Genomic DNA, 55,304 nt, shown 5'->3' with positions numbered 1-55,304 from the left:
GTATCTCTTCTATTACCTCAACCAGAGGTCTCGCAGGTATATCTGTTCTTAGCCTAATGATCGAGGTTCTCCCCCTCATTCCCTTCCCCGAGGGCTTGACGTCGAGTAACTGTATACTTTTCAGGTTATTTATATAGATATTGAATTGTGTATGGGCTCTCGGGGCCTCACCATAGAGTTCTGAGAGCTCATTATATAACTGCCGTAGCCTGCCTGTTGTAAGCCACTCGCCCTCCTCCACTGTATGCTTGGCTACAGCTAGCAGGACGAGTAGCTCGTGGGTGCTTAATCCTTCCAGGTCACTTATACTGACGTTGGCAATCGAGTCTAGCGAAAGGGCGTGGCGTACGTGTTCCGGCGTTATTCTATGGGATCCCTCGTATTCGGCTTGCTCCGCGGCACTGTTTAACGCGTTTATTGCACGTCTGGCGTTCCCGTCTCTCAAACCTGTGCCGTCGACCCCGTAGTGCTCAGCTATCATGTATAATATCTCGGGAGTCCATGTGCCCTCGTAGAGGGAGATCTCTGCCCGCTGTTCGAGTATCTCATAAAGCTCCTCGACAGTGTACGGCTTCAAGTGTAGCCGGAAGTTGATCTGCGACTCGATCTGGGGCATCTTGGACCGTAGCTCGCTGAGGACGAGATAGTCTGATGCAACTAGGACATAGCTTATCCGCGGTACCCCGTCTGGCGGCGGCACTTGTTCGTATATCCTTAGCAGGGAGTACAGGTAGGCGTCGTCTACTTTAGGCGATTTTATCAAGTTCTGGAACTCGTCTATTGTTACAAGTACATAGTAGTTCTTCTCGTACACATAGTCTACAATAGTCTTTATGGCTTCCAGCGTCGAGGAACCCTTTATACTGATCTTGGGGCTGAGCTGGCTTGCTATTATAGCCAGTATCTCGTGGAGCGACGGTGCAGAGTAAACGTTTACATATATGAACTTGTACTTGATCCCGTGTCTAGCCGCGAGCTCCGAGATTTTAAGCCCAGAGTACTTCGCGACGGTCGTCTTTCCTATACCGCTTCGACCCGGCGAGCCGAATATCGCGACGACGTCGCCTGCCCTCCCTTCGGAGAACCTGGCGAAGACTTTCTTGGTTAGGAGCGCCGCCTCTTTCCTCCTAACCCTCAGCTCCGAGGGTATATAGAGTTCTGCAAGGGCGTTCCTATCTTTGAATATGGTACTCTCTTCGACGAGCCCCATGCACTATCACTTCCGGCCGACTATAATACCTTGTATCCATCCATTCTGGAAGTAATCGGTACTACTATATTTCAGTATCGTAGCCTACGAGGAGACAGCCATAACCACACCTCCTAGCATAACCCCAGGAGGCCAGGACCAGATCGTCTATACCCTCGATATCTACGACGAAACTGCTATTCCGATTCAATATTATATTTAATTTAGATAATATTATATCTTTCTTGATGTATTTTTTCGATTTTCCCCGGAGCGCGACTATTAGTCTCACCGGAGACTGGATACGGCTGGAAGCCAGTCTAGAAGCTATCAAAGACTCTACATCAGCCCCACCTATACTGGCGCATACCTTCGGGATCACGAGACGAGACGCAAAAGAGAACCTATAATCCCTAACAACATCCAAAATATTATCATAACGAGCTATCTCATTGCCCATTATCAGGTATACGCCGGGAAACGGCGTCGATCGAACATAGCCCCCCATCGCAGCAGCTAGATCCCACGCTTCCTCCAAACACCACTTACCCCTCTTAGGCTTGGCTACTACGACAGCCGCCGGGCATAAGGACATACTTTCCTCAACGGACATACACTGCACCTAGGCTTCCTCGCCTTACAATATCTCCTGCCGAGGGCTATTAGTAGGCGATGAGCTTCTTCTGCGTTATCTGCTCCAAAGAATTCGAGAAGCTTCCTGGAGACCTCGTCATATGTGGCTTTTTCACCGACCAAACCCCATCGCCTGGCTATCCTAAAGGCGTGGGTATCTACTGCGAAGTACGGTGCCTTGTGGACTAGCTGGAGGAAGACGTCTGCTGTTTTCTTGCCTATGCCTGGTATAGACAGGAGCCACTTTCTTAGTTTTCCGGGTTCTGTCTTGACTAGGAAGTCTTCTCCGATTTCACAGATTTTCTCAGATAATATATATATTGTTCTGGCTTTTTGCCTATATAGTCCAGCAGGTTTGATTGCCTCTTCTATGCTCTTGATATCGTGGCTAAGGACGTCGCCGCATCTAGTCCCGATTTTTTCAATAAATCTAGTCAATGCTTTTATCGAGTTTTTATCAGAGGTATTTTGACTTAATATTATTGAAATAAGTAATAAAAAAGGGTTGTCTTCTATTTTCCTCGCAACCAGGACAACATAGTCCTCATCCCTAACTGGAAGCGTTTTTCTCATAATATCTAGTACCTCTTTACCACTAGCTTCTATCATTTCCACACCCTCAACATAATTAGGAATAACAGCGAAAGGGATAATATGGTGCGGGAAGATGAAGGAGTGCCCAAGCTTCAAGCACCTAGAACACACAGCCGATGTGTTAATAGAGGCTAGCGGGAGAACGCTTGAAGAGGCGTTCGAGCAAGCTGGACTAGGCGTCTACGAGGTTATAACAGACACCTCCGGCGTGCAACCAAGGGTAAGAATAGACATAGACATTACAGGAATGGACCTTGAGAACCTGCTCTACAGGTGGATCGAAGAGCTGCTCGTCAATACAGACAGCGAGGGACTAGTCTTCTCCCTGTTCAGGGTCTGCAGGATAACAGAGGGGGAGGGGGGCTACCGCATAGTTTCAAGCGTGTGGGGGGAGCGATTCGACCCGGAAAGACACGAGGAGAGGACCATTGTAAAGGCCATGACCTACTCCCAGATGAGCATTGACAAACGCGACGGGTGCTGGATTCTAAGATTCGTCGTAGACATATAATTAATGAGGCTATTCCGCTAGAGTCCTTCTTAACTTATCAATGCAAACGCGACAATAACGGGGTGGCTTGTCGTCTAACTCCTCTAGGCTATTGCTATACTTCATAACGCACTGGTTCTGGCAATGGGCTAAACCGGCTAGGTGGCCGAACTCGTGGAGTATTAATTTCAGGAGCCTCTCAAGATAAAGACCATGGTTTGTATCATCCATTATCCGCTTTGAATAGATAGTCGCCACCCTAAGCTGTGGTGTCGCTAGGCCAAATACGAAATTCAAGTTGCGGACGTAGCCATCGCCATTAACTATACCTATAAGGTAAACTCCAGGGGACCGCAGTACACCACTATACTTACTATAGAGGTATTTATTTACTTTTTCAGCGTTATATTGCATCCTACCGGCATCGTACAGGTCTAGAGGTAGCATTAGGACGGATCCGGGCGTTATTACCTGGATCGACCCGGGTATCTCGTTTGTAATCGCTTTCCTCAGATGCATTATTTCATACATAAATGACTTATTTATAGATTGTAATATCATTATCGTCATCGTCTCAACCATAAGTACCTAGTTGGGAGCAAGGAATTTATCTACCAGCCATGGTATTCCTTAAACTGGCCGCCGTGGGCCGCCGTAGCTCAGCGGGAGAGCGCCCGGCTGAAGACCGGGCGGTCCGGGGTTCGAATCCCCGCGGCGGCACCACTCAATTAATCCCAGTTCCCGCTATTCTAACTCAAGTCGCAGTTGTTCATTGACAAGGTCTCTGACAGCAGGTGGCTCGTCGGGCAGTTTCTTGAGTAGATTCTCGGGCACGTCTAATATATTATCCTTTATTAACATTAAAATAGTCTTATATGTTGTGTATGCTAGTAGGATTGGATCGGACACGTAGTATCTAGCCTCATATATATCTTTTATCATATTATATACTAATAATAATTCTGCCTCGTCGGCTATGATTAATTTATCGCCATCGCCCCTATAAATAATATTAAGTATTTTATATGCTATATATTTATTAATTGATATGTACATTGCATCGTGTTCTTCAATGAAGGCTACAGTCCCCCACTTTTTGGTTTCAGGGCGTCTAACATCAAACCCCAGCGCCGGTTCCCTGCCGCTAGTGACCAGGATGTAAATATTATTCACATCTATTATAGGCTTTATAATTGTTCTAATAAATGATTCGAGGAGGAATACGCTTTTCTCCGGGTAGTCGCTAGCCTCCATGGAGGTAGCTGGTTTCTCGGGCACGTAGGAGGACGCGATCAGCCTCGCTAGACGGATCGATATCTTATCAATTACTAATACTAACAGAATAAAAATACTTGAAGCGAATAATAACATGTTACGGGTGATCCTAACTCCCATGAACAATCCAATAACATACAGGATCAACGCGGAGATTAACCCTGCAACGAGAGCGAGGACACCACGTGTAGGGATAGTGAATCGTCCCGTGTCCCAGCCACCCCATTCCATGTATAGAATCGAATCCCGGGATTAAAGAAAGAGCCCTACCCGGGCTCAAGCCAATCAAGTAAAGTAGATTTCTTTTTAATAAATACAGGAACCACCCGACGGTTAACAGGCAAAGCAACATTGTATACTCTAATCCCCTTTACCAAGGCGAAAGGCCTACCCCTGTGTGCATGCCCATGTATTGCTATATCAGGTCGAGCCTCGATCAGCGCTCGCTCCATCCCCGGCGAATATATTTCGGGCCAGATTCGCCTTGGCTCGCCAATTATAGTCGCTTTCGTTAATGCATAATGAGAGACTAGGACTACATAATCAGCTTCTCTCCTGGCATTTTCTATCAATTCCTTGACGACTCTAGGCCTTTCTTCATAGACCTTCTCTAGCCATGGCATGTGTCTTCTTTGCCACCTAGTCGGTCTTTCGAGGGCACCTCTTGTCCCGACGAACGCGATCCGCTTGTCGCCGCATTCGAGGACCTTGTAATCATCATCTAACCATATTACATGTGGGTATCTCTTTTTGAATTCAGAGGCTCTATCATGGTACTCCTCGTTACCGAAAACAGAGATGATATTTACATTATTAAACTTATCCTCGATTAGATCGAAGACAGCGCCAGCCGCATCAACGTCACCCTTATCAACAATATCACCAGCCAACACAAAGAACGACGCCCCATAGCTATACTCAGAGAGAGCCTTCTTAAACAAACCCAGGAGGCGTGGACTGTGGATATCGCTCGACGACGCTATAGGGGCCTCAGTGCTACAATGGCTCTCCACTACAGTCAGCCTGCCCATCGGTCCTCACTGGCCCAAGGGTAATGCAAGGGGCCAGCGAGAGTATAATGGCTTAACCGGCCACCATAGAGGCACACGCCTTATTTCACTGTTTTGACTAGAGCCTTATTGAGCGCGCCAGTAAGCGACATCACGATGGCGCTAGCCAGGTGCAACGGCGTTGCAGTATCAAGCCTATGCTCCCATCCCATACAGTCTGCGAACACTCGTAGAAGGCTCGGGTCTATTTCCCGCTCTTCCCTGCCCAGGAGCGAGCTAAGGGCGTAAACCAATACATTGTATACCGCGTCCGGACCCAGGCACTCTGTCAACTCAAGTATATCAACTAGGGGATGTGACACTATACTGCTAGCATCGCCGATGATGTCCTCCTTAGCTTCAAAGAGTAGCAGGTCGTAGACGTCGGCCGCTTTAAACAGGGAGTCCCTCGGGTCCCCCGCCACTACGGCTATTGAGACAAGCGAAACAAAGAGGTCAGACAGCTTCTCATACCATTCGCCAGAGTAACCCTCCCCCACGCCCGGTGCCAGAGCTACGGCCCCCACACTCTCGTTAAGCTTGTCTTCAACCGACAATCAATCCACCCACCAGGAAATGCTAGCCCCGGGCCCCTCAAGGAAGTATAAGCATGGTAATACCGAGGCGGTCTGCTGGACTAGGAGTCTTCATCGGACACCCTCTGTGAAGTCCGGGTTCTTATCTTCATCCCAGTGGATTATACTGGCTACCGCGATTTCGTGCAGGGCCACACTTCCCGGTACCGCTTTACGACGTCGATAAACTTCTTGGCCCTATCCACGCTCACCACGTTCTCGGTCCTGCCTCCTAGCTTAACCGAGGTCCCCACGATGAAGCCGTCCGCCAGCCTCCAATACTCCCCGAGGTTTTCCGTGGTAATCCCGCTCCCAACGAGGAGCAAGGCGTCCCTACCCTTGAGCGCCTTTTTGAGCCGAGACACATGGTCCTTGGAGGGTACACTGCCTGTCCGTGCGCCAGTTACAATGACACCCTTTATCGGGAATCCAGCTCTCGACAAGCACTCCAGGACTAGATCTTCCAAGCTCGCTTTCTCCAAAAGGGGCCAGCTGTGCTTAACGTTTACGTCGGCCAGTATACTCAGCGCTCCCGACTCTAAGGCGTCGTAGGCGTTCAGCTCCGAAAGAGCCTTGGCGAGGGCAGGAAGGTTTGGCGATAGCATGCCTTCAACCGCGATCCTATACTCGCACAGGCTGTTCACTCGGACGAACCCTGCCCTGGCGATGTACGCGGCATAGAGGGCCTCGTACCCGCTGTTACGGAGTATGTTTATACCCACCGGTATGTCGACTTTCCTAGCTACCTCCCGTGCAATGGACGCCATGGAGGCGGCCTCGCCTATATTTGCCTGCATTGAGTATGGCATGTCGCCGTAATTCTCTATTATAACGGCGTCGAATCCGGCCTCTTGGTACTTCCTTGCCTCCTCCACGGCGTATTCATAGATCTCGTCGATACTCCATTTGCGGCCAATACGCCCAGGGTAAAGCCTCCTCTTATAGGCTGGCGATCCCGGTAGCGGGGGTAGGTGGACGACTCCTATGATGGGCTTGCAAGTGTCGAAGATCAAGACGGTCTCACACCCCACAGACTCTTCCAACCATATTTCCCAGTAATCTCTACAAGTCAAAAAGATATGTTGAAGACCCGATTACTACTCTTCCGCCCTCTTCAGCCTCCTTAACACCTCAAGGACCAGGCGGACTCCATAGCCGGGAGCGTGCCGCCCGGGCCAGTAATCTGGTGCTATGGACGCCGCCTCACCACCGCCTATTCCGGGGCCAGCTATGTCTAGGTGCACGAATCTCTTCCCGTGACTGAATCTTTCCAGGAACAGGGCTCCGTATATAGCGCCGCCCCATCTACCGCCGACGTTGCTTATATCGCCTAGCCTAGCGTTCTTGGTTAGTAGCGGCTTGTAGACGTCAGCCATCGGCAGCGGCCATAGTAGTTCTCCGGTCTTCTCCGAGGCTTCTTTAAATGCTTCTTCGAGTTCCTTGTCCTTGGTGAATAGAGCCGCCATTAATGGTCCTAGCGCTACTACGGCGGCCCCGGTGAGCGTAGCTAGATCGATGATTATATCTGCGTTCAATTCCTTCGCCGCGTAGGAGATGGCGTCGGCTATCACAAGCCTGCCCTCGGCGTCGGTATGCCCTACGTCCACCCGGGTACCATCCCACATCTTGATTACGTAGCTCGGCAGGTACGCCTCTCCGTCCAGGGTATTGATGGCGGCACTCAAGAGGCCATAGAGGTCTATGTTAAGCCCGAGCTTCGAGGCCGCCCATATGATTCCGAGGACTGCTGCGCCACCAGCTTTGTCGGCGTACATGTCAGTCATCGTGTGCCCTGGTTTGACTTGAATTCCGCCTGCGTCGAAGACTAGGGTTTTCCCTACGAGCGCTATCTTGCCGGAGCTGTCCTCTCCCCCGCTCCCCTTGTAGTGTAGTATTATTAACCTGGGCTTGAAGCTGCTTCCGCTCCCTACGTTTACTATGCCTCCGAAACCCTCCTTGACTAATTTCTCGTAATCAAATACTTCTACCTCGACGTTAGGAGTTTTCGAGAAGAGCTCCTTTACCTTCTCAGCTAATCTCTCGGGGTATAGATCGTTTGGGGGAGCGTTTGCAACGTCCCTAGCTAGGAAAACGGCTTCGGCCAGCGCCCTTACGTAAGTCTCATCCACGTCTCCAGCATAGTGGACTACTTTCAGCTTATTCTTCTTCTCACTCTTGAAGTATTCCAGGGTATATGAGCCTAGGAGGAAGCCGAGCAAGGCCTCGCTTGCCACGTCGCTATCGGCTATATCCTCCAGAACGAGGACAACCTCCTCGTACTTATCCAGGACCTGCTTGGCGGATTTTGCCAGGGCACGTCGATACGACTCGTGGTCAGCCTTGTCTCCAACACCAACTAGATACACTACCCTGCCATCGACGAGCAGAGTGTGTATTTCGCCCCTACCAGCTTTGAAGAGCGATTCACTCGCTTTAGAGACGAGGCCACCTGACATTTCATCGAGCTTCTCCACGTACCCCTTGATAACGGGTTTCTTGTCCTCCTGAAGTACCGGTACTATAATTGGTTTCGTATCACCGGTCTTGAACGGGTCGTCTACAAGCTTCTTTATATCAGGCGGAGACGTGTATATCATAGCCGGTCGCCACTGGAAAAGGTATGTGCGCCTGGTTAAAGAGGTATGTAATTACATAAATAGGCACACGATATCCGTATCAAGATGATAGACCCGTGCCCGCCCGAGGCCGCGGCAACCCGCGGGGGATATCGTGTCGGTGAAGGCGGGTTTGCGCGTCGCCACCTCCTACGAATAATGGTTAAAAATAACCCCCAGACTAGTACCCCGGGTCTAACCGGTGCACTAGCTGGTATGGATCGCGTCGCAGTCGTAGACTTCGGCGGCCAATACGCTCACCTAATATCTAGAAGGCTACGAGAACTTAACGTCTATACTGAGTTGGTATATCCCGAGGACGTAACTAGGGCGCTCGACGACTATGCGGGCTTCATCCTCAGCGGCGGCCCTTCAAGTGTATGGCAAGCGAGGCACGACAGGATAGCCAGGGCCGTAGTGGACTCGGGTAAACACGTCTTAGGGATCTGTTATGGACACCAGTTGCTCGCCAAAGTACTTGGTGGGACTGTGGGTCCCTCTCCTAAGCCGGAGTTCGGCCCTACACTAGTCAGGATACTCGACAGTAGAGAGATACTGGACGGGTTCCCGCCTAGGGTTAGGGTTTGGATGAGCCATAATGATGCCGTCTTAGACGCACCTCCCGGGGTGAGAGTGGCTGCTACAAGTGAGGGGAGTCCCGTCGCGGCCATGTGGGTTGACCACGTTTATAGCGTTCAGTGGCATCCCGAAGTCAAGCATAGCGAGCTAGGCAGAGAATTGCTATCTAACTGGGTTAGGATAGCCGGGATCAAGCGAGAGTGGCATCCAGGCAATATGATAGACGCGTTAGTTAGAGAGGTTAAAGGGATCATCGGCGAGGAGAGGGCTATAGCCGCTGTGAGCGGCGGAGTAGATTCTACGGTAGCAACGGTTATAGCGCATAGAGCTATAGGCGAGAACTTGATCCCAGTACTCATTGACCACGGGTTTCACCCTGAAGGAGAGGTCCAAAGGGTTACGCGTTTCCTAAGGAGTATCGGGGTTAACGTCCAGGTGGTAGACGCCTCGGAGGACTTCCTTAACAATCTAGAGGGGATCGGGGACCCCGAGGAGAAGCGAAAGATCTTTGGCAGCATATATGCTAGGGTGTTTGAAGACTTGGCAAGGGAATCGGGGGCTAAATACCTGGTTCAAGGCACCATCTACCCTGATATAATAGAGTCGGGAGCTCGGAAGGGGGCGGACGTCATAAAGAGCCATCACAACGTGGCTGGTTTGCCCGAGAAGTTTGGCTTGAAGCTGGTCGAGCCCCTTAGATTCTTTTACAAGGACGAGGTCCGGGTTATTGCCAAGAGGCTCGGACTACCGGACGAGTTGGTCTATAAGCAGCCTATACCGGGTCCCGGCTTGGCGGTCCGCGTGGAGGGCGCCATAAACAGGAAGCTGGTAGAGATCGCGAGGAGGGCTAACTCTATTGTAGTCGATGAAGTCGAGAAAGCAGGAATCGCGTCTAGACTCTGGCAATACTTCGCTATAGTAACTAGATCCAGGGCGACCGGGGTTAAGGGGGATCGCAGAGCATACGGTCTCGTCGTGGCTATACGCATGGTTACTAGCGATGATGCAATGACCGCCGAGGCCTACCGGGTCGATTGGAATGTGCTTGAGAGGATCGTGAATAGGATAACCTCTGAGATACCAGAGGTTGTACGTGTTGTTTACGATGTCACTAGTAAGCCTCCGGCCACTATAGAATGGGAATAGAGTGTAGTATTGCATTCTACTCTATTTCGTCTAGATCGGATAGGTCGATCTCAATAATAGTACCTTCCTCTCGCTTCTCATCCTCTCTCCCCGGAGCTTCATCACCTCCAGTTTTTATCTTCTTGATAGCGTCCCTCCACTTGTAACCGCAGTTGGGACAGACGAAGCTTGCCATGATAGTCACCGTTATTCTACCGTACTTGTCCGGTATGGGAGATACTATTGTCCACGTCTTCACGGGCTCGTTGACCCTAGTTCCACACTTGGGGCAGACGAAGGGGTCCTTCTTCTTTTTTCTAGGCAATCTCTCTCCACCTCCCGCCGTTGCTTCGGTCTAGACTTATATTAAAGGGATACCCGTATTCTTTAAGGATTGATGCCAGCTCTCTCACTACAAGGTCTATCTTCTCAGACTGTACACGGTAGCCTGGGTGCGGCACTAGAAGTGACGCCGTGAAGGCGTCGGGGCCTATCTCTTCCACATAAATTCTAGCTTCTCCCGGGACCGCAGTTATGCTTCCCACCACGTCTTGAAGGCGTTCTCTAAGCTTCGCCATGAGTTCTTCGGCTATCTCGATGTCTTCGAACCCCCATATGCGGATCCTGAACTTGATGTGTACCGGTTCCCTGATAGCGGATTTGATCTTTGAGAGCAGTACTCTATTGGGTATGCTGCATACCTTATAGCCGCTGTCGATGATCGTGTAGATGACTGTGATTTTCCTGATCTTGCCTTCGCATCCATCGACCACGACGTATTCCCCAATGGTTGCTAGTTGCGAGAGTAGGATAGCGTAGTAGCTGGCTATATTGGCTATAGTCTCCCATGATGAGGCTAGGATTACTAGTACTATCCCAAGTATGAATAATGCTATTAGCGTCTGTTGTGTCAGGAGATATAATGCTAGGAATAATGTAATTATAAGCGTACTTAATTCTATTATTTTATATGTGTTTTCAAGAGACCTCTGATCCGCTCCACTCAATCGGCCGAGCCTGGACAGCAGCCTCTTGACAACGCCTAGGAACAATAGTATTACGATAATCAGTACGATGGCTTCCAGCGTTCGCGCGAATAACACGTTACCCTTAACCATAACCCAGAGACTTATCAAGTCACTTACATCCATAAGCCAACCACCTAGAACAACTCGCTCAACTCCTTAACCGATTCCTCATGAGCCAAGGCCACCACAATCTGGCCGGGCTCTAACGGAGGAGCCTCACTCGGGTCATAGAATCTGTCCTCCCAGTAAATAGCCAGGATCTTCACTCCCTTCGGCAGTAGACCCCTCTTCTCAAGCTCCAAGGGCGTGATACCCCTCACGCTACTCGTCTCCCTCACCGTCAGAGAGACTAGCTTGAACTCGCCTATTAGCGTATTCACTAGGTTAACCACCTTGTATCTACCCTCTATCAGCGTATAGAGTATGTTGGCCGCAATCTGGGGGACGACTATGATGCCCTCAACCCCGAGAATCCGGAGGAGCCTACTGGTCTTAGGGTTTTTAACGCGTACATAAACCTTCTCTATGTTATTAAGCTTCGCTATCGCGGCCACGAATAGATTAACCTCGTCCCTATCAGTCGCGGCTACAACCACGTCGTAGATTCTTATATCTAACTCCTCGTAAACGCTGGGATCCGTGGCGTCTCGGATGTAACTCTCTACATCAGCCTGTATATTGAGCACCTTCTCTTCACTCTTATCTATAACCGTGACCGAGTGGCCAGCCGAGCTCAGCAGTTCGGCTAGCGTGCTGCCAACCCTACCGGCCCCTATTATCAATACCCTCAAAGCCGTAGCCCCCGAACCCGAAACAATATCTCTCCAGGCATTAATTATATCTTGGCGGCTGGCTACGCTCTCTAGAGGTGGTGTCTCTCCATTGGATTACACGATTAAAAGCGTCGGCGGCTTACAGGTACTCGACTCGCGTGGAAGGCCAACACTCAAGGTATATGTGAGGACGGGGTCAGGTAAAGGCTATGGATACGCGCCGAGTGGGGCTAGCCGCGGCGAGAGAGAAGCCATTGAACTCAGGGACGGCGGCAAGAGATGGTTGGGCTACGGCGTCGCGCGTGCATTGTCTATTCTGGAAACCCAGATAGCCCCGCGCCTCGCCGGGTTAGACTCTAGGATGCAGGCCTTCATAGACGGTATCCTTATCGCCCTTGACGGGACCCCTAACAAGTCAAGGCTAGGCGAGAACACCACAACCGCTACTAGCATTGCGGTGGCCCGCGCAGCAGCCGATACAGCACAGTTGGAACCCTTCGAATACCTAGGCGGTCCAGGCGCTAGGCTACTGCCGACTCCCCTTCTAAACGTTATAAACGGCGGCGCTCACGCCGGCAATGAACTAAGTATACAGGAGTTTATGATTATACCCGTGAACGCCGATACGTTCAGGGACGCGCTCCGCATGGCAGTGGAGGTCTACGGCGGCTTGAAGATTATCATAAGAGAAAAGTATGGCCCCAACTCGATTAATGTCGGCGACGAGGGAGGCTTCGCTCCTCCATTAAGGAACACCCGCGACGCGCTCAACCTCCTAGTGGAGGCGGTAAAACGCGCCGGCTACGAGCCGGGAACGGACTTCTTCCTAGGGATCGATGCCGCTGCATCACAGTTTTACGACAGTGAAAAAGAAGTTTATAGCATAGATGGAAAGGCCATGAACTGGCAGGAACTACTGGAATTCTATTCTAGCCTAGTCGAGGAGTACCCCATAAAGTACATAGAAGACCCATTCGACGAAGATGCGTTCGAGCACTATGCAGAGCTAACCAGGCGTATCGGTGATAAGGTCCTCATAGTCGGCGACGACTTATACACTACAAATACACGGTATCTCAAGAAGGGGATAGAGGCTAGATCAACGAATGCAGTACTCGTGAAAATAAACCAGGTAGGTACACTCACGGAGACTATAGACTTCGTAATGGAGGCTTCCCACTATGGACTACGTAGTATAATAAGCCATAGAAGCGGCGAGACAGAGGACTCCTTCATAGCCGACCTAGCCGTCGCCTTATCGACGGGATTGATAAAAACCGGTGCCCCCGCCAGAGGGGAGAGAACCGCTAAATATAATAGGTTATTAGAGATCGAAAACATACTACAGTCTTCTGCAAGGTATGCTGGTGTCAGGCCCTTCACAGGGTGGTGAACGGGATTGGGCTACGGCTACGCAGTCGTACTGGTTACAACGCCCGCGGGGCAAGGCGGCGAAATAGCCCGGTCTATAGTTGAGAAGAGGCTCGCCGCCTGTGTCAACGTGGTATCTGGCGTGAAGAGCTTCTATCTATGGAAGGGTGCCTTAGAGAGCGACGGGGAGGACTTACTGATAATAAAAACTAGGATTGACAAGCTAGAAAAACTCATTGACGAGGTCAAAGAGATGCATCCCTACGAGGTCCCAGAGATAATAGCGTTGCCCATAATCGCCGGAAACAATGATTACCTCAAATGGATTGATGAAGAGGTAAGGTGATATGGCGCATGTATCTCCGTCTCTAGTAAAGAAGCATATCGAAAAGAACTCCCTACTCAAAAAAGCCTGGGAGATACTAGTCAATGACGTTGAAATACAGGAGCTCCTCAAGATGTCTAACGTTAACGCGGTGAGCAGGCTACTATACAATGACCACGGCCCAGTCCACGCAGCCATCGTATCCGGGTCCGCGCTTGAGATCTACGAGATACTAAAGAGCGCTGGAATCAAGCCGTCCAGTCTAGAACAGAGAGTGGTTCCAAGCGAGGACTATTCAAGGCTAATAGTGCTACTAGGCGCATACCTCCACGATATAGGCAACTCTGTGCATAGAGAGAACCACGAGCTCATAGGCGCCCTATTATCAAACACCTTGCTCGATAGAATCCTACAAGAGATAATCGATAGCAAGCAACTGATCTACAGGATAAAGAGCGAAGTCATGGGAGCAATTTACTCCACAGCCATGAACGTCAAGGCTCTAACAATAGAGGCATCCATAGTCAAGGTCGCCGACGCAACCGACATGGCCGAGGGGAGAGCAAGGCTCCCATACTCAAGGGGCAAAGAGGACATCCATGCATTATCAGCCCTCAGCATAACCCGCGTCGAGCTGAAGAGAGGGCGCGAGAGGCCCCTCATCATAGAGGTCTACATGAAGGATCTAGCTGGGATGTTCCAAATAGAGAAGGTCCTGCTACCGAAGCTGAACTACTCCCTGATAAGAGAGTACACAGAGGTAAGGCCCATCCTTATAAACGGCTCCGGCCAGAGCCTAAAACCCATCAAGCCCTGAAATCTACGTGTATTGAGAGCTGGGGTATTAGATGCCGTCTGAGGCCGTGATGTCGAGGCTGGTCGAGGGTGCCGCCAGGATAGCCAGTGGCCTCATCGACGTCGACGAGTTCTTCTATCCACTAGCCCCTAAGATAGCTGTTACAGCAGCTCGAAACGTTGGCTTGAGACTGCGCCCACCCACTACGATATACTACTGTATCCTGTGTAATAGAGGCCCCTTCACTAGGAAGGGCTATTACCTTCATCTAATCCGAGTCCATAGCCAGTCTATTCGGCGGATGATAGAGTATGAGATAGAGCGTCTCGGAGAAACTTCTCGCGGCCAGGTGGAATAAGTATCCGGGGTCCAAGCGCCGTTTCTATATAAACTAAGACGACGTCCTCACTGGCCTGGAGGGACCCCTCATACACGTAGACTTCCTCGCCCTCCTCGTACCATTCAAGATCGTCTCTCTTAAACACTATGTAGTCCCCGGAAACGCTAGGTAGGCTCCCAATCCTCTCGCTCCTCAGGATTCCCACTCGGACGAGTCTCGCGGGCCTCGGGAAAAGCATCCTTTGACTCCTGTATTTCGGGCTCTCTCCCATGACCTCTATAATGCCAGGAGCCTCCACCGTCACCTCGAAGTAATCGCCTTCTCTAGACTTAGTCGACTTCTCTATCACATTGAGCAATATCTCTATTGGGCTCCCGACCTCGACAGACTCGTATTCTCTACCAGGTCTAAGGACTCCAATCTCGACGGGCCCATAAGTCTTCTTGTCGGAGATAAACCATTTTATAGTAACTTTCACGTTGCCAGAGGTTTTAGACATAGTCGTCTCCCGTCAGTATCTAGGATCGAGCCTCGAATTATTAACCTAGTCTGATATCCATGGTTAAACGTATCTTTGGGGTGAGCCACTTGAAGGCGCCAACCGAGATCTTAAACCCTGCAATGTACGAGATCATAGGTGAAACAGCGTTCTCCTACCTAGCCACCGTGAGAAGGCTAAGGAGTGAGGGCAAGGATGTTGTGAGTTTCGGCATAGGGCAGCCTGACTTTCCAACCCCCAAACACATAGTGGAAGCCGCTAAGAAAGCCCTCGACGAGGGTTTTACAGGGTACACGGAGACGGCTGGCATACCGGAGCTGAGGGAAGCGATATCGGAGTACCTCTCGCGCTACGGTAAAGTGTCGCCGGACGAGATAATAGTAACCACTGGAGCCAAGACGGCTATATTCCTGGGGATATCAGCGTTTCTCAAGCCAGGAGACGAGGTCATAATACTCGACCCTAGCTACTACGCCTATAGTCAGATAGCAAAGTTCATCGGAGCCAAGCCGGTCTTCCTACCAATGAACTTCGAGCCCGACAAGGGCTTCAGCATAGACGTTGAACGGCTAGAGGATATGATAACCGATAAGACGAGGGGTATAGCCATAAACAATCCCCATAACCCGACGGGAACAGTGTTCACGCCGGAAGAGCTAGATTACGTGATGGACTTGGCCAGGAAACACAATCTAGTAATATTCGTCGACGAGATCTACGATAACTTCGTCTTCCACGGCGCCCGGTTCAAAAGCTTCCTCTCGTACCCTGACTGGAGAGACTACGTAGTTTACATCAACGGCTTCTCGAAAACCTTTAGCATGACCGGGTGGAGACTAGGATACGTCGTTGTGAGAGAGGAAGTAGTCCCCAGGCTCTTAGACCTAGCCGTCTCACTCTACAGCTGCGCCCCCAGCTTCGTGCAGAAAGCCGGAGTGGAGGCCCTGAAGGGTGACTGGACGCCTGTAAACCGCATGATAGAGGAGTTCGAGAGGAGGTCCAAGAGGCTATACGAGATACTCTCGGAGGCGGAGGGTATAGAGGCTTACCTCCCGATGGGGGCATTCTACATGTTCCCACGAGTCAAGACACTGCTTGAGAAATCCAAGCTAGACGTCTACAAGCTAGTGGATAAGCTACTCTACGACTACCTGGTTCTCGTGTTGCCAGGAACCAGTTTCCCGGGCAACATTGGAAGGGACTATGTAAGGCTGAGCTTCGCCACCTCGATGGAGGATATAGAAAAAGGTGCACAGAGGATAGTTAAGGCGTCTAAAGAGTTGATCTAGACTACCGTTTGTACCCTATCTTTCTGAGGAACTCCTTCCTCTCTTTTACGTCCTCCTCTCCTTCAACGCCCAATGGCGTAAAGCCGTCAGCCACGCCTAGTAGAGCGCGCTGGTCGCCTAGATCAGCCACTATAACTTTTAGTGGGTTCGCAGTGGCCGTTTCAATGCTAACTACTTCCTGGACGTTCTTTAGAGCGTTCAATACGTTAATGGGCCAGCCTCCCTTCAGGTAGATAACGAACACGTGCCCGGCGGCAATCCTCTTACAGGCGTCTACGGCCATGTTGATTAGTTCTTCGTCGTTCCCATCTCTCCTGATTAGTCGTTTGGCGCTTGCTTCGCAGAATGCGATTCCGAATCTCAGCGAGGGGCATGAGGTTACAAGTGCCTCGTACAGGTCTTCTACGGTCTTTATGAAGTGGCTCTTGCCTATGATCACGTTGGTCCCATCTCCCAGGGGTATCTCTATTACTTCGAGTTTTAGAGACATGGCTTGGACCCCCGCCTCTGATAGTGTATTTCGGGGTTATTCACTGTTACAATAGAATAAAACGGGTTTAATAAAATAAATAATTATTTGTTTGAATTTGTTGGGGATTAGATCCATCCCCTTAGCTTCATGGCCTTGACGACTCTCTCGACGGCGATGGCGTAAGCTGCCGTCCTCATGTTGTACTTGCTCGTGTCCAGTTTGTTCTGCCAGTAGTCCCATACCTTGTTGGTGTTATTGACCATCTTCATCTCTAGCCTCGACTTCGCCTCCTCTTCCGTGATCCATCCGCCCATCCTGTTGTTTACCCACTCTATGTGGCTCATGATAACGCCGCCCGCGTTGGCAAGGATGTCGGGTATGACGATTATGCCCTTCTTAGTCAGGACGACCTCGGCCTCAGGGGTGGTCGGCCCGTTTGCGGCCTCTGCAATTATCTTAGCCTTTATCTTGTCAGCGTTGGCCTCGGTGATCACGTTCTCTATAGCGGCTGGCACCAGTATATCGACGTCGAGCTCAAGGAGCTCCTCGTTTGTCAGCTTCTTCACCGCCTTGGGATAGTTTAGCACAGTCCCGGTCTCATTCTTTATCTTCTTGGCCTCGTCGGGGTCGATTCCATCTGGGTTAAAGACTCCTCCCCTACTGTCGCTTACAGCAACTACCTTGGCGCCCATTTCACTCAGGAATTTAGCTGCGTAGTAGCCAGCGTTGCCATAGCCCTGCACTGCAACGGTCTTGCCCTCGACTCCTCCCCATAGCTTCTTAGCAACCTCCCTGGCGGATACTGCTGTCCCGTAGCCAGTGGCGATGATTCTAGTATGCATCCCGCCTAGCTCGACGGGCTTACCGGTCACCACTCCAAAGTACTGGCCCCTCTTCACCCTACTGTATGCTTCGAAGTACCATGCCATCACCTGTGGGTTCGTGTAGACGTCTGGTGCCGGGATATCCTGGTCAGGGCCCACTAGGTCGCTGATGGCCTCGAAGTACGCTTTTGACAGCCTCTCTAGCTCGCCTGGGCTTAGCTTGTGGGGGTCTACGCGGATACCGCCCTTACCACCGCCGTAGGGCAGGCCTGCTAGGCTGTTCTTCCAGGTCATCCACATGCTCAGGGCTATGACTTCGTGAGCGTCGGTATCGGGGTGGTATCTAACTCCGCCCTTGTAGGGGCCGAGGGCGCTGTTGTGCTGGCTTCTCCAGGCAATGAAGACCTTAACTGTACCATCGTCCATCTTTACAGGTAACCTGACCTGCAGGAGCCTCTCGGGGACTGCAAGTATCTCGTAGATCTCCTCGCCGAGGCCTAGGAGCTCTATTGTTTGGCGAAGCTGCTTCTTCGCTTCCTCATAAGGATCGTGAACCATGGTCACAGGCACACACCTCATGTTGTCGAGTAGCAGATATTCGCATATGACTATATAAACAATCTCACGGCTAAACAAGTCCCCCAATAGTGGGCCTAGCGTCTACACGCTAAGGAGCTGCTAGTCTGTGCGGGGGGTCAGAGACCCCAGCCTCACCGCGATCTCCTACAGGCCTGCTCAGCGGGGCGTCGCGCCCCCTATTATATAGGCTCAAATACTGAGATGTTCTTAGGATTTTCGCTGGAGCGTCTCAAGAGGAGAGCGTGGGAAGTTTGGTGAACAAGCGTATCTACATGATAACAGACTTCGGAGAGGGCCCCTATGTTGGCGTGCTAAGGGCCGTTGTGAAATCGATAGACGAGGGCCTAGAGCTTATCGAGATAGACAACTCTGTACCTAGCTTCAAGGTTATAGCTGGAGCCTACATACTCGTCAGCACATACTTCTGGGCCGATAAGGGATCCGTGATCGTGGGGGTCGTCGACCCGGGAGTCGGGACTACCAGGGAGGCGATACTGGTAGAGGCAGGGGACTACACCTTCGTCGGCCCGAACAATGGACTCCTCTATCCAGCTATAACGAGGGAGGGATTCAAGAGGGGTGTGGCTCTCATCCCTAACAGGGTAGTAGAGATAGCAGCTAGTAGATACAAGGGTAAGCTACCTGGAGGCAAGTGGCCCCTCTCCAACACGTTCCATGCAAGAGACGTCTTCGTCCCAGCAGCAGCACTCTACGCGTCTGGAATAGACATGGAGTTGCTCGGCAGCCCCATAGAACAGGAGGCATTGAAGAGGCTCGTGCTCGAACACGTCGAAGAGGTAGAGGAGGGTTATAGGGTTAAAGTAATCTACATAGACAAATTCGGCAATATAGCTCTAAGCGCGAGGCAGGGACTCCTACCAATAATGTCTTGGAACAAGGTCATGATTATGACGGATACTGGCTCGGCGACTGCAACTATAGGCCGTAAGTTCGAGGACGTCCAGGTGGGAGAATTCGTAATGTATGTAAATAGCTTCGGCTTCATAGAGATAGCAGTCAACCAGGGCGATGCCGCCAAGAAACTAAGGGTCGACATAGGCGACCAGATTGTAATAACACCCCTAGAGTAGCCCGCCCCGTGTATAGGTCTAGGCGATACTACTCTATACTCAAGGTCTCAATCTCAAGTCCAGCGAAGAACTCTCTAAACCTATCGTAATCCCTACAGTCAAGTATTACATCACTACCCTCTATTATAATGGACAGGCCTTCCAGGGGATGCGAGGGCGGATCATACTTGATAGACGACGGCTTTACCGTCCCAGCATAGATCCAACGCGACCCCTCCTTCCTCCACCAGTACCTGCCATAGTACTCGTATATTCTCCTCCTACCGTCTGGCAACCTCTTGTAAACCTTATGCACCGGCTTGAGATAATAGCCTGTATAGGAGATCAAACTGTTATACTCGTAGAAGGGTTGTTTTATCTCGTCAACGAGATCCCTAAGCCTGGGCAATCCTCCACGGACTATAACTCTACAGTCAGACGGGAGCTCCTTCGGCTCTTCCTTCTCACCGCCCCGGGCCGGGCTCTGCTCGTCGCAGGCTTCCATCATCGCTCCCGTCCATAGGCATGGGGGACGCAACCAGGGGAAATAACTCTAAAGCGGGCTAGGGACCCTCTAGTTCCTCCCTAGCCCATAGACGTAATGCCTCCCTCCTCTTCACCTCTCTCAGTACCCTGTCCAGGTACTTGTACACCGTGCTGTGCATACGCCCCTCTGCAAGCATCTCGACGGCTTTCTTAGCGGCCATAGCCCGCTCGTATTCCCCTATTATAGCTACATAATAGTCTCCGACGAATATGTCAGTCCCAGTCATCTCCTCAATAGCCTTCCTAGCTCGTCCACCCTCTCCTATGATCCGCCCCTTCACCCTCTTCAAGTGGTTGGGCGAATCGCCTACTATCTGCTTTAAATCAACAATAACCAGTATCTGGTCCTCGTCCATTAATCGATACGCCTTATCAGGCGGGAATCCATATGCGATCGCCTTCACGACCTCGCCAGCCTTCATCATGTTGATGGGAGGCACGTTGCTGGCTTCAGGCTCCACTATTACCAGAGAGTTCTCGCTATCAATAGTCAACCTTACTCCGAGCTTCTCAACCAGGTACCTCTTCACCTCTCCCTGCCTACCGATAACGGCTCCAATCCTGTCAATAGGGACTTTCACATAGATTCTTGGTCTAGCTTCCCTTCCCTCCATGCTTTTAGACACCCCCTAATCCGCTTCTCCACGTCCCTCCAGCCGCTCATATCAATGTATCTGGAGAAGAACGTGTAAATGTTGCTGAGATCCCTGTCCAGGAATTCATCGGCGTGCGGATGGTTGTAGTGGACCGCCTGGCTCACGTCGATAACCCATACTCTATCGTTATAAATCATTAAGTTATACTCGCTTAGATCCGCGTGGACCAAGCCGGCTCTACAAACTATTCCTTCAACTTGGTTAACCACGTCAAGGTAAACATTATACATCTCTTCCCGGCCAAGTTCACCGGCTATCTCGACTAGCAGAGGGGCTCGCAACCCGTCTTCTCCTATAAACTCCATTACAAGTATATTACCCATATACGCTATAGGACGAGGGACCCTCACACCTTTCTCATGTAGCCTTTTCAGGTTTCGGAACTCCTTCCTCGTCCACTCGTATATTAGTTTCCTGAAGTTATTCTTGGGTATGTTCTCGAAACGGGGGTCGCCCTCGATGTATTTCCTGATACTCTTCCTAAACTCGGCTGTGAAGGACAGGTAGATTTTAACCGCGGCATAGCTTCCATCGCGCAAGACGCCCAAGTAAACGCGCGCCTCTTTCCCAGCGTTTACAACGCCTTTTAGCTCCTTGATTACGCCCTTCGATAACAGCTTGTAGAGGAGTGATACGGTGAAGGAGTCGAATACCTCCTCGACGGTCTTTAAGAGGTCCCTGTCCTTTATCCTCCTCTCCTCTCTCCGCTGGCGTTTCAGCCATCGGCCCCTGCCAGGCACTCTATTCCATTCCCTCCTCTATGAACTCCTCCGAGATCAACCCCATCTCCATGAGCTTCTTAACTTCATCCTTGAGATACCTATAGACTACCTCGCCCTTCATGTCCCGTGAACCCCAGGGCAGGAAGAGTATGATATCGCCCTCCCTCATCCATGCCCTCCGCCTCATCTTACCGGGAATCCAGGCCTTGTAGATGTCGCCGTCCGTGCAGAAAACCTCCAGGAACCCCCCGCCCAGGTTCCTTCTGACCACACATAGAAGGGTGCCTTCCTCGTCGCTGGGAAGCGGCATCTCGCCCTTGAAACGGTCTCTGCCCTTTCCCCTTCTAGCCATGTCTATTCACCCGTCATCAACCCGCTTAACCACGTAAACCCTGTTGCCTGCTAGGAAGACTTTATACTCTCCCCCCTCGTGGAAATCCCCTGCATACACCCTGACTACATCAGATGGGACCTCGACTACCTTGCTATAGTTGGATTCAGCGTCGAGAAACACGGTGGTCGGCCCGCTCCTGCTCAACAGCATATACCTCTTCATCATAGGGCCGCCCGGATACTGCTGGAAGCCCTTCTGCCAGAGGGAGTCGACCGACATATGGACCTCCCTGCCACTGTTAAGGTCTACAAGGACGGCGTTACCTCCCGTGGACACTGTCAAGAAAATGTATGGCCTGTTGTCTATTAGCACCACGTCACCATGCTTTATGTCGGGGATTCTAACCGAGATTGTCAAACGCCCCTTCCTAGAGCCATCGGGATTCCTGCCAACGAGCTTAAACGTTTCTATGATCTTAGCCAGGAAGTTGGACCGTATCTTGGAAGCTATCATCCTAGCGATGGAGGGATCATCGATGAGTATATCGAACCCCTCCCTATACTCCTCTACTCCTATAATAGAATCCTGGAGCCTAGGAGACAACTCGTCCTGAAGGAACGCGTCTATCCGACGCCTCAAATCATCATCTAACCTACCACTACTGCTCCTAATCTGCAGCACAGCATTGTACCCCCTCTTAGTTATCCTACGCGCGCAGTACGGGCATACCGCCGCGTTGACTTTCACTAGGACCGCTTTATCCTCCCTAACCTCCACTCCTCCCGCTTGCCCTGCGAGTCGGACGAGCACGGTATAGACGCCGGGCCCGCTAAAAGGCCTCTCAAACCGTATATCCTCGATCCAAGCCTCCTCAAGATACTCCGAGGCCCTGAGCTTTTTTGTGAGAACCATCGCTAGATAATCGGTTATAGTGTCTTCGGGGCCTCCAGTCGGCTCATTCCATCCACCCTGGTACTTGAATCTGCCACAGTACTTGCAGTAGACGAAGTCGACCTGGCCGGGTAGACTACCGACCCCGTAGACCTCTATGTAGCACTCCCTACAGAGAGGACCTATGAATTCCAGCTCTCTATCGCTCCTACCACACCTTGGACAGACTCTCTCGCCTATATCCTATCCCCTCTTCAGCCTATGTTCAGCATCGAGAAGATTTATCTCCAATGCAAGACTACAGTAGCGGTATAGGGTGAGCAGGATGGGGGATAAGGTCTCTATTATAGGTACTGGCAGGATGGGGTCAGCAGCGGCCAAACGCTTGGCAGCAAAGGGATACCAGCTCATACTATGGAATAGGACTAAGGCGAAAGCCGAAAAGCTTGCCAGAGAACTCAATGCTATAGTCGCTAGATCGCCGTTCGACGCGGTCCAAGAGGCTCGATACGCTATACTGTTCCTGGCAGACGAGGACTCCATCTACTCGGTCCTAAGCACGTTCCGTAGGCTCGATGGAGCCGTAATAATAAACTCTGCAACTGTAACGCCCCACGCCTCGACGCGATTCTACGAGTTTGTGAAATCCCTTGGAGGATGCTACGTGGAAGCGCCAGTCTTAGGTGGTCCTTCGGCAGTAGAGAAAGGGAGAGCTCTATTCGTGGTGAGCGGCGAGAGACTGTGCGTAAATGCCGCGAAACCGTTGCTCGACGATCTGGCCGGGGAGGCTATAGTCGTTGGTGAAGAGCCGGAAAAGGCTGCTGCGCTGAAGCTAGCGTTTAACTCTTTGTTAATTGGGAATCTACAGCTTCTCGCGGAGGCGGCTCTGCTCTCGGAGTCCTATGGCGTTGACGCTAGTGTCTTCAAGGAGGTACTTGGCAAGACTGTTTTCGCCAGTATAGTGGAGAAGTATTTGGACAGGATGAAGAGGGACCCCCACGAGCCGGCCTCCTTCACGTTGAAGCTAGCCATGAAGGACCTGGACTATGCCGTGAGAGCCGGGTTCTATAAGGGGATCGCCGAACCGGCAATCTCCGCGACGCTAAATACTTACAGGCTCGCCGTGAAGCACGGCTTCTCCGAATCCGATTACACTAGGATCTATCATATGTTGAAGGGGAAAGACTAGGCTGGCATAAAGACGGGATTCTCCAGTGTAGCGATTTCTTTTATCTTAGATAGTTGCTCTCTCAGGTATCGTGGAATCGTGAATATCGCCTTGTGGACCGCTCCGTCGTAGAACTTGTTCTCGCCTCTTACATGCTTGCTTATGAAGTCGTCTATCTCCTCTGGGGATAGGCTTCGAGGGTCCCTATAGTCGGATGCGATCACGAAGCCCCATAGCCCGTCGAAGCTCTTGACGTACACGTGGTACATCGCCGTGTACTTGAATATTGAGTTTATGGTGTTGTATATCACTGCGTGTGTGAACGTGGTGATGGCCGGGCTTGTGGCTTGTGTGACGAAGACGCCCCCTTTATTCAATAAATTCTTTAGTTTCTCATAGTATTCCTTCGTGTACAGCTTGTAGGCCGGTCCGGCTTCAAGCGGGTCCGCCAGATCCGCTATTATGACGTCGAACTTCTCACTCGCCTTATCCACGTATTCCAGTCCGTCCATGATAACGAGTTCCAGCCGGGGGTCGTCGAAGGCGCCTTGATGCCACTCTGGCAAATACTTCTTAGAGACGTTTATGACCTCTTCATCGATATCAACCATGACAACCCTCTCTACGGTATTAAACCTAAGGACTTCCCTAGCAGTAGCACCCTCCCCGCCCCCAAGTATAAGTACCTTCCTGGGATTACCGTTCAAGACCATGGCCGGGTGTACCAAGGACTCATGGTATACGAACTCGTCTACAGCGGCTGACTGTGTTTTCCCGTCGAGTATAAGCGCCTTCCCAAGATCCTTGACTAGGGCAACCATTATATCCTGGTACTTCGACCTGCCATGATAGAGCACCTCTTCTATCCCGTACATGTGAGCGCTTGTAGGGGTCCCCCACTCGATGAACCAGTGCCAGTTAAAACCCTCTTCCACGTTGCCCACCTCGACTACCAGGTAATCACTATACCGTGGTTTACGTTATAAGCTAGACCGTTATGCAGTTGCAGGAGGGATGTATAATGCCAATAAGAATGGTGGCGACCGATATAGACGGGACATTGACGCTCGGGAGGGGTAATCTCCTAATCAGTACCGAGGCTGTAAAGGCTATACGGAGACTGGAGTCTATCGGGGTAATGGTGTCACTGGTTTCGGGGAACAGCCTGCCTATAACCGCTGGCTTAGCCAGGTACATCGGAGCTAGCGGCCCCTCAATCGCCGAGAACGGATGCGTGCTATTCTATAACGGAGAGACCATCCATGTATGCCAGGGTAAGCCCCCTCGGGGGCTCATCGAGGAGCTCAAGGAGAAGGGTTTCAGGGAGAGCTGGCAGAACCCCTATAGACATCACGATGTAGCTCTATACCCGCCGCCAGGCTACGATAGAAGCCTACTCTACGAGCTAGCATCTAGATACAACGTGTCCATCTATGACTCGGGCTATGCTATACACATTCAACCCCGTGGTACCGGTAAGGGTGCAGGGCTCCGCGAGGCATCTAGGCTGACCGGTATAAGCTTGGAGGAGGTGCTAGCGGTGGGCGATGGATTGAACGACAAACCGCTCTTCGACGTTGCAGGTAAGTCTGCTTGCCCCTCGGATGCCGATCCTAGAGTAAAAGAGTTAGTGGACTATGTGGCGTCCAAGCCGGGGGGCCTAGGCTTCGCCGAGATAGCTGAGATGGTGGCCTTTAGAGTGCTTTAGGCCACGGGTTACGAGAGTGGGAGCAGCCTCCACTCGTAGCCAGAGAGGTAAATGCTCCTATACTTGTATCTCCTTGATATTATGCTCCATGATAGTCTTAGAGGGCTGCTCCTCGGTGCTATGGAGCCTAGTCTCGTCAGCCAAGTGAAGGGAAGTCCTATACACCTAGCCCTGTTATGGGAGCTGCATAGCCCGTCGACGACATCACTGAACTCAATAGTCTCTGCCACAACGTGTAGCCATTTCCCGTCGAATCTCCCCTCTCCACTCTGGAGGGCTATATTGGCTACGTCGACTACATTGACTACGGGGACGTTATCGATCACGGGCTTTATCCTGAAGCGGATGAATGCCCGGATCAACTTCCACTCTAGATGGGGCGCGTCGGGTCCATATATGAGGCCTGGCCTGAGTATACTCCACTTCCCGACGCTGGAGCTGGTCAGCAGGGTCTCTCCGCGAGCCTTCGTTTCGCTGTGTATGGTTTTGAAGTCGGCGTGTGTTGTAGGGGGTGCTTCGTTTTCTGTTATCGTGGATCCAGGGGGCTTACCGGCTATATCGGCGGCCACGGCTATGCTGCTGAAGAATACTATCCTGGACCCGGTGGTCTTTGAGGCTTCTATTTCGTGTCTGAGTAGCTCTACATGGGCTTGCTCCTGGGTTTTCATAGGCCCGCCGGGCTTTCCGGCTAGGTGGTAGATTACTTCCGGGTTGATATCGGTGATTACTCTGGCAAGCTCGTTGGGGTCTAGACTAACTACATCGACTCCTCGCTTGGTCACCGCGTCGTAGAGGCGTCTCTTCCTCAGGATCGTATCTCTCTTGGCTAGTACTATTGGTTTTACACCCGAGTCTAGCAGGGCGTTGATAAGATGATGTCCTACGAAGCCTAGCCCGCCCACCAGCACTTGAATCTCTCTATCCATCTAACCCGTGCACCAGGTAAACACTTAACGACCAGGTACTGATTAGACTTGATACATAGGCGGGATGACTGGTAGCAAACCGAGGCTAGTATAGGTATGGCCTCAGGCTCTCGCAGGACCGCCGCTCCTCCACTTGATAAAGTCGCTTATCACACGCGACCCGTTCCTAAGCTTCCTCAGGGCCGTGAAGGTACTCACCTCGACCACCCCGTTGAGGCTCATTAACTCGTCTATAACGCTGGCCGCTTCCGCGTATGAAGGGGCAAGTATCTTTACTAGAAAGTGGTGTTGCCCGGTTATCTCGTAGACCTCCGACACGTACCTCAGCTCTTGCAGGGATTTCCTCACTCTCTGTATCTTTCTGGCCTCGACCCTCACCAGGGCGAATATAGTAGCGGTTAGCCCGAGTCTCTCTACGTCAACGTCTATCGTGAATCCTCTAAGTATGCCCTCGTCTATTAGCTTCCTGACCCTAAGATAGACCGTCGCCTCGCTTACATTCAACTCCCTCGCGATCCTCCTCCAAGCGATCCGCGAGTCCCTCTCCAGTAATCTTAGCAACGCTAGGTCCTTCTCGTCTAGGACCATTCACACCACCTACAACAAGTTGAGTATCTTCGCCAGAAGCGACGGCTTACCCGCTAATGCTTTCAGGAGCGCTCTCTTGTCGATGCGGCCAAGGGCTATCATGGCGTGGACACTGGGCGGCATGCTCTTCAGGAGACTCGCCCTCCTCTCCGGCGTCATCTTCTTGACTCTATCCAGGATCCTCCGTTGCAGACGTATGGCTTTTGTAATGGGCGCCTCTCGGAGTACGGTGCGGACGTTCTTGCCTTTGAGGACAGCGTCCGCAGCGTAGGCTCCCGAGAGCATGCTTGGCCTGATTCCCTCTCCGGTCAACGGGAGCACGTACCCGGCGGCTTCGCCTATAACTTCCAGGCCATCCACGTTGCTTAGTACGACGCCGCCAACGGCAATGCGTGCCCCTTCTATTCTAAGCGTCTTCACGCCCCTAGTATAATTATTGTTTTTCATAAACTTGTCTAGCTTCAAGCGTAGGGTATCAAAATCGGCGAAGCCGCCCACGCCGACGTCAGCTTCATTGCCATGATTAGGGAATACATAGTAGTAGCCTATAAGCCTCGTGTCGAAGTAGATAACTAGCTTATCCAGGTCTTCGAACTGCTTCCCCTTGACCCTATACTGTATTGCATTGATTGTTTCCCCCGGATAGTAAGGGTGGCCCCCGGCGAAGAATCCTCCTGCAACCCTCCTATAGGATCCTCCAACCCTAACCTCTCTACTGCCAACTTTATAGAAAGCCCTCCTAACTAGCTCAACGCCAGCATCAGCTAGTATAGCCTCCAGCATACCTCCCTTATCGACTATAACGCCATTCAACCCCTCCTCGATCTCGAATACAGGCTCAGAGTCAACATACAGGGCGGCTCCACGTATCCTCCTAACTATAGAGTCCCGTGGTATATCGAAGGGCAGGTCTCCGGTGCTCGGGATACCCCGGCCACAGGGCTTAAACCCCAGCCTGGGGGCCATGTCGTAGAGGGTAACGCGATACCCAGCCCTACCCAATACATAAGCCGCAGCTACTCCGGCCGGACCACCCCCAATCACGGTATAATCGCTGCCTGCACCCAAACCGGTATCCCTAGCTGGGTGTGATAACCAGGCCCAGGTATAAACATAGGCATCTATGCCGCTACAGGCGGTCAGTCGGGTAAGTTCTCCACATCCAGCCTTCAGGCCGGGAGTAAGACTTCATTCCGCCCATCAATTAGAGCCAGGCGCTCAAGGGTATTTTTCTAAACCTCTGCTAGGCCGGTTTAAACGTCTGGGAGCGGATGATTAAGCTTGCCCCCACCCGACCCGTGAGGACATTACCGCGATATGACGCTCCCCTAGTTTAAAACCCCGGGTACGCGTGATAATCTCTCCATGGGGGAGGCCGTTGCGCGCGCTCCTAAAGGGAAAGGGCTTCCAGGTTTCCGCTAAAAAGGTAGTCCACGCGACTTTGACGGGCGAGATGCTTGAAGAAAACCGGTTAACGGCATACTCCAGTGAAGGAGGTATAAAAGTCACTTACTCGGAGTTCAGTGACGGTAGAAAGAGGCTATCGATAGTAATCCACGGCCCGAAAGCGACCCGCGACAGGGAGGAGAAAGCGATCCTACTCGGAGGGAGAGTCGATTTAAACGAAAGAGAGCGCCTCTATGCTGTTTTCGATGTAAGAAGCAAGAGTCATGCCGAGGAGATAATAGATGAGATCTTACGTGGAGAAAATAGTACCTGACTGGTCTAGGTACACGGTTCTAGGCGGGGACAAGCTCGTCAAGCTACCGGGAATCCAGCCATTACTATTGTTACACGGAAGAGGTAGTATCGAAGTAGAGGCCTCTACAGGTCTTACCTGGACTTGCTGTGGAATCTACCCGGTTCGCATCAATAGTGGTGGACTGGAGGCGGAACTCATTGAAGACCCGGATATAGGATACTATACGGAGCCCCTCCCATACTATCAGCCCTGGAGCGCCATAGAGGGGCTCTCAAAGAGCCTTGAAACAGAGCTTACCAGAGCCTATGTGAACCCTTTCTCGTGGGATCCACTCACACCCCTACGCATAGGAATAGATAACGAGGGACCTCCAGGCTGTATCTACGACTTGGAATTGGAGAGAACCATCTACACGGGCCCCCTCCCTCCTCTACGCGCCGTCAAGCCAGGCACCTGTCACAGGGTTTCAAACACCTCTAAAGCCGGCAGTGCATCACTGGGCGTCTTCAAGCTCATAGGGGAGAAACAGGCTTTACCACGGGGTTTATCGCGTATAGCCGTCGACTCGTGCCACGGATACCTAGATAGGAAGGGCGGTGTCTTCTGGGGCGACGGGAGCGAATGTGTTATAGAGATCCATACTCCGTACTATGATTACAGGGTTTCCATTCTCTATCCCTCATGGTACTACAGGTTTAGGCTTAAAGGCGAGACTCTACGGCTAGGTCCCGTGCCAGCCCTGGTCATAGGATTGTGGAGTAAGATAGCGTTGACCTCTAGGAACGGGGTCGTCGTAGAGTTGGGCCCCGGCAAGCTGACTGTCCGCGCTATGGGCTCGCTTAGAATAGCGCTTGGCGGCGAATCTGTAGCTTATAGGATTTTCCTCGAAGATTTACTTCCCAGGTGGATTCCGGTTGATGCGCCCGAGGATGGGCTCGGGAATCTTAGGTCTAGCTCGGGTGCTATCATGATTATGAATGCCATGGAGGAGGGTGAGATGGCTTTATCAATGTATAATCCCTTGGATTCGCCTGGGGTCGGCGAGGCTAGGCTGCCCGCCAACTCTAACGTGGCTATTGTCAGAGGCCCTTTGGATAGCGTTGATATTCCCGTTGCGGTCGATTTCCTCAGGTTGCCTCTGGCACCCGGCTTCGTAGGTTATGCGGTGGTGAAATTAGTTAGAAAGGGTGTATTTTTCAGATTTAGGAAGCGGTCTAGAAGGATGTAGCATCGCCGTATTCCTTCAGCACTAGTTCCTCTAGCTTCCCTTCCGACGCTGCTTTTACATAGCGGATGAAGTCCTCCTCGTAGGGTACTCCGATGAAGGCTAGGATCTTGTTTATGGCTATTGCGGGTACGCTGTGCACGCCATAGCCGTCGGCTATGTCTGGGTTTTCATAGGCCTCTACAGTGTCCGAGATCACTTTCTTGGAGCCTTGTTTGTATGCTTCATAGGCGAACATGTTGGCTAGCAGTACTGCGTAGGGGCAGTAGGGGCATGAAGGGGTCACTATGGTTTCTATATAGACTTCTTTGCGTAGATTGGCGAGTATGGCTTTTGTGGAGTCTTCTAGCCCCGAGTCGCCTTCGCTGATCCTGAGTAGGGTTTCTACGAACCCCCTTATCTCCTCTTCGGCTGGTATGCCCGTGTATTTGATGTAGCCTTCTATCAGAGTGACTGTTGGTACACGCTCTACTCTCTGTCTCTTGAACTCTTCTTGGTGGCTTGGGTTGGATCTGTTGTAGATTTTCACGGTTATGAGCTTCTTCCCGTCTCTCACCGGGGCTTCCTCTTCGAAAGCCTTGATGAGTGCTACTGTGTCTTCGCAGGTTTCACAGTTGTCGTCTATGAAGACGTTTATTTCTACTGGGTCTATCATGTCTTCTAGTGTTTCGCGTAGGTCTCTCCTGAACTCCTCGGAGAGGTCTAGGGTGTAGTATTTCCTTGCGCTCATTCTTCTTCCCACCGGAAGCGTAACCTGCTACTTTAAAGTTTAATACTGTATCGCTATATGAGTAAATGAATAAATTATTAAAATATTATTAGTTAATTAATTAATATATAGCCTCCGTATTTATGTACTCCACGCAACACCATACCTAGGGTCAGGTAATTGAAGAGACAGAGGATAAAACGCGGGCAAGCCAAAGAGGAACCAAACCAACAATTCAAACTAGAGCTACCCTGCGAATACGCTGGTAAAATCGTAATCCCAAGCATAAGAGCAGTTATAGCAAAGACCCTAGTGGAGGAATATAATTACTCCCGCTACAGGGCGGCTAAGCTACTAGGGCTCACGCCGGCAGCGGTAACCTACTACTTGAACGGCGAGAGAGGCAGGAAGCTAATAGAAAACATATCGGTGCAGAGGGACTTAATGAACATCATAAGGGAGATCTCGGAGATGATCGCCAAAAACGATGGTATAAACACTCGGGAAGCCTATGTAAAATACAGGGAGTCTATATGCAAGATATGCTCCAGGGTCAACATATATGCCCAGATGGCGGGATGCCATGGATCCTAGGCTCTATAGGCCTCTAACGCAGTCTTCCCTATGAGGCTCTAGCTCAGCAACTCTACACAGCACAACGGATGCACTCTCAACCGGATACACCGGGATCCTACTGGTAAAGACGGTCAGGACCCTCCCCTCGTGATTCCACTTGTGACCGGTCATGACGGCTTCATGGCCCCTGATTATGACCCGGCCATCCACCTTCCCCAGAGCTATATCGGTGACGGGCCTCCCCCATAGACTACCAGCGCCACGAGGATTAGGGGCTCTTACGATGTCAGCCTCTATCGGATCGTTCCAGAGAACCTCTTCAAGCACACTCATCCTGTCAACGCTGCCAACGCCTAGATACTCCAATAGGCCAGCGTTCAGGTTCCGGGTTGGGGGGCCTCCATGGAGTAACAACGCGTGATTCTCAATTACCAGCGCGTATGGCATCAAGTCCCATAAGTCCTTAGAGAGCTCCATTAGGCTACCAGCGTTATCCCCATAGAATCGATAGAGTGCATAGGGGAAGTCCTGGCCAGAGGGTTCTAGACCCCGTGGTGCCTCGTGGTTCCCTCTCAAGAGTATGATGTTTTCGCCTCTAGCTATCCTGGATAGGAGTTCGTATAGGACCATGATCTGCTCATCTAGGGGCCCCCTATCTATATAGTCTCCTAGGAAAATGACTAAGTCAGCCCGTTTCCCGAGTTCCAGTGCTTTGGCTAGCGACCTATAGTCGCCGTGCAGGTCCCCTACTACTAGTATATCACCGTTAAACCCGTTTTCTATGAGGAGTATCCCGTCTCTTCTCTTAACAAACTTGAGATCCCCACGGTATCCATTCTCCCACTCCGCCTTTAGGATCCTTACAGCGTCTTCCAGGGCTCCTCTGAACTCGTCGTAGCTAGGTATCTTCATCGCCGCGGCCACCTTAATTCTATTAACTCCCCTCCAGGCACTATAGTATCCATACGGGGAATAATGGATTATGAAGCTAGAGGCTAAAGATATACTATACAGGACCCTAGCGATACTCTACCGTTACGCCGAGGAGGTGGCAGTACTAGAGTACCCTAGGAGCATGGAGAGGAGGAGCATCGACCTAGCCGTGAGACTACCTGGAGGTAAGCGTTTGCTAGTCAAAGTAGCTAGAGATGTCGCGGAAATACCCAAGAGTGAGGTACAGGAACTCCTATTCCTCGCCTCGGTACTAGATTCGGCCCCCATCATGATAGCCAAGGATAAAGAGGGTGTGGAGCTCGTCGAGGGAGTGGCCTATGAGAAGAGCGGGGTCAAAGTGATCTCGCCTGAGACTCTCGAAGGCCTACTCAGCGGAAGGGAGCCTGTCTACGTCTTCGAGTCAAGGGGGAGCTACAAGGTCAGGGTCAACCCAGTCAAGCTTAGAGAGAAGCGTCTTGAGAAGGGCTTCAGCCTAGGGGACCTAGCAGCCGCGTTGAACACTTCTAGGAAAGCTGTGTACGACTACGAAAGGGGCAAGCTAGACCCCAGTATTGACAGGGCCGAGAAGCTGATCAAGATACTCGGAGAGGAGGTTGTAGCTCCCTGCGACGTGTTCGAGGCAACGAACCTGCCAGAACCAAGGCTTCTGAAGCCCTTTGATACAAAGCTCGAAGAAGAGACCGCGTCGAGGCTGGTGGAGGCGGGGTTTAGGGTTGTTCATGTAAAGAGGACGGCGATAGACATAGGTGGATCTATAAACGATGCAAGAGTCGTTTTCACGGTCCAGGGTAAGAGGGAGAGCGTGAAAACCCTCTATGAGAAGTCTGTCTACATGAGTAAGATGGCCGACGTCCTAAACATAGACGATAAAGCCGTTGTCGTTGATGACGCGAGGACCGCTAGAGAGCTTGAGAAGGAAGACGTTACCGTAATCACATCAAACGAGTTGGTAGAGTTTGTAAAGCGTTTAACCAGATCGAACAGGGAGCAGTTATGAGACCGTGCGCCGCGCGTAGAATATTCTACACGGGGAACCCTGGTACCGGTAAGAGTACTATAGTCAAGAGGATAGTCGACGTTCTAGCCGACTCGGATTGTAGGATAGGCGGTATATTTGCTCCAGAGGTACGGTCGGGGACTGGGACGCGCATAGGATTCAAGATCGTGGATGCCGCCACCGGGAGGAGCGGATGGCTGGCTAAGAAGGGCTATCCAGGGCAGCGTATAGGCCGGTACGGCGTCGTACGGAGGGACGTAGTGGAAATCGGGGTGGAAGCCCTCAAGAGGGCTCTTGTGGAGGCAGATGTTATCGTAGTTGATGAGATCGGCCCCATGGAGCTTGTGGTCGAAGAACTACGGGAGGCTATAATAAGCGTCTTGAAATCGGATAAGTCCCTTGTAGGCGTTGTTCATAGGAAGCTCAGGGTAAGGGATCCAACAGTCTATAGTCTAGTCGCAGCTAACTCTACGATAATCGAGGTCACCCCAGAGAACAGGGATAGGTTGCTTAAAGAGGTGCATGCGGTTGCAGAAAGCCTGTGCTGCAAACTCTCTGATAAGGGAAGGGAAAGCCCTGATATACGTTCCAGACCTGGATAGGGCTATAGCGCCTCACGGCCTCGAACCAGCATGGCTGGAGGTCTTCTACAATCCAAGAATGGTTTTCAACAGGGATCTAAGCGTCGTAGCCATAGCAGCCTATGCCAGGCTACTAGCGCCTCTGCCAGAGTTTATCATAGTTGAGCCCCTAACAGCGACGGGAGTCAGGGGGGTCAGGTACGCGCTGGAAGTGGAGGGGCCACACAGGGTTGTCATGGGGGATATAGACGGGTGTGCAGTGGAGATAACCGGTAGAAACATTAATTTAAACAAGCTAGCCGGGAGAGCCAGGGTCTATTGGCTGGACGCTAGGGAGCTACTACTAGCTACGCGCAGCCTGCTAGAGAAGCCTCCCCTCGTCATAGACATAGATCCCTTCGGCAGTCCGGCTCCATACCTCGACGCGGCGCTGTCTGTCATCGGTAACTATGGCCTGCTCGCTGTTACGGCGACCGACTTAGCAGTCCTAGAGGGGTCTAAGAGGAGGGCGGCCAGGCGGAGGTATGGCGTCGACCTAGTGAAAGCTCCAGAATCCAAAGAGATAGGGTTAAGGATCCTCCTAGGCTACATAGCCCGTGTAGCCGCTTCCCATGATAAGTATATCGAACCAGTACTCTCATACTACGCGGACCATTACTTCAGAGCATATGTGATTGTGAGGAGAGGCGCCCGGAAGGCGGACAAGATGCTAGAGAACAGCATCGGCCACGCCCACTACTGTAGGGGAGATAAAAGAACCTACATATTAGAGGAACCCCCAGCATGCATATCCTATTCGAGGCCAGAGAGAATAGGCCCTCTATGGATCTCGTCGATGAATAACGCCTCGTTTATAAGAGAGGCCATCAAAGAATTGAAGGAACGAAGATACCTAGCCACAGTAGAGAGGGGCCTCAGACTCCTTGGGTTACTGGAATGCGAGTCGAGCCTGGAAGATCGAATCCTACACGTCTCTATCGACCAAATAGCATCCTTCGCCCGGAAGAGCATGCCCCCTATAGACAAGCTGGTAAGCCTGCTAAGATCTGAGGGCCACGCAGTGTGTAGGAGTCATTATTCCCCGATAGCTATCAGGACGAGCGCCCCGTACGCTAGCCTTGTTAAACTTTTGCTGGCCTCCGTATAGGCCTCTTACCCTCCCTGAGCCTATACGAGATCCAGGCTTCCAGGAAGGGGCATGTGGCTGGATCGTGAAAGTTCTTCGGCCCGCACTCGTTTATATAAGGACATGTAGTGCATGGTATATCGAGTATACTCGATATGTCTATCTTTATTGTAACCGGTTCAGCCACGGTCTTTGCAAGCGTTAGCTTATACGTTCTACGGCCTTTTACAGAGACCTGTTCACGCTTAACTAAGCCCTTCTTAACCAGCCTCAGGACCAGCCTGGAGCCCTCGCGACTATCCAGGCCTAACATCTTCCATAGATCGCTTTGAAGAACGCCACCCTCACTATTTTCAATCAGTTCGAGGGCCTTCTTCTCCAGCTCGCCGATTCCAGCCAATCTCTCGCCACACCTTCCATACAGGGGCGTTATTGGATTCTTTAAGCTGGCCTGCGGCCGTATTGATAAGTATATGGTTATACGGCCTATATATCTATCCCGCACATCGCCCTAGGAGCTAGTCCTCTTTCAGGGCATATTAGGGGTTGTTGTCGGAGAGGTTTACACGCCAACTATTATAACTGTATCCTCTAGTAGGTATCGGAAGGTCTTCCTAACATTAGCCTCACTCAGCTTATAGACGTTAGCGACGGTCTTCTGAGTTACGTGTTCAAATCCATGTAGCCTAGCTATAAGGTATACCACGGCCGCCGCTATGGCTTCAGGCTTCCTGCCGTAGAGGCTTTTACCGGTCTTCATGACCGTTTCGAGGAATTTGTTCGCCGGGAGTCTAAGCGTCATCGGTAGGTCTAGCTCGTCGAGAAGCCTTATGATATAACGGTCGATTCTCTTCAACCGGTTCTGGACCCCGGATATACTGGAGTAGCTATAGTGGACCGGGGGCACGATCCCGTAACTATTTATCTTAGTCATAATCTTCCACACATACCGTTTGAAGCTCGGCGACCTCGCCTCGGGGGCCTCATTGGCGGCGGCTTCGTACAACTCACTCTCTCCTACGGGGAGGTTATGCAGAGCCAGGGCCTTTCTAACCGCCGCGATGACGAGGGCCAGCTTCTCCCTTGAGTTTATTATAGTAGTCTTATTCGCCATCTCGCCTTCGGCACGCCTCATCTCAAGGTATCTCTTTATGATCCGTCCAGCGACCTCTGTTACAGAGGCGTACTTAGGTATATCGAGTTGGCCCACTATCCTGTGCATTAGAGTAAAAGTCTCTATCTGAGCTCTCTCCCTCCGCGAGGCCGATACCCTGTAGAAGCCCCTTCTGGCGTTGACTAGCCTAGCCGAGGACCTGCTGAACCCCCTCTTCCTCCTTATCTTTAGTTCCGCTCCAACGCCAGCGTTGTGGTACGAGAACGTTAGGGGCCTAGAACTCCTTTGGAGCCCCTTCGATTCCCCCTTTTTAGGGAATGTTCTCCACTCGGGCCTATCATCGAAGTCGACGCTGCTCAGGACCCTACCGTCTTTTGCGCATACCCTTATCCCTTCGGGAGTGACTATGATATCTTCCTGCGTGCACTCCTCTGGTTTTCTCTCCTCTGCGTGCACTCCTCGCTCCACCCTTCCTCCTTTTACCCCCCTTCCGCCTCCTTTGGAGTATCATGTATACCTGGTCTCCTTTGCTTGGGATGCTTGTTTCCTTTGCTGGTTTGATCACAGCGTAGGGCTTCTCTATGTTTCCGATCAAGTCTATTATTTTGCCTATTTCAACGCCTTTACCGTCTTCGACTCGTCCACCGATCTTTATTCTCATATTTGGATTATTTATTTCTACTATTATATATCCTGATCGGGTCACCGCAGCTACGCTACCCAGCAGTAGTTTCCTGGTTTCCAACCGGCCCACCGGTTGGAGGCGGTGGGGGGACCCGCTTTATATTCGAGAACGGTTGGGAGTCTATTTGACGGAATAGCCGTGGTATACCGGGTCTAGCGCTTATATTATGTTATATACGCTTACTCCTCTTTCTCCTGTTATTAATATATCTAGATATATTTTTCAATATATCTAGTTTACTGTATTTTTTTATAACGATAACCCTACCCCTCTCGTGGAACCATGTACGCGGGTACGAGGCATTCTCGTCGACGATAGGCTCTAGCCCAAGCTCCTTAGCCGCCTCATATATTTCCTCTAGGCGTGGACCCGGGACTGCAAGCTCCCGGGGAATCTTCCTACCAAGCCGTCTGGGGAGTCGCCTATCAATATAGGAGGGATAAACTACCGTGTACCTCCCCTTGTAGTCTCTACTCAAAGGGAGGACACCATTACTTCTCCTTGAGGAGCACCGCGTTTATAACGCCGTCCTGCCCTGGCCTGGACGTGACAACAGCTTTACCCTCTGTGGTCTCTATGATGGCTCCTTTAACTATTATCTGACGCCTGGCGTACTCCCTGTTCGCAGGAGTCTCTAGCACCCTCAGGATTCTAGCCTTCTTCGAGACCCCTTTCTCAGGATCAGATACGATGGCGTAGGCAACTTTCCTTGCTCTTACCTTGAAATTACCTCCACGGGCTCGGATCAGTTTTCGTTCCTCGCTAGAAGATAGTACGGCTGGGATGAAGAATCTGCCCATAGCATACTTCCTCTTAACCTTGTAGTACCAGTTCTTCTTAGCTCCACTTGGTTTCTTGTGGTCGCGCCATTGGTAGACTCCCATCTACGCCTACACCTCTCCTGTAGCCATGGAACTCGGGAGCATGGACTGCTTTAAAGGGTTAATGCCGTTTTATCGGGTACTGTATAAAACTTTTCTTTTTAATTCTTCAATAGTCTGTAGTTCGTAGTGAAAGCCTCCAATCCACGGGGCGAGGGCCATTACCACGGCTGCCTCTGTCAGATCCTGCCTTGTTATATAGCCGCGAGTTACGATCCCTATATAGCCAACTCCCTCGCCGATATCTCCTCGCCGCTTGACCGGGACGAGTTCAGCTAACTCGACTCCATCTAGCATGCCATCGACAACCATCTGAGGCACCTCAAAGGAGGGACTGAGGCCAACGCTAACCCGGTTACCTGGTCCTATGACTACTGCAATCTGGGTTTCAATGTAGCCATGGGAAGCATAGAATTCTATCGGCCCAGCCTCTATCCCAACCCCAAAATCCCCCTCGGAATAAGCTCTCTCAGCCCTAGCTAAGGCACCGGCTACTACGTCCAAGGCACCATGCGGTTGCTTGCTGATAGGGGGCGGGTCGACGGAGACGACACTGTTAACGTTGCAATACCTCTTGAAGGCTTTCTCGACGGCCCTGAGCTTGACGCTGTTCTTAGTTGCAACGGCGACTCTAGCCTTGTACCCGCAGATCTTTCCCTGCACTATAGACCGACCCTTTCCAAAGGGAGAGACGCTGCGAAGAATTATTATTATCCCTCCCGTCGGGTGTAATTGGGAACGGTTCCAGGTGGGATCGCTAACTCGACTCGATGGTGGCCGCTATGGTGTTGCCGAATCACGTAGGCCTGATACCAGATGGCAATAGGAGATGGGCTCAGAGGAACGGCGTCGACCTTTACTCAGCGTATCTAAGGGGCCTCGACGTCCTAATGGATGCAGTTGACTACCTCTCCGATAGAGGAGTGGGGTATATTACGGTATTCGCAATGAGCCTGGATAACTGCAGAAGGAGATCGAGGCTGGAAATCGAGATCCTAAAGAAGATCTCTAGGATAGCATTTGAACGCGTCCTCAACCACAATAAGGTGAAGAGCGGAAAAGCCCGTATAGTGGTTTTGGGGAAGCCGCAGCTGGTGGGCAACGAGATAAAGGACGAAGCATTTAGGATCATGATGAAGACACGCTGGCACACGCCCTATACAGTGACGATACTATACTGCTACTCGGGGGAGTACGAGATAGAGGCGGCAGAGAAGGGATACACCCCCTCATCCATCCTAGTCCATCCCAGGCTGGACCTAGTCATTAGAACAGGCGGGTACCCCAGGCTAAGCGGCTTCCTACCACTGAGGGCAGACTATGCGGAGCTATACGCGACTGATACTCTATGGCCTGATTTAACCAGGAAGGAGATCGACGAGGCGCTCAAGTGGTATAGTATGCTTCCAAAGAACTTCGGCCGGTAGTCCTACTCTCTGTATACCACTCTTCGCACAAGTTCTATTAAAGCGGCCACGCCTGTCCCGATAATCACGTACTGGATGAAGCCACTGTCGACGAAAGAGTGCAGCGCGATTTCCTCGTTGGACGGCACGCTCTCCATGTAGAGACCCATGTTATAGAATGCCAGGGCGATTGCTACCGTTACCACCATGCCAGCGGCTTCGTGGAACAGGTTTAAGTTGCCTAGGCTTGCCTTCGTGAACACCCTTGATATCAGCAGGTAGGATATTACACCGGCAGACAGTATGGGTATCGATGTCTTTGAGATCTCGATTGCGGCCTTTATGGTATACCCGTATTTCTCGATAGCCTGGTACATTGTATAGAGTGATGTAAGCGAGAAGAGCAGGAACATTAGGAGCCCAACCGCGTAGAAATAGGGCCTCTCCCATATAGCCTGCAATAAGCCGCTGATTCTATCCTCTAAGGGCTTCTCCAGGTTAAAGCCCCTGATGATCATTGCAAAACCAACTACGAGTACCAACAGCTCTAGAGCGAGATATGCCACGTTAAAAAGCGCTGTCAGTCCAATAACCAGTAGCCCTATCCCGGGTATCCCAACTAGGTACCTCGAATACCTCGGATCCTCCACGGCTTTTTTGAGATACCTCAGTATGAGAAGATAGCCGCCCTCGATGCCCAGATGCTGCTCTACTATAACCCTGTAGAAGCCAGCTATAGAGCCGTACTCGTGTAGCAACTGGGATATTATGAACTCGTCCTCACCATCACTTACTATATAAAACTCTACCGGCTCATTAATCGAATTAACTAGCCTGGCGACCTCTTGTTTTATGTTCCTCTGGGCCTCCAGGCTATCAACTCTATGGCCCCCTAAGACGGCTATCTCCGGGTTATATCCCCGCTCCTCCAGCTCCCTGTAAAGCTTCAAGCCAGCCAGCATGGCGTTGACATCAGCGTCCTCCGGCCTCTTGCCGCCGTATTCGATCACAGCCTCCTTTACATTATCATAACCTATGATAACTTTTTTCCCGAGTATTTCCCCTATATCGTCATCTATATCGATCACTAGAATCAACGGCTTCCTCTTGCCGTTTTTATCCAACTCCTCGGTTCACCAGGGCTACAATACCGTTATCCAACGGGCCCGTGTTATCTTAAACAATGCTAGGCTTAAATATATCGGGACCTCAGACAGCTGTCCTCCCGAGGCGGCGTTAGAATTCGCCGTACAGTATCTTTAACTCTTCGAGCGTCAGTGACTCTCCCCGCTCAAGCTTCTCTTTAATCTCCTGTCTCTTCTTTTCAATTAGTTCAAGCTTAATGCCCTGCTCTCTCGCCACTTTTAGCTCCTTAAGCTTAATCATCGTCTCCCGGTATTCATTGTATAGCTCGTCGAGCTGCTTTGACAGGTCATCTATGAGCTGGCTCCTCTCCTCGATCTCCCTGGACAGAGCGTCAACCTGGTTATTCATCTCATCATACTTGGGGGATAGGGTCTGCAGTTGCTCCTTTATCCTCCCTATGGATTCACGTATCTCGTTAATCCTCTGGTTCAGCTCCTTTAGCTGCATCCTCAGCGCCTTAACCTCTGCCTCCAACTCCATGACAGACAGTACCTGCTCCCGAGCCTTCCTGACCCTCTCGATCATCTCCTCCAACCGTTCTATCCTCTCGATAATCCTTCTCTCCTCCTCGGGAGACAGTACACTAGTCATTTGCCTCCATTCAAGCTCTTCAAGCCTCCTCTGGAGCTTCCTCAGGCTTATCTTGGCCACGTCACCCTCTTTCTCGGCTATCTGCTTGGCCAGCTTCAACTGCTCCCTCTTCTGCTTGAGTTCTTCGGCCACCTCGTTCCTCTTCTTTTTCAAGCCTTCAAGCTCCTCGATCAAGCTCTTCCTCTCGGCTCTAAGCTTCTTTAGCTCGTCGAGGAGCACGCGCTTCTCATCGATTAACTTTCTCCGCTGTTCCCTGAGCTTACGTATCTCATCGATTAACTGCCTCCTCTGCGTTTTTACCTCGATTATCTTTTCCCGGAGCTCCTCGGCTCTACGGAGTAGTTGTTTTTCGTCGATCTGGGCTTCGAGTTGCTTCTCTTCCAACCCTAGCCATCACCTATCGACTGTCCCAGGGGATACAGCGCCTCGTGGCGCCATAAGGGGGACTGGTATGAGCGGGGTTATAATGCTTAAGCCATTGCTATCCTCCATTGCTGGCTGTTGAGGGTTCCAAGCCCGGCTCCTCTCCCTGGGCTATTATCTGGAGTAGCTTAGCATAGACGGCCTTTATACTATCATCCTGGTATATTGACACCGGCAGTACCTGTCCTATAAACCCGGACTCGGTCAAAGCCTCTGCCAGGCGTAGTGCAAGGATCCTGATAGTCGCGTCAACGCCTTCCAGCGAGCTGATCAGCGATTCTAGGTATCCCTCCTCGCTTAGCCGAGGGAGCACCTCGTCTATCACCTCTGGCAGGAGAAGATCGGCTTTACTGGCTACATTAACCTGGGGTAAGCCCATCCTGACCGCGACGCTGGAAGCCAGTGAGAGGGCGGATACGATCGAGAGGGGGTCTTCAAAGAAGGGGGCGTCTATTAGGTATAATGTGGCGCTCGGCCATTCGCCGACGATCGACCTCACTATTATGGGTCCACTGGATCTGTACGCGAATAGCTCTAACTGTCCCGGAGTATCTATTATTGCTATGTCGGCTACATACTCTTCAATCCTCGACTTGACATCGTCCACGTAGTTGATCAGCGAGGCTACAGATGCTATGAGAGCCCCATTAGGTCCCAATCCCTTCTTGATGAAGTCCTTGGCAGTGACATAGTCCCTGATGTCGACATGTGGATCGTAGGGTAGAGCCTCGGCAGCCGGGTCAAAGTTCACGAGAATGGTCTTAGAACCCCTCTCGCTTGACAGGCTCCATAGAAACCTGGCTAAGGTGGATTTCCCGCTGCCTGCGGGCCCTACCATGATTATGTACCGGGTCACCTAAATCATCCACCCATGCTAGACTCGGCTTTGAACCGGTTATAATGTTAGAGAGGGCCGGGAGTGACCCGCCCCGTGCACATATAGCCCCGAGACCACGGGGTCCGGCTCTTCGCACGGGACCGGGGTTCACTCAACTGCTATGATGCGCTGTATGGCATTTAAATAGCATGGGGCTCCCAAGGGGCGGAAGGAGACTTCATCCCCCCGGGCTAGGTCAGTGCTGGAACGCTAGGTCATCGCCTTTTGGGATGGCTTGCCGTGGCTAAGAGGAGCTTTTGGCTAAAGGGTATTACCCTATCTCTTCCTTCACGCTCTTCATGGCCTTCAGCGTCTTCCATAGTGTGGGCTGGATCCACAGGATCCAGGCTGGCACGTTTTTAATAAAGTCATAGGCCTCCTCCCATCCGTCGAGTCCGAGCCTCTTAGCTAGTTCTTCAAGGGTCATGTTGGTCTTGACGTAGCGTTGCAGCACGGCTAGGATTTCCTCGTTTATCTCTATCTCCTTGTCTCCCGCCTTGACTTTGAATACGGTCTCCGGCATTCGGCTTCCACACCCCATTCTCGTCCTGGATTGAAGTCTGGGTTATTAAATCATGGTGGGGCCGCCGGGATTTGAACCCGGGACCACCAGCGATCCGGACTCTCCCTCCTTGGGGATGTGTTCCCCAGGCTGGCATCCTAGCCAGGCTAGACGACGGCCCCATGCCTAGCCGTGTAGCTCTGATTGGTATTGGATCCTATAAACCTAACTTATCCTTGGAGTACTCTGATATTATAGAGTATATTGAACTGGTTAAGGTGTACATTTCCAGGTTAAGGTATACGTTTCCAAGTGGGTTTATAGTAGGTTCATTGGGTATACCGGCCCTATCCCCTAAAGTAGGTCGATCCCGCCACGGTATTACCCTGCCACGCGATTCTGGGGGATAGACATGGTAAATGCGTCGAAGGGGATGGGGGTGATATTAGTAGTCTGCTCGCATTGCGGCGTAATATTCTACAACTACTCTATAGGGGATAAATCGAATAAAGCAAAGTTCAGCGGGGTACCAACCCCCTCGAAGGCCCTCAGCGGCCACGACGGCCTTGTCTGCCCAGGATGCAACAGGAGAATAGAACTCAAGCCCAAGAGGATCCAGGTGATGCACTGGAGGAAGTTCGTCGACTTGTATGATATAGTGGAAAAACCATTACCGAGGCTGAGGCCTAGGAAGCATGTTGTCGAGGAGCAGATAAGGACGGCTCACGACTTGAGTAGGGGTATAATCCAGGAGCAGGTAACCGGTTCCGAGGGCGCTGGCGTGGCTGGCGACGTTAATCTCTAACCCGCGTAAAGCCCTCGGAGGAAACCCATTATTTTATCGAATATTAAGTAGTATAAATCGTAGCTACAACTATTGCTATACTGTCTGAGGAGTTCCCGCATCCCCCTCAAGAAGGACACGCCGTCACGAAATCTAGACAGGAGCCCTGAGACTAGTTTGACTACATTTCCACACCCTCTATGGGCTGAGTCGAGGTCGAGGATCAAGGCCTTTCCTCCCGTTCTGGTAAAGCGTATGTGCCACCAGGGCCTGTTCAACTCTTCATGTAGAATATAGGCGCAGTCAAGGGCTCTAGCCGCTAGTAGAGCTTCCTTGACCGCGTAAACGGGGTTAACATCAATGTACTCCACTAGATGTGGTCCCCTAACATACTCCATTACAATCACGTTATCATCGAAATAGTAGGGCCTAGGAGTCGCCCCGTGAACGCTCGCTTGAAAGAGTCTTCGACCTTCGAGACGAAGATTCTCTCGTTTAGAATCGGTCCTCCTTATCTTTACCGCTACAGGACTCCCCCTATACAAGGCTAGAGCCACTATCGAGGAATGACCCTTCCCTATCACACCAGGGTACCGGCCTCGACCAGGCGAATAGCATAGCCCCTCAATTCCGGAGTTGCTTAGGCTTGCCAGGATCCCCGAGCACCCGGCTCTATCAGGATAACATAGGCTTGAGAGTGTGTTTGCAGCGTCTAGCGGGAGAGTATGTGTGCAGTCTTCTATGTTCTCTACGATCAAAGCGTCATCCACTCCTTCATAGGATAGCATAGCTCAGAGTTGGTCTCTCCGCCACAAGAAGCTATGGACACGGTGCATTTACTCGCCTTCAGGATATCCGCCCCCCTACTGTCTATCCAGTGTTCAACTAGGTTCCCGGCGTCTGTAAATCTCCTCTTCTTGAGTGCTGAGAGTCGTCCCCGATCGTTGATCCAGTAGACTTCGCCTCTTTCCAGTCTCTTCCTGACGTACTTTATGATATCGTCCCGGCTAGCCCAAGCGGAGGGACCCTCTACGATGCTATAAGGGGGGAGCTTTGCTTCGACTAGGCCTATACCTATACGGGCTACTGTGTACTCGTCTGTATAGTACGAGTAATATAGCACTTGGAAGTCGTTGTCACCGAGCGTGGCGGCGAGGTCTTTGGCGGCTCTCTTAGCTCTACCCCAGATGCTCTCCGGGGGATTGCTGCTGTAATCGCCGCTACATGTTACCGTGACTATGTCTATTGGGGCTAGTATATCGGCTCGCTTGGCGAATGGATAGAAGTATTCTCTGCCTGGCCTTTCGAGGTACATTTTGGCTGCGATCACGAATGTGGCGAGCGATTTCATACTGACGGCGGCCGCGGCGTTGCGCTCTGGGTCGACAGGATCGACTACTATCAGCGGGCTATCCCGGTACTTTGATAGTAGGTATTCTTTGTCCCCGATACCCTCTGGGTCGATGTATATGGGGGGTTTCCACGAGCTAGCCGCTGAGAGGATGCCGTGGAAGCTTCCATAGTTTATTACTAATAGCTCTGATAGGTATCCGCTGAATCCCTGTGTCCTGACCTCGGCGCCGTAGATTCCAAGCCCTTTTAGGAATGCTTTCAGTAGCCGGACTTCGTCCTTCTGGCATTCGTCGAGTTTAGAGGATACGTATAGGGTGTGGAAGGGGGTTCTCTCGACTCCTAATCCCCGCTTCCTCGGCCTCTCGGTTTCTATGGCAGGCACTATATCGGCTTCTAGGCCCATTAATTGGACTGTGACGTAGGGGTGTTGGGCGTATTTGGCCACGAAGGGTAGTTTTCCTCTCAGGCATGATTCGAGGAGGTTCTCGGCTTTACTGTAGATCCAATCGTCTGTAACGTTCTTGAATAGGATGAAGACGTCGAGCTCCCACTTATCGCTGGTTAGCGTGTCCTTGGCGAAGCTCCCGACAGGCATTATGCTTGCCTTGTAGCCGCTTTCCTCGACGCACTTGGATAGTATACTATATATGGTCCTGTAGAAGTTTCCGAGTATTGTTAGTTGCCGTTGACTGGGTTTTATAACGCTTAAAACACTCTCTTCGACATCACCTCTGCGGCCGCATGTCAACCGAGGCGGACCTCCCACAGGGTCTCGTATATGGGCCCCGACCGCGTCAGAGTACTCTTCTTCAACCTAACATTGTACACGGTGGTCTCGCCTATCTCATAGTCCTGGTACTCGCTCAACACCCTGACGAGAAGAGGGAGGTTACGGCTCCCCTTTATCCTGGCCAGCGTTATGTGGGGTACGAAACCCGGCCTATCCCGCGGGAATCCTATCCCGGCCATGGCGTCTTCGATCGCCTCCTTAAGCCTCTTCAACCTATCAGCTCCCTTCTCAACGCCGATCCAAACCACTCTAGGCCTGTTTATGCTAGGGAACGCTCCTAGGCCCTTGAGGGAGATCTTGAAGGGCTCTCCCCTCAGGGGTTTGAGCACGCTCTCAATAATCTCGTCGACCCTATCCCTGGATATCTCGCCTATGAAGCGTAGCGTGAGATGGATATTCCCGGTCTCGACGAGTTTCATGGGCACGCCGGTTGAGGCTATAGTATCTTTAAGCCTCTCGATACGCGATAGCAGTAACGGGTCCTCTATATCGATGGCTATAAAGGTCCTGATTCTACCTCCATATGCCAACTCCAGCTACACCAGCCGAGAACATTGTGCTTATCAAGCCTTTATGATTTAAATAAACTCTGTGGAGGGACGAGGAGAGGATTGGCTAGACTAATAGTAGCAGTCACTGGAATGCCTGGAAGCGGGAAGAGCACTATAGCCAGGCGCATAGCGGAGGCAATGAAGGCGCCTCTACTGAGTATGGGCGATGTGGTCCGGAGAGAAGTCGCTAGACGGGGAATGGAGGTTACTGTGGAGAACGTCGAGGAGGTGGCAACACTCCTCAGACAGGAACTGGGCATGGCAGCAGTAGCGGTTCTCCTAGCAAGGGAACTAGAGGGCATAGGGGGTCCCGTGGTCGTCGACGGGCTCCGCAGTCTCGAAGAAGCCAGGGTTCTATCGCGCCATGGCCGCCTCTGTATAGTAGCCGTTCATGCAAGCCCCGTGACAAGGTATAGGAGGCTCATGGCTAGGCGTAGAAGGGACGATATAAGGGGGTGGGAGGATTTAACCCTCAGGGACTCGAAGAACCTCGAATACGGGATCGGCAACGCTATAGCCATGGCCGACTACATGGTAGTAAACGAGGGACCCCTCGAAGAGGCCCTAGAGCATGCCCGTCGTATTGCGAGGATGATAATCTATGAAGAGGGTAAGAATTGTAGTGGAGGCGGAGGCCCGCCCCACGGAGGACGTTGAAAAGGTTAAATCCGCGATACTAAACGTGATCGACCCAGACGATATAATCGTCGAGGAGAACCACTATAGACGCGTTCTGGCAACGTCCTCAAGACTAGAGAGCCTGGAGAGGCTTAGGAGACTGCTCAGAGTTGAGAGGATCCTAGACGCCGCCAGGAGCGCTATGAAGAAGGGTTTAACGCAAGACAAGCTAGTATTCAACCTACACAAGCAAGCCCTATACGCCGGCAGGTTAAGCTTCGTGTCGGGCGACTTCGAATCGCCGATGGGGGCAGTACGAGTCACAATAGAACACCCGGAGCCCAGGAAAGTCCTAGACTGGCTAGCGCCGCCGACGAGCAAGGGCAAACCCCTATTCGAGCTAGACTATCCTCCTTAACGGGCCCAGGGAGACGCGCATCATATCCCAGGAGAGGACGGTTCTATTGAAAAGCCTCTTAGCCTCCAGATAGAGCTTCCTAGCATCTCTCCCGCGATAACGTGGGCTCACGTGGAAGAGCACAAGGTTACGAACCCCGGCTTCCAAGGCTACAAGAGCGGCGTGCTCAGCAGTCGAGTGTCCTCGTGATATAGCCTCATCCTCCATATCCGAGCCATAGGTGGCTTCATGCAATAAAATGACGGCATTGCTCGATAGCTCGATAACAGGCTGGCAGGGTGCTGTGTCGCCAGTGTATACGATTGAAGCCTCGAAATAGTGGCTAGAGATATCTTCTAGCTTAACCCTTCTCCCGTTAACATTAGCTGATCCCCTCTCGACCAGTTCTTTAATCCAGGGACCCGGCTTCAAGCCCAAAGCGTTCAGCATTGACTTGTCTATGCGTGGCCGGGTCCTCCATTCAACCCGATAAGCCAGTGAATCGTTAGTATGGCATGACGGAGCCCATTTGAGCTCTAGAACGTCGCCTCCACTCCTGTATAAGGGCATCGATCCGGTCCCCGAAAGCGTTACATAGCTGATCTCGAAGCCCAACCTGGTGCTAGTCGCTTCGAGTAGGTCCCTGGCGAACTCGACTACTGTGGAAGGCCCGATTATAGATAACGGCCTCCTCCTCCTGGAAACGGCCATTGATTGAAGGAGCCCGGCTAACCCGTTGACGTGATCCCCATGCTCGTGCGTCACTATTATAGCGTCTAGATCGTGAACACTCCTCGGAGTCCTGTGAAGCCGGAGTTGAGCGCCCTCACCAGCATCAAGTAACAGGGTGTATCCGTTCCAGTCATAGACGAGTACGCTGGGGGTCAGCCTCTCGCGTGTCGGCATTACGCCTCCACTACCCAGCATCACCAGGTTTATCAGGCCAGCCATACCCCGTTTCACTTCCTAGCGACGACAACCTCTCTTATGAGAGTCGAGTGGACGTACATGTGGAACCTGTCGATAACCGAGAAGCCAGCTTCCTCGGCGATCCTCCAGGGTTCCTCCCTATAGGGGCCTGCGTACACTATGTAGCCCCCACTCCTCAATACACGATACGACTCCCTTAGGAATCCTCTAACCAATTCGCTATAGGTTTTTCTAGCTGTAGTAGTTGACCGTCCGTAAGGGGGATCAGTGGCAATGGCATCGACGCTCTCATCGCTTAGGGGCATGCTCCCCGAGTTCTGCCTTAGAACGGTTACCCTGTCATAGAGGTTGAAGTGCTTCATGTTGACTACAGAGCCCCTAACCATCTCGGGGGCTATATCGCCGCATATGCACCGGGAGGCGTCTAATAGGCAGGCTTCAATGACGAACCCGCCTGTACCGCAGAAGGGATCTAGGAAGATATCACCCGGCTTCAACCGTGAGAGGTTAACCATTACCCGGGATAGCTGTGGGCTTAGAGGTCCTGGTTTGAAGAACGGCCTCTTACCGGGCTTCCGGGAATTGAAGGCGCGTGTGTCCTGTCTACCTAGAACGCTTCCAATTACCGAGATGCCCTCGGTTATGAATACCCTAAGGTCTCTAGAAGCCCCCGCGTTCAGTAGTACTCTATACGCATTCTTCACAGTCCTCCCGTCCACGTGACAGGAATATCCTCTAAATTTTTTAATATATATACTTTTAAATCTTATCCCAGACTCGTGTAGCCGATGCGCAAACTCCATCAGCTCCGAGAACTCAGCTTCGACAACCCCGTAGACTCTGCCAACTTCCTTAACCCAGCCAGCCCACGAAGACAACGGTGTCGGATCCTTCGTGGAGTGGAAGACCGCTATACCCTCGCTGGAAAACGTAATGTACCCGTCAAGCCTAGTCTCTAATAGCGCCTGCAACTCTGCCAGGGGCATCCTAGGATGCTCACCGCTGAGCAACGCATAGTATTCCCCTAGAGTAGAGGATTTCACCGGCATTAACTACACCGGGAGGCTCTCAGCTATTAGAGGCCCGACATCGACATACTCTATAATCTCGTGGCTCTTCGCTGGAAGCGTGTTCGCGGCATAGATCTTCGTTATCCCAGCCCTAGACAACTTCTCCAGGGCCCCACCCACCATGAGCGCGTGGGCAACGAGGGCATAGATCCTCTCGGCTCCCTGGCTCAAAAGCATAGAGGCCGCCTTCGCCAGGGTCCCCCCAGTACTTATGATATCATCAACGAGAACCACCGTCTTACCCCGAGCAGGGATCTCCTTGGGCTCAACCACTATCTCCCCCGTGATACGATCCCTGTGCTTCACCAGATAGTCGTACTCCGCATCCAACGCACCGGCCAAACGCCTGGCTCTATCGAGAGCCCCAACATCAGGGGCGAGAACAAGGATATCGCCTCTGACATTGATCCTCCCAGCCATATACTCGTACGGAGAAAGGTTGTAGGCCTCGCCATCGAACGCCTTCAACGACTCCTCCTTGTGGACTTCGACAGTCAGGAGCCAGTCATAGCCAGCACATCTAAGACTCTTCAAGACTACCTCAACACTCACAGGCTCACCTTCTAGAAACCTCCTATCCTGCCTGGAATAAGCCAGGTACGGCGCTATCAATCGAACCCTCTCAGCCCCCATACCGATGGCTGCATCGGCGAGTAGCAGCGCCTGAACCAGGGAGTCGTTCTGAGGAGGACTCATAGTCTGAACCACGAACACATCCTCCCCCCGTACATCACCTCTAACACGTACATAGTGCTCTCCATCGGGGAACCTCTTCCAGTCCAGATCAACTATTCTAACGCCGGCGGCGTCAGCGATGCTCCAGGCTAACTCTGCGCTGGCAGGGCTCGGCCCCGCTATAATTACGGCCATAGACCCCACACCTGTTCCAAATGTATGGGATGTCAAGGAAATTAACTGTAGACGCCCATGTAAGCCTAGAGGAGGTTAACCGAGTAGTGCCAAGGGAAGAGCAAGGAAGCACGATGATTCCAGTAGCGATGCTGGGCTTGAGCTCGGCCGAGGCGATACCCCTATATCATTATACTCCGGGCGGGGTCATACTCAGGATAGCCCTGGCCGGCCACGCCGGCACTCTGTTCGAATGCGAAGGATTCCCAATATGCGTCTTCGGCGACGGAAGCCGGCTAGCCCTGATGCCCGTTGATACCAGTCTGATCCTGTATAAGGCGCGCCAGTGGAGGGTAGATGCCGTATTCCTCGACGGACTAGAACCGTTGAACTCGCTCGGAGAGGACGAGTTGTTGGATTTAATTGAAGCCTTTAAGAGGCACGGATTCCGCGTGGGGGCCCGTACGCTGGGTCTATCGAGCCCTAGCGTAGTGGAGAGACTGGACTTTGCGGTAATAGACTACATGAAAGACTACTCGGTCGACCCGGCGGTGCCAGGTGAAGCCATAAGGCTGATCTATGATTTACTAGAAGTTGAGAAGCCCTGGATAGAGGTATCGGCTTACATAAAAGAGCCTAGTTTCTGGAGGCTGCATCCACTAGTGCTAGCGCTAAGTGGCTCCGAGAGGCCGGTACACGTGTTCATCGAAGACCATAAAGGAGGGGGTCCCCTGAGGGACCTGTACGAGGAGCTCAAGAGGAGGATGCCATACGTCTATATACACAATGACCTATACTCAAGACTAGATACATACTGTCCCAGATGCAAGGCTCCAATAGCCTCACGGGACGAGGGCGTGTTAAGGGCCCTTGAGGTCCTCGACGATGAGAGATGCTGGAAGTGCGGTTACAAGCTCGCCTTTAGAGGCCGTATAAGGAAGAAGACCCCCGAGCAACTACTACTATCTACGGAGGGCGGGGTGAAATGGTTCCATCCAAGCCAGCTGGTAGGAGGATTAGCACGCTAGCTAGGCCCAATGTGAGGCCAGCGGCATTATGGGAACCTGTGCCCGATAGGCCTGGATGGGTCAAGTGTAACCTGTGCGAGAAGAGGTGCGTCATAGCTCCGGGCCGTTACGGGGCTTGTGGCGTGAGGAAGAACATAGACGGTAAGCTCTACACGCTGGTCTACGGTTTGTTGACTGCTATGAATGTGGATCCCATAGAGAAGAAGCCCCTCTACCACTTCTACCCGGGGAGCAGGGTGCTTAGCATATCCACGGTTGGATGCAACTTCTTCTGCAAATTCTGCCAGAACTGGGTTATCAGCCAGAGCAGGCTAGAGAAGGGCCTGTATGGAGTCTACAGGACCCCGGAGGAGGTAGTAGATGCGGCCTTAGAGTACGGCGCCGACGGAATCTCCTATACCTATAACGAGCCGACTATCTTCTTCGAGTTCATGTATGATACCTCGAAGCTAGCTAAGAAGCACGGCCTGTTTAATACGATGGTTACCAACGGCTATGCCACGCCCGAAGCGATAGACGAGATAGGGGGGTTAATGGATGCAGCTACAGTTGACTTCAAGGGTGGGGGCAACAGGGAGTTCTACAGGAAGTTTATAGGCGTTCTAGACCCGGAGAAGATCTTCAACACTATACTCGCGATGAAGGACAATGGATGGTTCATAGAGATAACAAACCTCGTCATACCCAGGGTCGGGGATAGGGAAGAGGATGTACGTAGGCTATCGAAATGGATAGTGGAGAACCTTGGCCCGGAGACGCCATTCCACCTCCTGAGGTTCCACCCCGACTACAAGATGATGGACTACCCGCCAACGCCTTTGGAGACGTTGGAGAAGCTAGCCAGTATAGCAATGGACGAGGGCCTAGTCCATGTTTACATAGGAAACGTCGCCCCCCACCCCCTAGAGCACACGTACTGTCCGAAATGCGGCTACCGAGTCATAGAGAGGATAGGCTTCACCATAGTCTCCTGGAAACTAGAGAAGGGAAACACCTGTCCCCGTTGTGGCTACAAGCTCAATATCAAGGGAGAGTACCGTGGCGGAAGAGGGACTAGTTTCCTATCTCTTATCTAAGACCCTTCTAGGGCGCCCGACCCAAAGAAATATAAGCTCCTATCATTCTATGCCGTTTTGGCCGTTAGAAACTCGATCTAAGGGTGGTGTAGAATGAAGTACTGTCCTAAGTGCGGCGGCCCCATGTTCCCCATAAAGAAAGGAGACAAGATCTACCTGAAATGCCGCAGATGCGGGTATGAGATGGAGGCTACTGAGAAGGACCTAGAGAAGTATAGGGTTGTCAGGAAGGCCGACGAGAAGCACAAGGTCGTGACCACAAAGGTAGTCAGCCAGGTTAGGAAGACGCAGGGTAGCCCAGAGGACCTGGAGAGTGCCAAGGAAGAGTACTATGAGCTCGTGCTAGACCAGCTGGGAGAATACGGAGAGTAGAGGGGAATACTAGGACCTTCCCGATAGACTGCCCAGTAACCCGCCAATAGCCTGCAACTCCTTAGCAGCCTCTTCCAAGTCCTTGTGAGTGTCGATCGACTTCCAATAGTATGGAGGCGTGTTGTACTTTATCACGCCGAGCAAGCCCCTCGCAGCCAACTCCGGGAACGCCGTCTTCTCGATATCACCGTACTCCGGCAGATACTCTACAATGTCGGACTTGAACGCATAGACCCCACCGTTTATCCAGTACTCGTGTAACACCGGCTTCTCCTTGAAATCGACGATCAGCCTCTTGTCCTCGTTAATGGATAGGATACCGTAGGGACTCCTCAGCGGGACCGCGGCGATGGTGGCTATGACCTCTCTGCTCTTGACGTCCTCTACTAGTTTTATCGGGTCGAGGTTCGTTATCACGTCTCCATTGACGATGACAACGGTCTCGCCACGCTTTATTATACTGCTGGCGTTCTTCAAGGCCCCCCCAGTACCCAGGGGCTCGTCCTCTACAACGTAGGTTATAGAGACTCCATACTTCAACCCGCTTCCAAGGTGTTCTATGATTTTCTCCTTGAGATAACCGGCTAGCACGACTATCTCGTCAATTCCATAATACTTGAGCCACTCTATCTGATACTCGATAACAGCCTTGTCGCCAACCTTCACTAGGGGCTTCGGTATCTCCAGCGTCAGGGGCCTAAGCCTCTTCCCATAACCACCAGCCAAGATCATGGCGATAACCATAATCCTTCCCCAGTAGTATGGTTACGCCGCTATGTTATATTAGTTTCTTAATGATAGGCTCCAAGATCGTCAAAACATACTCTACCAGGCCAGATTTGGCGAAAATCAATATAACTATACAGACAATAGATAAGAGTAGAATCTGTGAGCGGCTCCACGTAAGAAGACCCGGGCCATTCAACCGCCTCTGTTGGTGGGCCCGGGGGGATTCGAACCCCCGACCGCCCGGTTATCAGCCGGGCGCTCTACCGGGCTGAGCTACGGGCCCTCACCCCCTGCAAGAGGGTTGCTATTCGATTGACTAATGGATCATCCCACTAGTGTTTTAGCTTTTACGGTCACAGGCGCCTATCGCATAGGGTTTAGGATTTTGGTGGTAGCCGGGCGGGGATTCGAACCCCGGTCACGGGGGATCCCCTAACGACCCCCCAGCCAGGGGAGCCGTTATCCAGAGCCCCGCATCCTTGGCCGCTAGACGACCCGGCTATCCATCCCAGATAGATTATCTCGCCACTCCTGGTTTAATAAGGATTACATGCCCGATCCCTCTACAGGGTGTGGTGTTGGCTGAAGCCTACCGCGGCCTTGTCGAGGCTTGTCTTGAAGGCGAGGAGGCCTGTAGAGAGGCTGTGAGACGCTTCCTATCAGAGATGTGCAGCGACCCCAGGTTATGCGAGGCGCCGCGCGGTTACAGGAGACTCTTAGAGCGGTATTCCTGGGTTGAGAGGATTATCGAGAAGGGCGTCCCTGACGGGAGAGCCCGGCTAATTCTCTATGTTATCTCCAGGTATCTTGTTAACGTGAAGAGATTGGATATTGATGAGGCGCTCCTGGCCGTGAAACAATTTATCCAAAATAGCTGTAAGAACTTTAATAATTGCTCTAAGATATACGACTCGTGGATACGCAACGTCCTGAGAAGCGTGTCACAAGGCGGATGGCTGCCCTGGAGTCTCGATCGGTTAAAAGAACGGGACCCAAGCCTATACGACGTAGTAGCTTCGCTTGTAGAGGAATAACAACGTTAGGAGTTGAATTGAGGGTTCTAGATGCCAATCACTCAGAGTTGGCTTAGGACCGCTTCAGGATCTGATAATAATGATAATGATTAGGCGTTTTTGAATTATCGAGTATTGCTGAGAATCACAAGCACCGCTAAACTATGGGGTTGAATTGGTGGACCGGCCGGGATTTGAACCCGGGGCCTCTCGGGTGCAAGCCGAGCGCTCTTCCAGGCTGAGCTACCGGCCCGTCCATGCCCTTTGAAATTGATTCAGCGAGTTTATCAACTTTACCTCCAGGGAGGACTTTGGGGTAGGAGAAATGGTGCGGGATTATGGGTGTGGTGTTTTAGAGTGCTCTTAGGAGTCTTTCGGCTTCCTTCTTGGGGTCGAAGGCGTTTTCTAGCACGTCGATCATATACCAGATACTGTCTATGTATTCTTCTATCTTCTTGATTTCCTCGGGCTTGTTAAGCAGGTGCTTGAACCTGCCCTGAAGCTTCAAGTACTCTATTACGGGGACTCGCTTGGAGGGATCCTTGTACCGCCTCCCTATTGGCGACAACTGGAATTTCCCGTCTACGTACTCGAATAGTGGGAAGAGGCCTGTCTTCACGGCTAGCTGGCCTATCTCTCCTGTTAGCGCTGGGTCGAATCTCCACCCGACGGGACATGGTGATAGGAGGTGTATGTATTTGAAGCCCCTTATCTTTGACGCCTTCTTGATCTTGTCTATGACATCCGTGGGGTATCCGACGGAGGCTGTGGCCACATACCTGACTCCGTGTGCTATGAGTATTAGGGGGATGTTCTTCTTGTGCTCCCTCTTCCCGGTCCACGTGGTAGTGGTCCATGCTCCGTAGGGTGTTAGGCTGCTCCTCTGGATGCCGGTGTTCATGTATGCCTCGTTGTCCACACAGATATAGAGTATGTCGTCGTTTCTCTCGGCGGCACCGCTTAGAGCCTGGAAACCTATATCACCGGTCCCACCGTCGCCAGCCCACACGACTACCTCTACATCCTTCTTCCCGATGGATTCGAAGCCAGCCTTCATGCCTGCAGCAGCCGCCGCTGCAGCGGCGAACACTGTGTTGAGTACGGGCGCGTATATCCCTGACCTGGGAGATATGCCTTGGATGACACTGCTACAGCCAGCCGGTATGACCATGACGAAGTTGTCGCCTAGGGCCATCTTCAGGTACCGCATACCCATGGTC

General features: G+C 51.8%; 68 protein-coding genes and 5 tRNA genes (1 of these 73 running past the window's edge). 25 read left to right on the top strand and 48 right to left on the bottom strand.

The genetic code is table 11. The annotated features are described in order from the left end of the window. From F7C38_08235 to F7C38_08225, 3 genes are all read right to left on the bottom strand, one after another. A protein-coding gene (locus F7C38_08235) for an AAA family ATPase (protein ID MCE4601522.1) crosses the window boundary here: on the bottom strand, nt 1-1,210 show its 5' portion. The gene continues 20 nt to the left of window position 1, outside the view; the window shows 1,210 of its 1,230 coding nt (coding positions 1-1,210); the start codon lies at nt 1,208-1,210; its stop codon lies off the left edge, out of view. Nucleotides 1,211-1,274: 64 nt separating this feature from the next. Then, a complete protein-coding gene (locus F7C38_08230) occupies nt 1,275-1,727 on the bottom strand; it encodes a hypothetical protein (protein MCE4601521.1) in 453 nt (150 codons plus the stop codon). Between the two features lie 29 nt (nt 1,728-1,756). Beyond that, entirely contained in the window at nt 1,757-2,512 is a 756-nt protein-coding gene (locus F7C38_08225; GenBank protein MCE4601520.1) for an endonuclease III, read from the bottom strand. Between F7C38_08225 and F7C38_08220 the strand changes: the two genes are divergently transcribed. Next, entirely contained in the window at nt 2,490-2,927 is a 438-nt protein-coding gene (locus F7C38_08220) for an archease (protein ID MCE4601519.1), read from the top strand. The two genes, F7C38_08225 and F7C38_08220, sit on opposite strands and share 23 nt — an antisense overlap. Before the next feature lie 9 nt (nt 2,928-2,936). On the opposite strand, the gene F7C38_08215 is transcribed toward F7C38_08220, so the two are convergent. After that, entirely contained in the window at nt 2,937-3,425 is a 489-nt protein-coding gene (locus F7C38_08215; GenBank protein MCE4601518.1) for an archaemetzincin, read from the bottom strand. Nucleotides 3,426-3,554: 129 nt separating this feature from the next. Between F7C38_08215 and F7C38_08210 the strand changes: the two genes are divergently transcribed. Further along, a tRNA-Phe gene (locus F7C38_08210) sits at nt 3,555-3,629 on the top strand. 21 nt (nt 3,630-3,650) lie between these two features. On the opposite strand, the gene F7C38_08205 is transcribed toward F7C38_08210, so the two are convergent. The 5 genes from F7C38_08205 to F7C38_08185 form a co-directional block, all read right to left on the bottom strand. Continuing rightward, nucleotides 3,651-4,412 (bottom strand): hypothetical protein, encoded by a 762-nt coding sequence (locus F7C38_08205; GenBank protein ID MCE4601517.1) that lies wholly within the window; start codon nt 4,410-4,412, stop codon nt 3,651-3,653. Nucleotides 4,413-4,447: 35 nt separating this feature from the next. Then, complete coding sequence (locus F7C38_08200) at nt 4,448-5,212, bottom strand: metallophosphoesterase (protein MCE4601516.1); 765 nt, start codon at nt 5,210-5,212, stop codon at nt 4,448-4,450. A gap of 80 nt (nt 5,213-5,292) precedes the next feature. After that, a complete protein-coding gene (locus F7C38_08195; GenBank protein ID MCE4601515.1) occupies nt 5,293-5,787 on the bottom strand; it encodes a hypothetical protein in 495 nt (164 codons plus the stop codon). Between the two features lie 149 nt (nt 5,788-5,936). Further along, entirely contained in the window at nt 5,937-6,848 is a 912-nt protein-coding gene (locus F7C38_08190) for a BtpA/SgcQ family protein (GenBank protein ID MCE4601514.1), read from the bottom strand. Between the two features lie 54 nt (nt 6,849-6,902). Further along, entirely contained in the window at nt 6,903-8,402 is a 1,500-nt protein-coding gene (locus F7C38_08185) for a leucyl aminopeptidase family protein (GenBank protein MCE4601513.1), read from the bottom strand. Between the two features lie 84 nt (nt 8,403-8,486). Between F7C38_08185 and guaA the strand changes: the two genes are divergently transcribed. Next, nucleotides 8,487-10,145 carry a glutamine-hydrolyzing GMP synthase gene (gene guaA / locus F7C38_08180; protein MCE4601512.1) on the top strand — a complete coding sequence of 553 codons (1,659 nt, stop codon included), beginning with the start codon at nt 8,487-8,489 and terminating at the stop codon, nt 10,143-10,145. A gap of 16 nt (nt 10,146-10,161) precedes the next feature. Here guaA and F7C38_08175 read toward each other — a convergent pair whose 3' ends face one another. From F7C38_08175 to F7C38_08165, 3 genes are read right to left on the bottom strand one after another with little or no spacing between them, the layout of a single operon-like run. Then, the gene (locus F7C38_08175; GenBank protein MCE4601511.1) at nt 10,162-10,449 is read right to left on the bottom strand and encodes a ZPR1-type zinc finger protein; all 288 of its coding nucleotides are present in this window, start codon (nt 10,447-10,449) and stop codon (nt 10,162-10,164) included. Beyond that, entirely contained in the window at nt 10,442-11,275 is an 834-nt protein-coding gene (locus tag F7C38_08170; protein MCE4601510.1) for a mechanosensitive ion channel, read from the bottom strand. Before F7C38_08170 ends, F7C38_08175 begins: the two co-directional genes overlap by 8 nt. 11 nt (nt 11,276-11,286) lie before the next feature. Then, on the bottom strand, nt 11,287-11,943 hold the full coding sequence (locus tag F7C38_08165) for a TrkA family potassium uptake protein (protein ID MCE4601509.1): 657 nt from the start codon (nt 11,941-11,943) through the stop codon (nt 11,287-11,289). A gap of 91 nt (nt 11,944-12,034) precedes the next feature. Here F7C38_08165 and eno point away from each other — a divergent pair, with 91 nt between their 5' ends. Genes eno through F7C38_08145 form a run of 4 tightly spaced genes read left to right on the top strand, consistent with a single transcriptional unit; the run spans nt 12,035 to nt 14,775 of the window. Then, nucleotides 12,035-13,318 (top strand): phosphopyruvate hydratase, encoded by a 1,284-nt coding sequence (gene eno / locus F7C38_08160; protein MCE4601508.1) that lies wholly within the window; start codon nt 12,035-12,037, stop codon nt 13,316-13,318. A gap of 6 nt (nt 13,319-13,324) precedes the next feature. Further along, nucleotides 13,325-13,642 carry a divalent-cation tolerance protein CutA gene (locus F7C38_08155; protein ID MCE4601507.1) on the top strand — a complete coding sequence of 106 codons (318 nt, stop codon included), beginning with the start codon at nt 13,325-13,327 and terminating at the stop codon, nt 13,640-13,642. Nucleotide 13,643: 1 nt separating this feature from the next. Beyond that, nucleotides 13,644-14,438, top strand: coding sequence for an HD domain-containing protein (locus F7C38_08150; protein MCE4601506.1), 795 nt, complete (start codon nt 13,644-13,646; stop codon nt 14,436-14,438). 31 nt (nt 14,439-14,469) lie between these two features. Then, entirely contained in the window at nt 14,470-14,775 is a 306-nt protein-coding gene (locus tag F7C38_08145) for a hypothetical protein (GenBank protein ID MCE4601505.1), read from the top strand. Here F7C38_08145 and F7C38_08140 read toward each other — a convergent pair. Further along, nucleotides 14,708-15,256, bottom strand: a complete 549-nt coding sequence (locus F7C38_08140) for a hypothetical protein (protein ID MCE4601504.1) — start codon at nt 15,254-15,256, stop codon at nt 14,708-14,710. The genes F7C38_08145 and F7C38_08140 overlap by 68 nt on opposite strands. Before the next feature lie 89 nt (nt 15,257-15,345). On the opposite strand from F7C38_08140, the gene F7C38_08135 reads away from it, so the two are divergent. Next, entirely contained in the window at nt 15,346-16,545 is a 1,200-nt protein-coding gene (locus tag F7C38_08135; protein ID MCE4601503.1) for a pyridoxal phosphate-dependent aminotransferase, read from the top strand. 1 nt (nt 16,546) lies between these two features. Here F7C38_08135 and F7C38_08130 read toward each other — a convergent pair whose 3' ends face one another. Together F7C38_08130 and F7C38_08125 are read right to left on the bottom strand one after the other, a co-directional pair. Further along, nucleotides 16,547-17,035 carry an adenosine-specific kinase gene (locus F7C38_08130; GenBank protein MCE4601502.1) on the bottom strand — a complete coding sequence of 163 codons (489 nt, stop codon included), beginning with the start codon at nt 17,033-17,035 and terminating at the stop codon, nt 16,547-16,549. A gap of 107 nt (nt 17,036-17,142) precedes the next feature. Next, nucleotides 17,143-18,399, bottom strand: a complete 1,257-nt coding sequence (locus F7C38_08125) for a Glu/Leu/Phe/Val dehydrogenase (GenBank protein MCE4601501.1) — start codon at nt 18,397-18,399, stop codon at nt 17,143-17,145. Between the two features lie 275 nt (nt 18,400-18,674). Between F7C38_08125 and F7C38_08120 the strand changes: the two genes are divergently transcribed. Next, nucleotides 18,675-19,511, top strand: coding sequence for an SAM-dependent chlorinase/fluorinase (locus F7C38_08120; GenBank protein ID MCE4601500.1), 837 nt, complete (start codon nt 18,675-18,677; stop codon nt 19,509-19,511). 28 nt (nt 19,512-19,539) lie between these two features. On the opposite strand, the gene F7C38_08115 is transcribed toward F7C38_08120, so the two are convergent. Genes F7C38_08115 through F7C38_08095 form a run of 5 tightly spaced genes read right to left on the bottom strand, consistent with a single transcriptional unit; the run spans nt 19,540 to nt 22,825 of the window. Beyond that, nucleotides 19,540-19,995, bottom strand: a complete 456-nt coding sequence (locus F7C38_08115) for a hypothetical protein (protein MCE4601499.1) — start codon at nt 19,993-19,995, stop codon at nt 19,540-19,542. Nucleotides 19,996-20,053: 58 nt separating this feature from the next. Further along, a complete protein-coding gene (locus F7C38_08110; protein MCE4601498.1) occupies nt 20,054-20,650 on the bottom strand; it encodes a KH domain-containing protein in 597 nt (198 codons plus the stop codon). After that, the gene (locus tag F7C38_08105; protein MCE4601497.1) at nt 20,614-21,432 is read right to left on the bottom strand and encodes a serine protein kinase RIO; all 819 of its coding nucleotides are present in this window, start codon (nt 21,430-21,432) and stop codon (nt 20,614-20,616) included. Before F7C38_08105 ends, F7C38_08110 begins: the two co-directional genes overlap by 37 nt. 1 nt (nt 21,433) lies before the next feature. Further along, entirely contained in the window at nt 21,434-21,766 is a 333-nt protein-coding gene (locus F7C38_08100) for a translation initiation factor aIF-1A (GenBank protein MCE4601496.1), read from the bottom strand. Between the two features lie 6 nt (nt 21,767-21,772). Beyond that, nucleotides 21,773-22,825 carry a hypothetical protein gene (locus F7C38_08095; GenBank protein ID MCE4601495.1) on the bottom strand — a complete coding sequence of 351 codons (1,053 nt, stop codon included), beginning with the start codon at nt 22,823-22,825 and terminating at the stop codon, nt 21,773-21,775. 139 nt (nt 22,826-22,964) lie between these two features. Here F7C38_08095 and F7C38_08090 point away from each other — a divergent pair, with 139 nt between their 5' ends. Continuing rightward, complete coding sequence (locus F7C38_08090) at nt 22,965-23,828, top strand: NAD(P)-dependent oxidoreductase (GenBank protein MCE4601494.1); 864 nt, start codon at nt 22,965-22,967, stop codon at nt 23,826-23,828. Here the strand turns inward: F7C38_08090 and speE are convergent. After that, on the bottom strand, nt 23,825-24,742 hold the full coding sequence (gene speE, locus F7C38_08085) for a polyamine aminopropyltransferase (GenBank protein ID MCE4601493.1): 918 nt from the start codon (nt 24,740-24,742) through the stop codon (nt 23,825-23,827). The genes F7C38_08090 and speE overlap by 4 nt on opposite strands. Before the next feature lie 86 nt (nt 24,743-24,828). Here speE and F7C38_08080 point away from each other — a divergent pair, with 86 nt between their 5' ends. Further along, nucleotides 24,829-25,515, top strand: coding sequence for a phosphoglycolate phosphatase (locus F7C38_08080; GenBank protein MCE4601492.1), 687 nt, complete (start codon nt 24,829-24,831; stop codon nt 25,513-25,515). Nucleotides 25,516-25,523: 8 nt separating this feature from the next. Here the strand turns inward: F7C38_08080 and F7C38_08075 are convergent, their stop codons facing one another. From F7C38_08075 to F7C38_08065, 3 genes are all read right to left on the bottom strand, one after another. After that, nucleotides 25,524-26,441 (bottom strand): NAD(P)-dependent oxidoreductase, encoded by a 918-nt coding sequence (locus tag F7C38_08075; protein ID MCE4601491.1) that lies wholly within the window; start codon nt 26,439-26,441, stop codon nt 25,524-25,526. Between the two features lie 102 nt (nt 26,442-26,543). Then, entirely contained in the window at nt 26,544-27,029 is a 486-nt protein-coding gene (locus tag F7C38_08070; protein ID MCE4601490.1) for an Lrp/AsnC family transcriptional regulator, read from the bottom strand. Nucleotides 27,030-27,038: 9 nt separating this feature from the next. Continuing rightward, nucleotides 27,039-28,073: an NAD(P)/FAD-dependent oxidoreductase gene (locus tag F7C38_08065; protein MCE4601489.1), complete on the bottom strand. Its 1,035-nt coding sequence runs from the start codon at nt 28,071-28,073 to the stop codon at nt 27,039-27,041. 334 nt (nt 28,074-28,407) lie between these two features. Here F7C38_08065 and F7C38_08060 point away from each other — a divergent pair, with 334 nt between their 5' ends. Further along, complete coding sequence (locus tag F7C38_08060) at nt 28,408-28,749, top strand: hypothetical protein (protein MCE4601488.1); 342 nt, start codon at nt 28,408-28,410, stop codon at nt 28,747-28,749. Further along, on the top strand, nt 28,718-29,959 hold the full coding sequence (locus tag F7C38_08055) for a hypothetical protein (protein ID MCE4601487.1): 1,242 nt from the start codon (nt 28,718-28,720) through the stop codon (nt 29,957-29,959). The genes F7C38_08060 and F7C38_08055 overlap by 32 nt, the downstream gene beginning before the upstream one ends. Here the strand turns inward: F7C38_08055 and F7C38_08050 are convergent. Beyond that, on the bottom strand, nt 29,946-30,686 hold the full coding sequence (locus F7C38_08050; GenBank protein MCE4601486.1) for a thioredoxin family protein: 741 nt from the start codon (nt 30,684-30,686) through the stop codon (nt 29,946-29,948). The genes F7C38_08055 and F7C38_08050 overlap by 14 nt on opposite strands. 159 nt (nt 30,687-30,845) lie before the next feature. Between F7C38_08050 and F7C38_08045 the strand changes: the two genes are divergently transcribed. Further along, nucleotides 30,846-31,259 (top strand): transcriptional regulator, encoded by a 414-nt coding sequence (locus F7C38_08045; protein MCE4601485.1) that lies wholly within the window; start codon nt 30,846-30,848, stop codon nt 31,257-31,259. 3 nt (nt 31,260-31,262) lie between these two features. Here F7C38_08045 and F7C38_08040 read toward each other — a convergent pair whose 3' ends face one another. Then, nucleotides 31,263-32,153 (bottom strand): serine/threonine protein phosphatase, encoded by an 891-nt coding sequence (locus F7C38_08040; protein MCE4601484.1) that lies wholly within the window; start codon nt 32,151-32,153, stop codon nt 31,263-31,265. 70 nt (nt 32,154-32,223) lie between these two features. Between F7C38_08040 and F7C38_08035 the strand changes: the two genes are divergently transcribed. From F7C38_08035 to F7C38_08025, 3 genes are read left to right on the top strand one after another with little or no spacing between them, the layout of a single operon-like run. Next, nucleotides 32,224-33,192, top strand: coding sequence for a helix-turn-helix domain-containing protein (locus F7C38_08035; protein ID MCE4601483.1), 969 nt, complete (start codon nt 32,224-32,226; stop codon nt 33,190-33,192). Then, nucleotides 33,189-33,794, top strand: a complete 606-nt coding sequence (locus F7C38_08030; protein MCE4601482.1) for an NTPase — start codon at nt 33,189-33,191, stop codon at nt 33,792-33,794. The genes F7C38_08035 and F7C38_08030 overlap by 4 nt, the downstream gene beginning before the upstream one ends. Beyond that, complete coding sequence (locus F7C38_08025) at nt 33,721-34,920, top strand: tRNA (guanine(26)-N(2))-dimethyltransferase (GenBank protein ID MCE4601481.1); 1,200 nt, start codon at nt 33,721-33,723, stop codon at nt 34,918-34,920. The genes F7C38_08030 and F7C38_08025 overlap by 74 nt, the downstream gene beginning before the upstream one ends. Here F7C38_08025 and F7C38_08020 read toward each other — a convergent pair. The 6 genes from F7C38_08020 to F7C38_07995 all read right to left on the bottom strand — a co-directional run bounded on the left by F7C38_08020 (nt 34,895) and on the right by F7C38_07995 (nt 38,242). Further along, nucleotides 34,895-35,299, bottom strand: coding sequence for an Lrp/AsnC family transcriptional regulator (locus F7C38_08020; protein MCE4601480.1), 405 nt, complete (start codon nt 35,297-35,299; stop codon nt 34,895-34,897). The genes F7C38_08025 and F7C38_08020 overlap by 26 nt on opposite strands. A gap of 162 nt (nt 35,300-35,461) precedes the next feature. Further along, entirely contained in the window at nt 35,462-36,469 is a 1,008-nt protein-coding gene (locus tag F7C38_08015; GenBank protein ID MCE4601479.1) for a hypothetical protein, read from the bottom strand. Then, nucleotides 36,378-36,758, bottom strand: coding sequence for a hypothetical protein (locus F7C38_08010; GenBank protein MCE4601478.1), 381 nt, complete (start codon nt 36,756-36,758; stop codon nt 36,378-36,380). The genes F7C38_08015 and F7C38_08010 overlap by 92 nt, the downstream gene beginning before the upstream one ends. Nucleotides 36,759-36,867: 109 nt before the next feature. Continuing rightward, nucleotides 36,868-37,176: a signal recognition particle protein Srp19 gene (locus tag F7C38_08005; protein MCE4601477.1), complete on the bottom strand. Its 309-nt coding sequence runs from the start codon at nt 37,174-37,176 to the stop codon at nt 36,868-36,870. Nucleotides 37,177-37,189: 13 nt separating this feature from the next. Beyond that, nucleotides 37,190-37,582, bottom strand: a complete 393-nt coding sequence (locus F7C38_08000; protein MCE4601476.1) for a 30S ribosomal protein S8e — start codon at nt 37,580-37,582, stop codon at nt 37,190-37,192. 69 nt (nt 37,583-37,651) lie between these two features. After that, nucleotides 37,652-38,242, bottom strand: a complete 591-nt coding sequence (locus F7C38_07995; GenBank protein MCE4601475.1) for a DUF84 family protein — start codon at nt 38,240-38,242, stop codon at nt 37,652-37,654. Nucleotides 38,243-38,361: 119 nt separating this feature from the next. Here F7C38_07995 and F7C38_07990 point away from each other — a divergent pair, with 119 nt between their 5' ends. Continuing rightward, on the top strand, nt 38,362-39,006 hold the full coding sequence (locus F7C38_07990) for an undecaprenyl diphosphate synthase family protein (protein ID MCE4601474.1): 645 nt from the start codon (nt 38,362-38,364) through the stop codon (nt 39,004-39,006). Between the two features lie 2 nt (nt 39,007-39,008). On the opposite strand, the gene F7C38_07985 is transcribed toward F7C38_07990, so the two are convergent. The 5 genes from F7C38_07985 to F7C38_07965 form a co-directional block, all read right to left on the bottom strand. Further along, entirely contained in the window at nt 39,009-40,109 is a 1,101-nt protein-coding gene (locus F7C38_07985; GenBank protein MCE4601473.1) for a DUF373 family protein, read from the bottom strand. A 112-nt stretch (nt 40,110-40,221) separates the two neighbouring features. After that, entirely contained in the window at nt 40,222-41,106 is an 885-nt protein-coding gene (locus F7C38_07980; protein ID MCE4601472.1) for a hypothetical protein, read from the bottom strand. 97 nt (nt 41,107-41,203) lie between these two features. Next, on the bottom strand, nt 41,204-42,001 hold the full coding sequence (locus F7C38_07975) for an ATP/GTP-binding protein (GenBank protein ID MCE4601471.1): 798 nt from the start codon (nt 41,999-42,001) through the stop codon (nt 41,204-41,206). 292 nt (nt 42,002-42,293) lie between these two features. After that, entirely contained in the window at nt 42,294-42,545 is a 252-nt protein-coding gene (locus tag F7C38_07970) for a hypothetical protein (protein ID MCE4601470.1), read from the bottom strand. Nucleotides 42,546-42,598: 53 nt separating this feature from the next. Next, a tRNA-Pro gene (locus F7C38_07965) sits at nt 42,599-42,706 on the bottom strand. Between the two features lie 230 nt (nt 42,707-42,936). On the opposite strand from F7C38_07965, the gene F7C38_07960 reads away from it, so the two are divergent. Further along, nucleotides 42,937-43,329 (top strand): hypothetical protein, encoded by a 393-nt coding sequence (locus F7C38_07960; GenBank protein MCE4601469.1) that lies wholly within the window; start codon nt 42,937-42,939, stop codon nt 43,327-43,329. On the opposite strand, the gene F7C38_07955 is transcribed toward F7C38_07960, so the two are convergent. From F7C38_07955 to thpR, 3 genes are read right to left on the bottom strand one after another with little or no spacing between them, the layout of a single operon-like run. Then, nucleotides 43,326-44,066: a hypothetical protein gene (locus tag F7C38_07955; GenBank protein ID MCE4601468.1), complete on the bottom strand. Its 741-nt coding sequence runs from the start codon at nt 44,064-44,066 to the stop codon at nt 43,326-43,328. The genes F7C38_07960 and F7C38_07955 overlap by 4 nt on opposite strands. Continuing rightward, nucleotides 44,063-45,409 carry a CCA tRNA nucleotidyltransferase gene (cca, locus tag F7C38_07950; protein ID MCE4601467.1) on the bottom strand — a complete coding sequence of 449 codons (1,347 nt, stop codon included), beginning with the start codon at nt 45,407-45,409 and terminating at the stop codon, nt 44,063-44,065. The genes F7C38_07955 and cca overlap by 4 nt, the downstream gene beginning before the upstream one ends. Further along, the gene (gene thpR, locus F7C38_07945) at nt 45,406-45,981 is read right to left on the bottom strand and encodes an RNA 2',3'-cyclic phosphodiesterase (GenBank protein MCE4601466.1); all 576 of its coding nucleotides are present in this window, start codon (nt 45,979-45,981) and stop codon (nt 45,406-45,408) included. The genes cca and thpR overlap by 4 nt, the downstream gene beginning before the upstream one ends. A gap of 81 nt (nt 45,982-46,062) precedes the next feature. Between thpR and F7C38_07940 the strand changes: the two genes are divergently transcribed. Beyond that, entirely contained in the window at nt 46,063-46,659 is a 597-nt protein-coding gene (locus tag F7C38_07940; protein ID MCE4601465.1) for an AAA family ATPase, read from the top strand. Continuing rightward, complete coding sequence (locus F7C38_07935; GenBank protein MCE4601464.1) at nt 46,604-47,038, top strand: hypothetical protein; 435 nt, start codon at nt 46,604-46,606, stop codon at nt 47,036-47,038. The genes F7C38_07940 and F7C38_07935 overlap by 56 nt, the downstream gene beginning before the upstream one ends. Here the strand turns inward: F7C38_07935 and F7C38_07930 are convergent. The 3 genes from F7C38_07930 to F7C38_07920 are packed head-to-tail and all read right to left on the bottom strand — an operon-like array spanning nt 47,021 to nt 49,887. After that, nucleotides 47,021-47,968 (bottom strand): MBL fold metallo-hydrolase, encoded by a 948-nt coding sequence (locus tag F7C38_07930; protein ID MCE4601463.1) that lies wholly within the window; start codon nt 47,966-47,968, stop codon nt 47,021-47,023. The two genes, F7C38_07935 and F7C38_07930, sit on opposite strands and share 18 nt — an antisense overlap. Nucleotides 47,969-47,976: 8 nt before the next feature. After that, the gene (locus tag F7C38_07925; GenBank protein MCE4601462.1) at nt 47,977-48,996 is read right to left on the bottom strand and encodes a methyltransferase domain-containing protein; all 1,020 of its coding nucleotides are present in this window, start codon (nt 48,994-48,996) and stop codon (nt 47,977-47,979) included. A 3-nt stretch (nt 48,997-48,999) separates the two neighbouring features. Beyond that, complete coding sequence (locus F7C38_07920) at nt 49,000-49,887, bottom strand: ribose-phosphate pyrophosphokinase (protein MCE4601461.1); 888 nt, start codon at nt 49,885-49,887, stop codon at nt 49,000-49,002. A 29-nt stretch (nt 49,888-49,916) separates the two neighbouring features. Between F7C38_07920 and F7C38_07915 the strand changes: the two genes are divergently transcribed. The 3 genes from F7C38_07915 (at nt 49,917) to F7C38_07905 (ending at nt 52,342) form a co-directional block, all read left to right on the top strand. After that, nucleotides 49,917-50,894, top strand: a complete 978-nt coding sequence (locus F7C38_07915) for a hypothetical protein (GenBank protein ID MCE4601460.1) — start codon at nt 49,917-49,919, stop codon at nt 50,892-50,894. Then, entirely contained in the window at nt 50,852-51,970 is a 1,119-nt protein-coding gene (amrS, locus tag F7C38_07910; protein MCE4601459.1) for an AmmeMemoRadiSam system radical SAM enzyme, read from the top strand. The genes F7C38_07915 and amrS overlap by 43 nt, the downstream gene beginning before the upstream one ends. 93 nt (nt 51,971-52,063) lie before the next feature. Next, nucleotides 52,064-52,342, top strand: a complete 279-nt coding sequence (locus F7C38_07905) for a transcription elongation factor (GenBank protein ID MCE4601458.1) — start codon at nt 52,064-52,066, stop codon at nt 52,340-52,342. A 9-nt stretch (nt 52,343-52,351) separates the two neighbouring features. Here F7C38_07905 and F7C38_07900 read toward each other — a convergent pair whose 3' ends face one another. From F7C38_07900 to F7C38_07890, 3 genes are all read right to left on the bottom strand, one after another. Continuing rightward, entirely contained in the window at nt 52,352-53,086 is a 735-nt protein-coding gene (locus F7C38_07900; GenBank protein ID MCE4601457.1) for a nucleotidyltransferase family protein, read from the bottom strand. A gap of 191 nt (nt 53,087-53,277) precedes the next feature. Beyond that, nucleotides 53,278-53,354 (bottom strand) — tRNA-Ile (locus F7C38_07895). 106 nt (nt 53,355-53,460) lie between these two features. Then, nucleotides 53,461-53,572 (bottom strand) — tRNA-Gln (locus F7C38_07890). Nucleotides 53,573-53,649: 77 nt separating this feature from the next. Between F7C38_07890 and priX the strand changes: the two genes are divergently transcribed. Then, nucleotides 53,650-54,105 carry a DNA primase noncatalytic subunit PriX gene (priX, locus tag F7C38_07885; GenBank protein MCE4601456.1) on the top strand — a complete coding sequence of 152 codons (456 nt, stop codon included), beginning with the start codon at nt 53,650-53,652 and terminating at the stop codon, nt 54,103-54,105. A 155-nt stretch (nt 54,106-54,260) separates the two neighbouring features. On the opposite strand, the gene F7C38_07880 is transcribed toward priX, so the two are convergent. Further along, nucleotides 54,261-54,337, bottom strand: a tRNA-Ala gene (locus F7C38_07880). Between the two features lie 99 nt (nt 54,338-54,436). Beyond that, on the bottom strand, nt 54,437-55,304 hold an 868-nt coding region (locus tag F7C38_07875; GenBank protein ID MCE4601455.1), incomplete at its 5' end, for a 3-methyl-2-oxobutanoate dehydrogenase subunit beta.

Origin of the sequence: Candidatus Thermodiscus eudorianus (assembly GCA_015521085.1) — an archaeon.
Taxonomy (GTDB): Archaea; Thermoproteota; Thermoprotei_A; order Sulfolobales; family Acidilobaceae; genus Thermodiscus; species Thermodiscus eudorianus.
This window is presented reverse-complemented; position numbering and strand designations above follow the sequence as displayed.

Excerpts from the sequence above, each read along its gene's own strand:
- F7C38_08220 (MCE4601519.1), top strand. The coding sequence starts at position 2,490 with ATGAAGGAGTGCCCAAGCTTCAAGCACCTAGAACACACAGCCGATGTG.
- F7C38_08215 (MCE4601518.1), bottom strand. The coding sequence starts at position 3,425 with ATGCATCTGAGGAAAGCGATTACAAACGAGATACCCGGGTCGATCCAG.
- F7C38_08205 (MCE4601517.1), bottom strand. The coding sequence starts at position 4,412 with ATGGAATGGGGTGGCTGGGACACGGGACGATTCACTATCCCTACACGT.
- F7C38_08200 (MCE4601516.1), bottom strand. The coding sequence starts at position 5,212 with ATGGGCAGGCTGACTGTAGTGGAGAGCCATTGTAGCACTGAGGCCCCT.
- F7C38_08185 (MCE4601513.1), bottom strand. The coding sequence starts at position 8,402 with ATGATATACACGTCTCCGCCTGATATAAAGAAGCTTGTAGACGACCCG.
- guaA (MCE4601512.1), top strand. The coding sequence starts at position 8,487 with ATGATAGACCCGTGCCCGCCCGAGGCCGCGGCAACCCGCGGGGGATAT.
- F7C38_08170 (MCE4601510.1), bottom strand. The coding sequence starts at position 11,275 with ATGGATGTAAGTGACTTGATAAGTCTCTGGGTTATGGTTAAGGGTAAC.
- F7C38_08150 (MCE4601506.1), top strand. The coding sequence starts at position 13,644 with ATGGCGCATGTATCTCCGTCTCTAGTAAAGAAGCATATCGAAAAGAAC.
- F7C38_08145 (MCE4601505.1), top strand. The coding sequence starts at position 14,470 with ATGCCGTCTGAGGCCGTGATGTCGAGGCTGGTCGAGGGTGCCGCCAGG.
- F7C38_08140 (MCE4601504.1), bottom strand. The coding sequence starts at position 15,256 with ATGTCTAAAACCTCTGGCAACGTGAAAGTTACTATAAAATGGTTTATC.
- F7C38_08130 (MCE4601502.1), bottom strand. The coding sequence starts at position 17,035 with ATGTCTCTAAAACTCGAAGTAATAGAGATACCCCTGGGAGATGGGACC.
- F7C38_08125 (MCE4601501.1), bottom strand. The coding sequence starts at position 18,399 with ATGGTTCACGATCCTTATGAGGAAGCGAAGAAGCAGCTTCGCCAAACA.
- F7C38_08115 (MCE4601499.1), bottom strand. The coding sequence starts at position 19,995 with ATGGAAGCCTGCGACGAGCAGAGCCCGGCCCGGGGCGGTGAGAAGGAA.
- F7C38_08110 (MCE4601498.1), bottom strand. The coding sequence starts at position 20,650 with ATGGAGGGAAGGGAAGCTAGACCAAGAATCTATGTGAAAGTCCCTATT.
- F7C38_08100 (MCE4601496.1), bottom strand. The coding sequence starts at position 21,766 with ATGGCTAGAAGGGGAAAGGGCAGAGACCGTTTCAAGGGCGAGATGCCG.
- F7C38_08090 (MCE4601494.1), top strand. The coding sequence starts at position 22,965 with ATGGGGGATAAGGTCTCTATTATAGGTACTGGCAGGATGGGGTCAGCA.
- F7C38_08080 (MCE4601492.1), top strand. The coding sequence starts at position 24,829 with ATGCCAATAAGAATGGTGGCGACCGATATAGACGGGACATTGACGCTC.
- F7C38_08075 (MCE4601491.1), bottom strand. The coding sequence starts at position 26,441 with ATGGATAGAGAGATTCAAGTGCTGGTGGGCGGGCTAGGCTTCGTAGGA.
- F7C38_08070 (MCE4601490.1), bottom strand. The coding sequence starts at position 27,029 with ATGGTCCTAGACGAGAAGGACCTAGCGTTGCTAAGATTACTGGAGAGG.
- F7C38_08055 (MCE4601487.1), top strand. The coding sequence starts at position 28,718 with ATGAGATCTTACGTGGAGAAAATAGTACCTGACTGGTCTAGGTACACG.
- F7C38_08050 (MCE4601486.1), bottom strand. The coding sequence starts at position 30,686 with ATGAGCGCAAGGAAATACTACACCCTAGACCTCTCCGAGGAGTTCAGG.
- F7C38_08040 (MCE4601484.1), bottom strand. The coding sequence starts at position 32,153 with ATGAAGATACCTAGCTACGACGAGTTCAGAGGAGCCCTGGAAGACGCT.
- F7C38_08035 (MCE4601483.1), top strand. The coding sequence starts at position 32,224 with ATGAAGCTAGAGGCTAAAGATATACTATACAGGACCCTAGCGATACTC.
- F7C38_08030 (MCE4601482.1), top strand. The coding sequence starts at position 33,189 with ATGAGACCGTGCGCCGCGCGTAGAATATTCTACACGGGGAACCCTGGT.
- F7C38_08000 (MCE4601476.1), bottom strand. The coding sequence starts at position 37,582 with ATGGGAGTCTACCAATGGCGCGACCACAAGAAACCAAGTGGAGCTAAG.
- F7C38_07990 (MCE4601474.1), top strand. The coding sequence starts at position 38,362 with ATGGTGTTGCCGAATCACGTAGGCCTGATACCAGATGGCAATAGGAGA.
- F7C38_07970 (MCE4601470.1), bottom strand. The coding sequence starts at position 42,545 with ATGCCGGAGACCGTATTCAAAGTCAAGGCGGGAGACAAGGAGATAGAG.
- F7C38_07960 (MCE4601469.1), top strand. The coding sequence starts at position 42,937 with ATGGTAAATGCGTCGAAGGGGATGGGGGTGATATTAGTAGTCTGCTCG.
- F7C38_07935 (MCE4601464.1), top strand. The coding sequence starts at position 46,604 with ATGAAGAGGGTAAGAATTGTAGTGGAGGCGGAGGCCCGCCCCACGGAG.
- F7C38_07930 (MCE4601463.1), bottom strand. The coding sequence starts at position 47,968 with ATGGCTGGCCTGATAAACCTGGTGATGCTGGGTAGTGGAGGCGTAATG.
- F7C38_07925 (MCE4601462.1), bottom strand. The coding sequence starts at position 48,996 with ATGCCGGTGAAATCCTCTACTCTAGGGGAATACTATGCGTTGCTCAGC.
- F7C38_07920 (MCE4601461.1), bottom strand. The coding sequence starts at position 49,887 with ATGGCCGTAATTATAGCGGGGCCGAGCCCTGCCAGCGCAGAGTTAGCC.
- F7C38_07915 (MCE4601460.1), top strand. The coding sequence starts at position 49,917 with ATGTCAAGGAAATTAACTGTAGACGCCCATGTAAGCCTAGAGGAGGTT.
- amrS (MCE4601459.1), top strand. The coding sequence starts at position 50,852 with ATGGTTCCATCCAAGCCAGCTGGTAGGAGGATTAGCACGCTAGCTAGG.
- F7C38_07905 (MCE4601458.1), top strand. The coding sequence starts at position 52,064 with ATGAAGTACTGTCCTAAGTGCGGCGGCCCCATGTTCCCCATAAAGAAA.
- F7C38_07900 (MCE4601457.1), bottom strand. The coding sequence starts at position 53,086 with ATGGTTATCGCCATGATCTTGGCTGGTGGTTATGGGAAGAGGCTTAGG.